Below are 46,754 nucleotides of genomic sequence, written 5' to 3' on the forward strand. Positions count from 1 at the left end.
CAAGCCTAGTACCTAATTTATTGGTTCATGGAATTCCAGAGGCCATAGCGGCTTCCAGAGCCATCAAGGTTTATGTTTGCAACCTGATGACTCAGGCCAATGAAAGCCTGGGTTTGTCCGCCTCCGATCACATTCGCAAGCTCTATGAGCATGCAGGAGCCCCGATTTTTGATTATGCGGTCGTGAATACGGCGCCCATTAGTGAGTCGTTGCAAGCCAAATACGCCTTGGAAGGCGCGAGCCGCATCGTGGTGGACCGAGAAAAAATCGAAGGCCTGGGCGTGCGCTGCATTACAGGCAACTTTGTCGATGAGGGTAACGTGGTGCGGCATGCCACCGATCGAGTCGCCGCCGAGTTGTTGACGTTGGGCGTCAAGACCAGGACCGCGTAACTTATAGTCCCAATCAGATGAGAACATTCTTCGCGTTTCTAGTCCTAGTTCTGTCTCCTATTACGGCGGTTGCATCGACTGACACCGGTCTTCAGACCAAAATCGAAGCCCTCGCGGCTCAACATCGGGGAAAACTGACTCTGTATGCCGTGAACTTGAGGAGCGGTACATCGGTTGCGATCAATGCCGACACACCTGTCCCCACCGCTTCTGTAATCAAACTTCCCATTTTGGTCGAAGCGATGGAGCAGGTGAAATCCGGCAAGCACAAACTTTCCGACAAGCTCACGCTGCGGAAGGAGGACATCGTCCAAGGCTCCGGCATTTTGCAATTCTTCGACACGCCGCTCTCCATAACCTTGAAGGACGCGCTCACTTTCATGATCGTTGAAAGCGACAATACGGCCACGAACCTTGTGATCGATCAGATTGGTATCAAAAATGTGAATGACCGCGTCGCTTCCATGGGGCTGAAAGACACTTATCTCTACAAGAAAGTTTTCAAGCCCGCCGTGGGGCCGATGCCTCCGGACCAGAAGAAGTTTGGCTTGGGCAAGACGACTGCGAAAGAAATGGGCGAGGTAATGGAGAGTATTGTACGTTGCGATATAAAGGGTCCGGCGCTATGTGACGCGATGCTGTACATGCTGCGCAACCAGCAATACCGGAACCTTGTCCCCCACTACATTGAGACGTCCGACACTTCCGAAGGATTGTCGCTCATCGCCAACAAGACGGGTTCTTTAGACGAAGTTCGTAATGACGTCGCCGCAGTCTATTCCAAGAATGGACCGATTATTATTTCGGCTTTCACCTATGACAATCAGGACAAGAGCTGGAACAATGACAATGGCGCCGAGATGCTGGTCGCTCGCATCGCCCAACTCATCATGGAAGCATGGTCCCCGCAAGGACTCGCAAAGGAGATTCCGGGCGCAACTTCCGGTCCGTGATCGGGTTAATCGGGCGAGGTGCGTGTGCGGCAGCGAACAAAAAGTCGTATGATGTGCCGGACAAGCGGTCCTTGTTTCCCAAGGTGGCTCAACATGCGCGGTCTGATTTCTTCCCTGCTGCTCTGCACAACTCTTGGATTTGCCCAAAATTCGACGAACGAGCCTGCTCCCTCAAAGACACTTACCGTCCCCGCAGGACAGAAGCTGCTGATGCAGCTCAAGAGCGGCATAAACACGAAGACAGCCAAGCCTGGCGACGGCGTGTATATGGAAACCAACTTTCCTGTGAGCATCGACAACACAATGGCAATCCCGGCAGGCACCTATGTCCAGGGAGTGATCGACAACGTAAAGCGCTCTGGCCGTGTCAAAGGGCGCGCTGAAGTCTTATTTCATTTCACGACGCTGATCTTTCCCAGCGGCTATACGGTTTCAGTTCCCGGATCGGTAAACGACGTTCCTGGGGCTGACAACGGACGGGTCATCAACAAGGAAGGAAGCGTACAAGCCGATGGCAGCAAGGGCAAAGACGCGGGCACCATAGCCGGACCGGCGGCTGAAGGCGCAATCATCGGGGCGCTCGCACGTGGCGGGAAAGGGGCCCTGCTCGGTAGCGGTATCGGTGCCGTTGCCGGGATCGCCGAGGTGCTGTTTACTCGTGGCAACGAAATCAACTACCCCGCAGGAACTGCGGTTGAGATGGTCTTGCAGCGCCCGATCACCCTCGAACAACCCCGCATAAGTGAAGCCAAATCGGAGTATGTTCCGCGACCAGGTCCAACGCGATTGGAAAAACCCAAGCTGACACCGGAACCTTCCCCGCGCTGATTCCGACCGAGCAACCCCCGTGAGCAATCGGCCTTCACTGTAGTCCAAACACTGCATTCACGTGAGCAGTGACTCTGATCTTACTGGCCTGAAAATCCTCTGTGGGGGCAGGCGCTTTTGCCTCCATGCCTGCCATTGCGACTCGCGCATACGGCATGACTGGGATCGCCTGTTGCGTGTCCACTGCAGCCGACAATAGCGCCCCTAACTGTCTTCCGCTCGTCTTGGCCAATGTATCTGCGTAGGTTCGCGCACGCGAGTAGGCTTTGTCGATGGCCTTCTGCTTGGCTGAGTCGATTTCTTCCAGATCGTAGCTCATGTTCTGGCCTGTGATGCCGCCAAGACCAGCCAGCGCTTCGGTTACGGGACCAATCTTGTTGAAGTCCTTTAGCTTGATCGTCACGTTCGTACCGACGCGATATGCAACCACTTTCTGTTTCGGATTCTTGTAATCAATGATTGGATATGAACTGTAGCGCGAAAGCTCTACCGTTTTGGGATCCACACCGGCGCTGCGCAGAGCCTGGCGCATCTGCTCAGCGAGTCGGCTGGCGCTCTCGAATGCCGCCTGCGCGGTATTTTCCTGGGCTGAGAGCGAGCAGGTGATCACGGCGGTGTCTGGAGCTGACTCGAATTCTCCATCCGCCCCCACAGAAACCGAGTTCGGCAGGAATCCGGGACCACGACCTTCCTGCGCAAAAGCAGCAAAGCTTGCAAGCAATAGAACGACTATTGCAAATTTCAAAAGGACCTCCTATTGAGCTGAGGACTCAATCTTAGAACGTCGGACAGTCATCCGCTTGCAAGGCGTCGCTTACACTGTCGGAGTGACGGATCTACCCCAGACGCACGGCTTTGAGGTGATAGGCCAAGCCGTCCCCTGCGTCGTACGCCGGGGCCCTGGATATTCTGGACAACGCGCTCTGGCTATCCTCAATCACGGCTGCGAGCAAAAAGCGTTTCCCGGTGCAGCGTTCGCGGTCTTGCGCAATGGAAGTACCGTACTTCAGGGAGCCGTCGGAAGGTTCACGTATGACGAAACCTCTCAGGACGTGACGCTCACCACAATCTTCGACATTGCGTCAGTTACCAAGGTTCTGGCAACAACGTCGATGGCTATGCTGCTTTGTGAGCGCGGCAAGCTCAATTTGCAACAACGGGTATTAGAGTTCCTTCCCGAGTTTGAGCAGGCGGATAGGCGTCGTAGGCTGGTGACAATTGAGATGTTGCTGGCTCACTCGTCAGGATTGCCAGCCTACGTGAGACTCTTTGAGCGGACCGGAGATCGTCAGTCCCTGTTGCGTTTGGCGCTTGAAGTTCCCCTTGAACAAGATCCAGGAACCCATCCTGAGTACAGCGATATCGGATTCATCATTCTCGGTGAGTTGCTGGAACGGATTTCACGGGAGTCGCTGGATTCTTTCTGCTCGCGCGAGATCTTCGCTCTGTTGGGAATGCGATCGACCTGCTTTCGCCCGAAAGCGGAGCTACGAAGCAGCATTCCACCCACTCGCAACGATCAAGACTTTCGTCATCGCGTAGTTCAAGGCGAGGTCCATGATGAAAACGCAAGCGCGATGGGTGGTATCTCGGGACATGCAGGACTGTTCTCGAATACAACCGATCTAATGCGCTTTTCGTCCAGTATGTTGGGGTTAGGAACACAATTGTTTCGCGCTGAGACGATCGATGGTTTTACGCGCAGGAGAACCACTCCTTCTGGAACATCCAGAGCGTTGGGTTGGGACACGCCGTCTTCTCCATCGCAGTCGGGCAAGCATTTTTCTCCACGATCTTTCGGGCATCTCGGCTATACGGGCACATCGCTGTGGATCGACGCCGAGCGGAACATTGCGATCGCCCTGCTCACCAACCGCACATGGCCGGGCAATCAGTCACAGCTAATCAAGCAAGTCCGGCCGGCTTTTCATGACGCAGTCATGGAGGAAATGCTTAAGATCTCATGATGCCGATGTGACAATGTTCAAGAACCTAATGACTGAAAATCGAATGGCCACGCCCCTTCAATCTCTCACAACGGAACAACAAAACCTCGCCTCGCAGGCTCTGGACACGAAGTCGGCGCTTGAGATCGCAACCATCATTAACAATGAAGACTCCAAAGTCGCGGCCGCAGTGAGCCAGGCCCTGCCCCAGATTGCTCGAGCGATTGATGCGATCGCGGATGCCTTGTCTCGTGGTGGACGATTAATCTACATCGGCACCGGAACCAGCGGTCGCATTGCTGCGCTCGATGCCGCTGAGTGTCCACCGACCTTCAGCACCGATCCCAAGCAAGTCCAATTCGTGATTGCCGGCGGAGAGAAAGCCCTCGGGCGAGCGGTAGAAGCAAACGAAGATTCACCCGAGCTAGGTCAGCGCGACATCGCGAAACTCAAGCCCTCTAAGAAGGACGTCGTCGTGGGTATCGCCGCAAGCGGTCGCACACCCTACACCATCGCGGCAGTTGAGTACGCAAAGAAAAAAGGCGCGAAGACCGTGGGCGTTTCGTGCAATTCCGATTCTCCTCTATCGCAAGCTGTCGATATTGCCATTGCGGCCGAAGTTGGGTCAGAGGTGATCTCCGGCTCCACGCGGATGAAGGCAGGGACGGCTCAAAAGATGATCCTGAATATGCTCACGACAGGCGCAATGACGCGGCTCGGCTATGTCTACGGAAATCTGATGGTCAATGTGTCGCCTAAAAACGAAAAGCTTGTGGAGCGCGCAATTACTATCCTCAGCAGGGCAGCCGATATCGACCGCGAGCGCGCAAGAGAGGCTTTGAGCAGATCAGGGAGGAGTGTCCCCCTCGCTCTCATTATGCTGAAGACGGGAGCTAGTCTAGCCAGCGCCAAACGCAAGCTAAAGGCGAGCGGCGGACACGTGCGGAGAGCAATCGACTCCTCCGGAAGTGCTAAGCCTTCCGACACAAGATGATCACGCGAATGAGGAAAACCTCGGATGTGCGACCAGCCTCGTGAGGTTAGAATCTAAACACCAACAATACTTCGCGCTGCTCCTTGCGGGTGGATAGCGAGCGTAAAACGCAACTTAACCGGATCCTGAACTCCCCCGACATGCAGGAACCACGACGCAAGGACGTAGCATCCGAAGTCCCTAGGTACTCAAGCAAAATGGATAAATTTGTCATTCGAGGCGGCAATCCCCTAGTCGGAACCGTGCGTGTTAGCGGCGCAAAGAACGCGGCACTGCCCGCCATGGCAGCTGCCATCCTCACTGAAGAACCAGTCATTCTCGAAGGCATCCCCGACGTTCGCGACATCCAAACCGAGCGCAGGCTGCTCGAATCGATGGGCGCCGAAGTCGAGCTCGGATACGGCCGCGCACACCATCGCACTAGCATCTGCTGCCGGAACTTGAGCAACCCGGAAGCCAAGTACGAACTCGTGAAAACGATGCGTGCCTCTACCCTCGTGCTCGGACCCCTCGTTGCGCGCATGGGAGTTGCAAGAGTGTCTCTGCCCGGCGGCTGCGCAATCGGCGCACGTCCAATCGACCTCCACATCAAGGGTCTCGAGAAGATGGGCGCGCAGATCACTCAGGAACACGGCTACATCGAAGCCAAGACCGATCGCCTCAAGGGCGCTCACATCGTCTTTGAAAAGATCACCGTCACCGGTACGGAGGATTTGCTCATGGCGGCGACTCTCGCCGACGGTGAGACCGTGATGGAGAATTGCGCTCGAGAACCCGAAGTCGCCGACCTCGCCGCTTTATTGAACAAGATGGGTGCCAGAATTGAAGGCGCCGGAACATCGACGATCCACGTCAAAGGCGTGGAGAAGCTAGGCGGAGCAAAGCACCGCATCATTCCCGACCGCATCGAGGCAGGGACTTTTGTTGTGGCGGGTGCAATCACCGGAGGCGACCTGATTGTCGCCGGATGCGATCCCACTCACATGAGCGCGCTCCTGGCAAAACTTCAGGAGTGTGGAGTCAAGATCAGAACCAGCGAAGACTCCGTTCGCGTGCAGGCCGATGGCAACCTAGCCGGCGCCGACATGGTTACCGAGGAACATCCAGGATTCCCGACCGATATGCAGGCGCAATACATGGCTCTTGCCACGCAGGCAGAGGGAACCTCGATCGTGACCGAGAACATCTTCGAGAATCGCTTCATGCACGCCCAAGAGCTCGTGCGCATGGGAGCAAATATCAAGATCGAAGGACGCCGAGCTATTGTCCGTGGAAAAACTCCCCTAAGCGCTGCCGCGGTGCTTGCTTCCGATTTGCGAGCATCGGCTTCTTTGGTCCTCGCCGCCCTTGTAGCTGACGGAGAGACAATCATCGATCGCGTTTACCACATCGACCGCGGATATGAGCGTATCGAAGAAAAACTGCGCGGTGTCGGCGCACAAATGAAACGCATCGGTGAGATGCTGCCAAAAAAGAATGGACAGCTGACAGGAGCAACGGCATAAGACAAGGGTTTCTGAACGTGTCAGCCTTTGACTTCTGTTGAAATTCTGATCTTCCCCGTCTTGATCGCTTTCTTCAGCGCTTCAAAGTCGCGCACTGTCTGTTCACCATAACGATCGGCGAACTCAGCCATGGCATCGTCGAGTTTGTTGCCCGCTCCGCAGTAACCGGCAAGTTGCATAGGATCACCAGAGCGCGCATGTCCTTTTGCTAGCACTTCCCCACACACTTTCGCGTACTCCGTCAAGCCATTCCCTTGCATCTGGCTGTCATCAATAGTCGCCTTGTGATCGCTTAGCTGTCGCACCAGGTAATCGCGACCACCCATCGACGTCCATCCCAAGAATGGATCGGAATAGGCTTGCATGCGTCGTTGCCCTTCCGCCACACGCTTTCCCTCATTGATGAAGGCTTGTGATGGGGAGAGGTAGCGTGCGTAGCAAGACGGAGCCTCTTCTTTGACCTGCAGGAATAGCGGATCGCGCTCGCCATTGCCGAAGCATAGAACGACGTAATCGCGCGTTCCCACGCTCCCGGTGCCAACAACTTTGAAAGCGACATCCACCGGGTGATAGCAGGAAAGAAATTGCTGACGTTCTGGTGAGAGCGTTTGCTGATAGAGCGCAAGGGCCGCGATCACCTGCCGGGCGACCTGTGAACGCACAGGTGCGAGCAACGGACGCTCGTCCTTAAACTTATGCTTTCCTCCAGATCGCAATGTTAGCCTTTCCAGATTGTGCTCCGGAGTAGAACGTTCGGCCTTGCGCAGCACCGCCTGCACGGGTCCAACCTTCACGTGCAACTGGAATTTTGTGAGGTCAAGGACCGTCATTTCCGAAAATCGCAACATCGCGGCGCAGTACGACTTGATGAAAAGTCGCACCGCGTCTTTGCATGTCTTCTTCTCGTGACCCGACTGCTGTCCGGCGAGAATCAGGCTGGTCGACAGCCGCTTCAAGTCCCACTCGAACGGCCCGTGCACGGTCTCGTCGAAGTCGTTGATGTCGAAGACCAGGTGGCCGTCGGGCGCGGCGTAGGCACCGAGGTTTCGAACGTGGGCGTCGCCGCAGATCTGCGCTTCCAAGCCACAATGCGGAATTGAGGCCAGGTCAGCTGCCATGATTGAAGCGGCGCCGCGAAAGAACCCGAAGTGCGATGCCGCCATACGCGCCATCTTGATCGGCATGAGATCGCGCAGGCGCCCACGCGCACTTACAAGCAACATTTGTACGACGTCGCGCCGGGTCTTGGAGGCTTTCCACTCACCGTGATCCGCACGGCGTACCCTCTTGCGGTACTCTTTGCCCCTGGCAAAGCGTTCTCCGGGTGTAAGTGCAACCGCGCCGAGCTTGTGCATGTTGTAGAGAGAAATTCTATATCGGCAGATTTGACACGAAACCGGTCAAGGTAGCCATCAACGCTCTGCGTCCGCCCGACCTTCGGTTAGACCAGCGTCCACATCAACTCTCAGCGTTATTTGGGACTCATCTTCAGCGCGCAGCACCGTCGCGACTGACACCAACACCAATACTGCCGCAGCAATCATCAACACCGGCAGACGTTCTCGGAGTAGTAGCGCTCCTTCCGCCATCGCGACTATGGGTACAACCAGATTGATAGTCGAAAGCTGATACGCCTGCATTTTTCCCAACAGCCAGTAATAGACGGAGAACGTGATTACCGAGCCGAAGATGGTCAGGAACACAAGCGCAAGGATGCTGGTCGAATTCCAGTCTGACCCACGGCCGCGCTCCGCCATAAGACTCGCGATACACAACACAACAGCTCCGACGCAGAATTGCACCGCCGTTCCCAGCAGAGGACTTACATTGCCGATCTCACGTTTGGCGAACACCGAAGCCCACGAGCTGCTGATGACTGCCCCAATCACAGCTCCACCTCCAAGCAGCAGATACCGCGAGACCGAGAGCTCCGTATAAAACAGCGTTGCCATGGCTCCCAACCCGAGCAACATGGCGAACACTGCACGCCGTGGCACGTGCGTGCGAGTCATTAGCGGAGTAAACAGTGCAACGAAGAGCGGACACGTGGAGAAAAGTACCGCTGTCATCGATGAGCTGATGCGATACTCGGCCCAGAAGAGCAGTCCGTAAGGCAAGCCCATCATCGTGATTCCGAGGATCAGGAGTGCACGCCATTCCCTTGAGCTGAGACTCAGGGTCCTAGCTCGCACCAGTGCGATCCCGAGCAAGATGATTGCAGCCAGAAAGAATCGGATTGCCGCTGCACGTATGGGCGGAACATCGCGTACGAGCAGTCGAATCGCGCCCCATGTGCTGCCCCAGATGAGGCAAATCAGGGCGTAGGCGAAATAGTGTTTGCGCGTCAGACTAGGCATCGTACCCGGTTGGCTATTAGAGCTTGAAACCAAGAACTCAAAACAACAAGAGGAGACTCGCGTCTCCTCTGTTGCTCTACTTATGAGAATAACCCTCAGTGCCTTCCACCACCACCGCCGCCGCGGTTGCGATCACCACCGCGTCCGCCGCGTCCATGATGCCGACGGCCTCGGCCACCGCCCGGAGGACGGCCACCACCTTCACGACGTCCTCCCTGGCGCTCGCCTCCCGGGGCCGCATGCGCTGGCTCGCCTTCTGCGCGATTGAAGTTAGGCTCATCGTCGCCTTCGGTAAAGTCAGCGCCTCCCTCGATGGTGATGCTTTCGCCTCCATTGGGACTGGGTGGCTCAGGATGGGGTCCGGCTCCATCGCCGTCAGGACCGGCTACTCCGCCTGCTTGAGCTCCCATCTTGGCGCGCTGTTCTCGCAAGATTGCCTTGCGGGACAGCTTGATGCGATTGCCTTCGATAGCCAGCACCTTCACCAGGATTTGATCGCCTTCATGCAGCTCGTCGCGTACGTCCTTGATGCGATGTTCGGCGATTTCGCTGATGTGCAATAACCCGTCCGTCCCCGGGAAGATTTCGACAAACGCGCCGAAATCGGCGAGGCGGACGACCTTCCCAAGGTAGGTCTTTCCCACTTCGGGAGTTGCCGTAATGTCTCCGATGATCTGGAGAGCTTTGCTCATCATCGCTTCATCGCTGGAAGCGACATTGACCTTTCCAGAATCCTCAACGTCAATCTTCACACCGGTCTGCTCGACGATTCCGCGGATTACCTTGCCTCCGGGACCGATCAGGTCACGAATCTTGTCCACCGGAATCTGCAGCGTCTGGATGCGTGGTGCGAACTTCGACACCGCGCTGCGCGACTCTGGGAGCGCCTCATGCATTTTGCCGAGGATAAACAGCCGTCCCTGACGCGCTTGCTCGAGAGCCTCACGCATGATCTGCCCGGTAATGCCGGGAATCTTGATATCCATCTGCAGCGCCGTGATTCCCTGCTGGGTCCCTGCGACCTTGAAGTCCATGTCGCCGTAGTGATCTTCAGCGCCTGCGATGTCCGTCAGGATGGCGTAGTCGTCGCCCTCCTTCACCAGACCCATCGCTACACCCGCGACCGGGGCCTTGATGGGCACTCCGGCGTCCATGAGCGATAGGGTCGCGCCGCAAACCGATGCCATTGAGGAGGAGCCATTCGACTCGAGAATGTCGGAGACAACACGCATCGTGTAAGGCCATACGGCTTCATCCGGCAACACCGCGGTCACCGCTCGTTCTGCCAGGGCACCGTGACCAACCTCTCGACGTCCCACTCCCGTCATGCGTCCGGTCTCACCAACCGAGAATGGTGGGAAGTTGTAGTGCAGCATGAAGTTCTTTTTCTTCTCACCTTCAAAGTTCTCCAGCCGCTGAACGTCGTCGGAAGTTCCCAAAGTGGTTGTCACCAGCGCTTGAGTTTCGCCACGGGTAAAGATGGCGGAACCGTGAGTGCGCGGAAGCACACTGGTTTCGATGGTGATGTTGCGGATCTCGTCGAACTTACGGCGATCGGGACGGATGCGATCCTTGGTCACCTGCTCGCGGAAGAGCCGCTCGCGCAACACTTCGAAGTAGTGCTCAAGTTTTTCCGCGGCAGCTTCATCGCCTTCCGGCAGCTTCGACTTGAGCTCTTTCTTGATCTCCGCGACCTTCGTATAGCTCTCGATCTTCGGATACTTCTTGGTGTCGAGCGCATCGCTCAGGCGGTCGCCTATCTTCGACTTGAGCTCGCGGAAGTACTTCTCGTCGAACTCCGGCGGAGCGATCTGACGCTTCGGCTTGCCTGCTCGCGAAGCCAAGTCCGTGATCGCCGAAACGATCTTCTTGATTTCGACGTGGGCAAACTCGATCGCATCTACCACTTTGTCTTCGGTAACTTCATTCGCTCCAGACTCAATCATCACAATGCCGTCTTTTGTTCCGACCACCATGATGTTGAGCTGGCTCTCGCGTCGTTCCGCGTAACTAGGGTTGATCACCATCTCACCATTCACGATTCCAACGCGAACTGCGCCTACCGGTCCGGCAAATGGAACATCGGACAACGTAATCGCACAAGACGCTGCATTGATCGCGGCCACGTCAGGATCGTTCTCGGTGTCGGCCGAGAGCACCAGCACAATCACCTGCGTTTCATTTTTGAAATTTTCTGGAAAGAGCGGACGGATCGGACGATCAATTTGGCGGGCGGTGAGAATTTCGCGTTCGCTGGGACGCCCTTCTCGCTTGATAAACCCGCCAGGAATACGTCCACCGGCATACGTGTATTCGCGGTAGTCGACGGTCAGGGGGAAGAAGTCTTGTCCTTCGCGAGGCTCGGGAGCCGCTACGGCCGTGGCGAGCACAACGTTGTCCCCGATTCTGACTACAGCAGCACCGGGAGCTTGTTTGGCTAAACGGCCAGTTTCAAATTCGAGTCGCTTACCGCCTGCGAGTTCAACGGCTGCGTCTTGCTTCATGAATTCCTCATTTCATTTGGAGGGCTGCCAGCAGGCAGCTTGGGAGCGGTGGGCGAGCGGACAGGTGCCTGTACCTTCCACTAGCGAAAATTCGAGACGAACGGTGTAGGGCTGACAGCAAAGCTGGTCTCGACTGGAGGTCGGCATCATGCGCGCTCGGGAGGAGGCGGGCCATCTTCGCGGGAAACGCTTACACTTTGGCCAAATCGAGATCGCTCGAATCGCGGCCAAAATCGCGGACAGTGGCCGCCCAGGTCCTGTTACTTGCGAATGCCGAGTTTCTGGATTACGTCCTTATAACGCTCGGAATCGTAGTTCTTGAGGTAGTCGAGCAGGCGGCGACGCTTGCTGACCATCATCAGGAGACCGCGGCGGGAGGCGTGATCCTTCTTGTGTGTCTTAAAATGATCCGTCAATTCACCGATCCGTTCGCTAAGCACCGCGATCTGAACCTCGGGGCTGCCGGTATCGTTATCGTGGGTGCGGAACCGGGTAATGACGTCTTGTTTACGCTCTCTAGCTAACACTGAAACTGGTGACACTCCTATTGTTTTTCTAGTCCTTTAAGTCTCTCTAGCAGAGTAACATGGGCGAGTTTTTTGCACAAACATATCGGCCCTGCCCCACGAATACCCGTCGCGCAGCCCGCTCGGCTGTGGCTCCGCTCAAAGTTGATTCCGCCGAAGAGGCCGAGGTTTTTAGACTGTCATCCTAAGCCCTCCTTTGGGCGAAGGACCTCCCGCGATGCCTCAGACTTATTTGCAGTGTCCTGGCTCTTTGCGAGAATCTCTGGCCAAAAAGCTGGGACACCGCGACGAAGTCCGAAATATTCCGGGAGGTCCTTCGCCCAAAAGAGCGGCTCAGGATGACAGTCTTAAGAGATTCGCTCGTGAGAAGACGAACGAGCTTCCAGGACCGCAGCCCCCACAACTCTGCTAATCTCTCCGCTTACTTTCAATGCCCAATCCCTTCGCGTTTCTAGCGGAAGCAAACTCCGGACAACGCCGAACCCTTCTTGCCGCCGCGCTTGGCTGGATGCTGGACGCATTCGACGTAATGCTTTATTCGCTGGTGGTCGCCTACATCATGCGCGATCTGCACATGAGCAAGCAGACTGCAGGGCTGCTGAACACCTTGACGCTGCTGGCTTCCGGCATCGGCGGCGTCCTATTTGGCTTTATCGCCGACCGCATCGGGCGCACACGTGCCCTTATGCTGAGCATCCTCACGTATTCGGTTTGCTCCTTTGCCTGCGGCTTGGCAACTTCAATCTTGGTTCTGGCTTGCCTGCGCTTCCTGCTCGGACTTGGAATGGGAGGAGAGTGGAATACCGGAGCAACGTTAGTGGCCGAGACATGGCCAACTCATCTCCGCGCTCGCGCGCTTGCCATGGTGCAGAGCTCGTGGGCGATCGGATACGCGCTGGCTGCCGTGGTAGCAGGTCTGATGCTGCAACGCACAACCTGGCGGTTCGTATTTTTTGTCGGTGTACTGCCGGCGCTCGTCACATTGTGGATACAGAAAGGCGTTCCCGAATCGGAACTTTGGAAAGAGCGGCAAACTAGCACTCGGTCGGTGACCGCGGGTTCACCGATTCGCTTCGTCGATCTATTCGGCCGGCAATATCGAAGGAAAACTATAACGCTGCTCTTGATGAATATGTTCGGAATGTTCGGCTGGTGGGGACTGTTTACCTGGATTCCGCCCTATCTTTCATTGCCTATCGAGCAAGGCGGTCGTGGATTTGGTGCGCTGAATACCACGGGATTGCTGGTCTTCCTCAATCTGGTGGGAATGGCTCCTGGCTACTTTACTTTCGGCTGGGTAGCAGATCGTCTTGGGCGACGTCCATCCGTGATCCTGTACACGCTGCTCGCCGCTGCTTTCGTTCCGCTTTACGCGGCGGCGCGAGAGCCCGCGGCGCTACTCCTGCTAGGCGCAATCGTGGCATTTTTTGGCACTGGCTTCTTTTCCGGATCGGGAATTATTGGCAGCGAGCTGTTTCCCACCAGCGTTCGCGCACGTGCGCTAGGGTTTACTTACAACGGGGCGCGTGCAATGAGTTCAATTGCGCCCTTCACTATCGGAAGGATCGGTCAGCAGCACGGGCTTGATTCTGCGTTTTATGTTTGTGCGGCGGCATTCCTTCTGTCTGCTTTGACTGCAATCTTCATCCCTGAAACCCGCGGAACGGAGCTGACGTGAGTTGGCGTTTGTTTGAGCCGGGCGGTCCGATTCGGAACAATTGTGCAACCTCATCCCTCTCGCAGTGATACGCGGTGTATCTAAGTCCCATCTCATCAATCGGTTACGAATTCCACAGCATCTCTGGACGGACTCTTGGGTTCACTCTATTGACACAAAGTTGCACTCAAGAAAGTAGCGGAACGTTAAGGAACCAAATTCAGCTCTCGTGAATCTAATGTTTTGACGAGGAGAGAAGCTGGATGGTAAATAGCTTCTTCCTGGGTACAACTCCAAGGGGTGTTGTGATGAGTCTGGTCAATCTGTTCTTCGGTTGTTGGCACAGGAACTATAGTTTCCCCAGAACAGCTAAGGGTTCGCGTCGTTCCGGGGCCGCGGCCCAAACTGGCACATACGTGGTGTGTCTCGATTGCGGAAAAGAGTTCGCGTATGACTGGCAGGAGATGAAGATTGTTACTTCCGCTCCCAGGAGGTCGAAGGTGACTTCGATTTCTGAGCCGGTGACGTCACTGGCAAAGACTGCGTAATCGTCAGGCTGCTTTTGTCCTAAAGATGGACCGAAATCCGGTCCATCTTTTTGCATTCCCACTACATTTTTTCCTCAACGAACGCCGGGCCGGACGCTCCTTGGCGTAGAAGGTGGCGTGCCGCGTCTCGCGGCACGATGCGATTTGAGCCCGGCACCAAGTGCAGGGTTCGATTTATTTATCCCGAGCCCCGGAGGGGGCGTCACGCTGCGATCCTCTTCAGTCCGCCAACCGGTGTCGCCCCTACGGGGCTCATTTGTTCTGATGTTTCCCGGCACTGTGTGCCGGGCTCATTTCACAGCGTGCCGCGAAACGCGGCACGCTAGGGCGCCCGCGCCCGAAGAAAGATTGACGTTGTCTGTAAACTCTGGGGCTGGAGTTGAATTCCCGTAGGCTGGCCGAGGCTCCCGGCGCTCCATCTAGAAATTCACACGTGATCAGCGGTCGCTAGCACCCGGTCGAGCAACGAGAGCAGATCGGTGACGGTGATAATCCCGACCAGCTTTCCATCAGATTCCGCGACCAGCACCGACGAAAACTTTTTCGTTACCATGATGTGAACTGCCTGCTGTACAGGCGCGTCGGGATGAATTGTGACCGGATCCCTCGTCATCGCCTGCGTCACCGAGGTGCCCTCGAAGATCTTGTTGTATTCATCCGAGCTGAGGTGAGAGAGAACCGAGGGAGCAAGCCGCGAAACATCGCGATCGCTAATGATGCCAACCGCTTTTCCGTCGGCCGAGACCACCGGCACATGGCGTTTGCCGGTACGGCGAATCAGCATCGCAGCATCCAACAGGCATGCGTCGACCGTCAGGGTAGTCACTGTACTGGTCATGTAGTCGCGCACGCGAAACTTGCTCTTCACCACAGTCTGCTGGCCGCTTTGATCACCCATAAGATGGGCATCATAGCAGAGGAAGTTTCGAACGCTTAACAGTCGTGCCGCGTCTCGCGGCACGAGGAGATATGAGCCCGGCACGTTGTGCCGGGGGTGATCGAGGAGTAGATTTGAGCCCCGGAGGGGCGACACATTACTTAAGAGTGTCGCCCCTCCGGGCTCATTGTAAAAGCGCCACTTCCCCGGCAGTTCCTGCCGGGCTCAATTCGACTCGGGCCGCGAAACGCGGCACGAAACTGCAACAAACATCCATTGACAATCAGAATAAAAAAAGGCGGTCCAAAATGGACCGCCTTTCCCATTTCCTTAAAAGAAACTAATCGTTGTTATCGCGACGATGCAGCGTGGGACGATCGTCGTCGGTCGACTTCCCGTCTTTATCCGTCTTGTTCGAGGCGCGACGCAGCGAGGGCTTGTTCTCGTCCTTATCTTCGATCACCTTGCGACGGTTCTCGAGGGCCGCCAATCTAGCCTTCACCTGATCGAACTCCGAGGTGGTCACAACGTACTGATCTTTCGGGGGCAGAATCTTGGCAATCTCCTGCTGCGTGTGCTCTACGCGGTCGGGAGTCGGTGGATGGGAGGCAAAGGCCTTTGCCAGTGCACCGGGCTTCTTCTTCTCCGTGGCTTCAATCTTTTCGAAGAAGTCCACCATCGACTGCGGATCGTAGCCGCTGGCATACAAGTACTGCGTTCCCAGGTAGTCAGCCTGCGACTCGAACCCGCGCGAGAACTTCATGAAGGTAAGCGGAATGCCGATTCCGGCAGCCTCATATGCTGCGTAACCGATTCCACCGCCAATAAAGATCAAAGGAATGGTGGCGAAATTCGCCCAATTCGCCCGCGTCATCTGGCGCATCGCGTGACGAGCGCAAACGTGAGCAATTTCATGGGCCATAACTCCAGCCAGCTCTGACTCGTCATCGGCGGCCAGAATAGTTCCCGTATTGACGTAGAAGAAGCCTCCGGGAAGCGCAAAGGCGTTGATTTGGTCGTCGTCGATCACCTTGATCGTGAATGGCACCTTGGCATCGGAGTGGCGGACCAGATTCTGCCCAATGCGGTTGACGTACTCGTTCACCACCGGATCGGTGACCAATTTGGCACTCTGCTCGACCTGCTGGGCATATTGCTTGCCCATGGAAACTTCCTTCTCGATCGAGTACCAATTGCCCAAGCCCTTATTGCCAATGTCTCGATTGCCGATCGCACTCACGTCGTCAAGGCTACCCTTCTTCACGTTCTCAAGGGTCGGAACCGGCTGAGATGCCGGATCTTTAGGATCGTCCTTGGGATTGTCGTTCGACCGAGCAGCAGCCGGAAGAACCGACAGCGTGCTCGCAAGAATTCCAGCCAGCATCCACTTTCCCAGGTGTTTCATAAGTCCTTTACTCCGTTCAGGCGTGGCGATTCGAGACACAGAGGCCTAACCTCTTAGACGCATCTTTTGCAGCTAAGTTTCGGTACGGCTCCAGATAATTCCACGTGGCCAAACCTGTCGCTCTTCACATTAAGTGTACGCCCGATAGCAAGCGGCAGACTCACGGTACATGTACTTCCGCGGGGACAATCAGGCTTTTCAGATTAGTAAGCGTGCCTTGTCAATGGCCGGCAATTTCAGAATCACTATGTCAGAGGCTATCCATTCCCCGTCTTTCCCCTGCTCCGCCGTGACTCGCACTTCGGCACTGTCCTTGAGGGATTCGGCGGCGCTCGCAACCCTCTGGGAAGGTGGCACATCGGCGCCAAAACGGACATGGCACTTCTGGATATTCACCCGCCTCATAAAGCCGCCCCGGCCAGCCACGTAAATGTACTTGCCGGCTTCCCGCTTCGTACCTTCGACGACTAGGCCTTGAAAAACGCCCTTTGTGGCAAACAACGGCAAGGCACTGGTCAACAAGAGGGCGAGAAAGAGCGACTCAAGGAGCCTGTGTCCCCACCGAGTCCGGCAATCGGAGTAGGCGCGCATGTGTGAGTGAGATGCACATCATACGACGGAAGATGACGAGGATTGTGCGGAGAATCCAGGCCAGAGACGTGGATCTGGCCGCCTTCGGGCGGGTGTTTCGCAATTTCTTGATCCAGCGAATCGGTGATTTGAAATCGCAAAATCACAAAATGTTGAAACACCCGACGGTATAATCCCGGGCATGGCTGATCCTGTAGTCCACATCTCAGAGACCCAAGCCACGAGTGACTTCGCTTCCGTATTGGCGCGCGTGCGCGCTGGCGCTGAAATCGTAATCGAGAGCGAGAACGGCAAAGTGCCTGTAGCGATAATTCATGCTCCCGCGCCGCCACGCCGTTCTATCTCCGAGTGCATCTCGCTATTACCCGAGGACTCGACTGCGGTCATGGATGCAGACTTCGCAAAGGATGTCGAGGCGGCTATCGAGAGCCATCGCGAACCGCTGTCCCCGCCGGAATGGGACTGCTCCTCGATTCCAGTGTGCTGATCGCCGCCAAACGTCAGGGGCAGAATGCGCGGAGAATGCTGGCCACCATCTCCGGTCAGGCAGCAAATACGGACATCGCTCTCTCAGTCGTGACGCTAATCGAACTGGCTCATGGTGCAGCTCGAGCCGACACAGCCCAGCGCAAGGCCAAACGCGAGCAGTTCATCCAAGAACTCCTCACGGCCTTGCCAATTCATCCAGTGACCGTGCCGATTGCAATTCGTGCCGGACAGATCGATGGCGAGAGCCAGGCGAAAGGAGTTCGTCTCCCAATCTCCGATCTGTTGATCGGCATTACCGCCCTGGAGCTGGGCTACAGTTTGGCCACTGCGAACCTCCGCCACTTCCGGATGATCCCGGGCCTCACGGTCGTGCAACTCTAGCGTGCGTACATGGTGATTGCGGGTGTGATTTCGCAATCACCAGTTCGCAAGATCTTTCAGTCGTAATACTCCAGCCCCAAATGCGTGATCATCTCCTCGCCGCGCAGATGACGCAGCGTGTTCTTCAGCTTCATCGACTGAATGAAGAGGTCGTGCTCCGGATATAGTCCCGGCGCTGTCATCGGTGACTTGAAGTAGAAGCTTAGCCATTCCTGGATGCCGATGCTCTGCAACTCCGGGGTGCGCTGAGCGAGATCGAGGAAGAGGACTAGATCAAGCACAATCGGTGCAGCCAGAATGGAATCCCGGCACAGGAAGTCCACTTTGATCTGCATCGGATAGTTGAGCCACCCGAAGATATCGATATTGTCCCAGCCCTCTTTATTGTCGCCACGGGGCGGGTAGTAGTTGATCCTGACCTTGTGGAAGATGTTGCCATACAGCTCCGGATAGAGATCGGGCTGCAGGATGTGCTCAAGTACACCGAGCTTCGACTCTTCCTTGGTCTTGAACGACTCAGGATCGTCGAGCACCTCGCCATCTCGATTGCCGAGGATGTTCGTGGAATACCATCCACTCACGCCGAGCATGCGCGCCTTGAAAGTGGGAGCCAGCACGGTCTTGAGCAGTGTCTGACCGGTTTTGAAATCCTTGCCGCAGATCGGCGCGCTGTTGCGCCGCGACAGCTCATGCATGGCAGGGATGTCGACGGTGAGGTTAGGCGCTCCATTCGCGAACGGCACTCCCTCCATCAGCGCCGCGTAGGCATAGATCATTGAGGGAGCAATGTCTGGACTACTCTCCTTCAAAGCCTTCTCGAATGATTTAACCGAGCCGTGAGCTGCGGTCTGCTGCATGAAGATCTCGGTCGAACCGCACCAGATCATCACCAGCCGGTCGGCGCCAGAGCCTTTCTTGAAATCACGGATATCGGCACGAAGCTGCTCCGCCAGATCCATCTTCGATTTGCCCGATTTGACGTGATGACCATCCAGCTTCTTAACATAATGGCGATCGAAGACCGCCTTGCGCGGCTTCACCGACTTGAGAAACGGCTTTACTTTGTCGAGTAGCTCCTTCTCGAGGACGCCGGCCTTACTGGCGGCGGTGTACATGTCGTCTTCAAAGATGTCCCAGCCGGTAAAGACCAGGTTGTCGAGACCGGCTAGCGGAATGAACTCGCTTACCTTCGGCGTCCGGCCCTCAGTGCGCTTTCCAAGACGCACCGTTCCCATCTGAGTTAGCGATCCGATAGGTTTTGCGTACCCTTTGCGTACGGCTTCCACTCCGGCAACGAACGTAGTTGCCACGGCTCCCATTCCGGGAATCATGATGCCTAACTTGCCCTTGGCTAGAGCGATTTTGTCTCCAGCGCCCTTCTTCTCTTTCGCCATTCTCGGCTGATCACCCCTGATGAATTTCTTATCGATTGCGCAAAACGACTATGTTCTCGTATCGAACCTCGAATTGCAAACCCGAAGAGGCGAACACGAAGGGCACAAAGGAAAAACCAAGGTCACGAAGTTGATTTCACAATGGAAAAACTTCGTGACCTCTTCTTTTGCCTTCGTGACCTTCGTGTTCGCCTCTCTGGGTTTGCGGCTACAATCTCGCGCATGCCTCAAAACAAAGTCGCGGTCGTTACCGGCAGCTCCAGTGGATTTGGCTTGCTCACGGTTGTCGAACTTGCCAAGGCAGGATTCTTTGTAGTCGCTACGATGCGGCAACCAGACCGTCGAACGCGCCTGGATGAAGCGCTGGCGCGAAGCGGGAAAGACTTATCTTCTCGCGTCGAAGTGCGGCAACTCGACGTCACCGACTTCGAGCGCATTCCGGCTGCCATGGCCGATATCGTGCGTGCCCACGGTCGGATCGACGTCCTCGTCAACAATGCGGGCTTCGGCGTTGGTGGATTTGCAGAAGACGTCTTGCTCGACGAACTGCGAATGCAGCTTGAGACAAACTTCTTCGGTCAAGTGGCGGTTACAAAGGCCGTTCTGCCAACCATGCGTGCGCAGCGATCGGGCCACATCATCATGGTTTCGTCGATTCTCGGATTGATCGGTCAGCCCATGGTCTCGAGCTACTGCGCTTCCAAGCACGCGCTCGAAGGCTGGGCCGAAGCGCTGCGAATCGAAGTCCGCTCACTCGGAATCAAAATTGTGTTAGTCGAACCCGGCGCTTACAAAACCGATATCTGGACGCGCAACGTAATGGTCAGCCGCGGCTCGACCGATGAGAGCTCGCCAAACAAGGAGCGCAGCCGCAGGTACGTTGCGGGAGTGAAGGAGTCGCAGCGCGAGATGGCCGACCCTGAAGAGGTGGCTCATCTCATCAGCAGCATCGCCCAGGATCCCAACCCGCGGCTCCGCTATCGCGCTGGACGAGACGCCAAGATCGGATACTTCATGCGCGCGCTGCTCCCGTGGAGCATCTGGGAGGGTATGGTGGAGAAGCGAACCAAAATCGGCTAAGGAGAGATTCGTGGCAGCCCCATTGGAAGGCAAGGTTTCTGTAGTGACCGGCGGAAGCCGTGGTATTGGGTTGGCGATTGCAGCCAAACTGGCGGCACTCGGATCTGAAGTGGTGATCACGGCGCGAAAACGTGATGAACTCGAAAAAGCCGCGCAAAGCATTCGCAAGACTGGCGCGAAATGCGAAGGGATTCCCTGTGACGTGAGTTCACTCGCGGAGGTTCAGCAACTCGCCAATAAGCTCAGTGATCGGCAAAAGAGGTTGAAGATCGTGATCAACAATGCCGGAGTCGGTGGATTCTCCGCTCCACTACATGAGACCGACCCGGAAACTTGGGACAAGATCATGAATACAAATCTGCGAGGTGTGTATCACATGATTCGGGCATTTGCTCCGGCGCTAATCACGAACGGCGGCGGTGACATCGTCAACATCTCTTCGCTCGCAGGAAAAAATGCACTGCCGAATGGCGCGACTTACTCTGCATCGAAGTGGGGCTTGAACGGTCTGTCGTATTCAGTGGCGGAGGAGTTACGTGGACACAACATTCGCGTAACTGTGGTATGCCCCGGCTCAGTGAACACTGATTTGAGTCCACATACTGGAAAGGATTTCAGCAAGATGCTGCAGCCTGCGGATGTTGCTCATGTTGTCGGAATGGTCGTCACGCAGGCTCCCCAATCGTTCGCTAGCGAGATTCTGTTGCGTCCCACCCAAAAACCCTAAAACGGAACACGAAGGACACGAAGGGCACGAAGGGGAAAAGAATAAAAGGAATAAGTGCGTCAGCACTTCGGCTAGTAACGTAAGTCGTGATTATTCTCCAGCTATCGCCCGACCGACGCACATTTCTTCGTGCCCTTCGTGTCCTTCGTGTTCACCCTCGGTTGATTTATCCTCGATCAGTGTCCCCCACGCCAAACGGAACTCCGCAGACACTGCTCATCGATGCCGATGACACGCTCTGGGAGAACAACGTCTATTTTGAACGCGCGATCGCCGAATTCATCTCGTTCCTCAATCACCACGAGTTCACTCCACAGCAGGTTCGCGAACGTCTGAATGAAGTGGAGCGGGAATCGATCAAGACACACGGATACGGCATTCACAGCTTTGCCAACGCGCTCTGCAACACTTTCGAGCGCCTGAGCGTGGAGCAACTCACCCAGGAGTTGCGCGAACGGATCCGCGCATTCGCCCTGCGCATTGCTGAGCATCCTGTGGAGATCATTGCGGGAGTTCCTGAGACGCTCCGGCACTTAGCTGGTCGCCATCACCTAATTCTCATGACCAAGGGGAATCCTGCGGAGCAAACGTCGAAAGTGGAGCGCTCCGGACTTAAGGACTACTTCGCAGCAGTCGAGGTGGTCGCAGAAAAGAACGCAGGTGCCTACCACGCGGTCGCAGAAAAATATGCGCTGGACGCCGATGTCACCTGGATGGTCGGCAACAGCCCACGCTCGGACGTGAACCCGGCGCTGGAGGCCGGCCTCCACGCTGTCTTCGTGCCGCATGACATGACCTGGGTGCTCGAGCACGAGGAACTAGCTGCTCCGACTAAGGCGGGACAACGCCTGCTGAAACTGGATCGATTCGCCGACTTGACCTCTCATTTCTGAGTCTAAAACCGGTTAGAACCAGCCACGACGAACCTAGACAATCCTCATTGGTCAGACGGTCTACAGCGAACAGCATCCGGGAGTCCCCAGACTGTCTCATTTCACGGATTGATACCAGTCCGTCGCAGACTCCCTGTTCGCTCCCTGATCATTTTCTGAATCCCGGCGAAATGACGAGTAAGCGATTTATTGGCAGCGGCTTAGCGAGAAATCCACAGAACTCCCTGTTAACTCCCTGGTTCGAAGAGAAATTTGGGGAATTTGGGCAGAATTCGAATGATTTGATCGGCAAACTGCAATTCACGCTGTTTTCTTCCCTGTTTTCGAGAAATCCGGCCTGAAAAACCTACGCCGCCCAGTGGTCCAAGGTCATGTTTTTAGACCTGTCTGGGTTGACTCTCGGGCAACTTTCGTCCCCCTCTGTGTTTATTCGGCGTGAGAACTGGTGTATTTTTCAGCGGGAGACGGTCTTATGCGCTCGAATCAGAGACTCTGGACTTGGCTCATCCTGGCCGCAGTCCTGCTATCCGCCCTTGGCCTCGCCGCCGGCGACAAGAAAAAGAAGAAATCTAAGGAATCCGTCAACGCTGCCGCAATGCAAATGGACGAGCAAAAGCGCGCCATCCATGTGCTAAACCGGTTCACATTTGGTCCTCGCCCCGGCGATCTGCAGCGAGTCCAGGCCGTTGGCATCGACAAATGGTTCGAGCAACAACTGTATCCGGAAAAAATCAGTGACTCCGCCCTTGACGCCAGGTTGGCTCCATTCCGCACGCTCAAGATGAGTACGAATGAGCTGGTCAGGAACTTTCCGCCGCCGCAGGTCATAAAGGCGGTCGAGAACGGACGCGCTTCGATCCCGCGCGATCCGCTGGAGAAGGCCATCTACGAAGCGGCCATGGATCGTCAGCGCCAGAAGCAAGAGGCAAAGCAGGAAGCAGCCGACGCTCAGAACAATCCGGATGCTAATGCGAACGATCCGGGGAAGCCCCGGCGCAACGGACGCGAACTTGAAGACAGAATGTATGCCTCGCTTAGCGCCGATTCGCTCATGAGCGAGCCTCCCGATCAGCGTTTCAAAGATCTGATGAAGATGCCTCCTGACGATATGCGTGCCGTTGCCAGATCGCTGAACCAGCAAGAACGCGAGCGCATGTTCGAAGGATTAACTCCGCAGCAGAAAGAGACGCTGCAGGCCCTGGTGAATCCGCAATCGGTCGTGCAGGGAGAACTCACGCAGGCAAAGCTTTTGCGCGCTATTTACAGCGAACGCCAGCTCGACGAAGTGATGACCGACTTCTGGATGAACCACTTCAACGTATTCATCAACAAAGGCCCGGATCGCTACATGATCACTTCCTACGAGCGCGATGTGATTCGTCCGCACGCGTTGGGAAAGTTCAAGGACCTGCTGGTCGCGACGGCGAAGAGTCCAGCCATGCTGTTCTATCTCGACAATTGGCAGAGTATCGGACCCGATTCGGACCAGTCACGTTTTGGAGGCCAACGGCCCGGACGTGGTCGCCTGCGCCGCGGACCGTTTGGAATGATCGTCTACGATCCGCCGAAACCAAGGCGAGAGCAGACGCCGCAGCAAAAGGCCAAACGTCCGAGTGGGCTAAATGAAAACTATGCTCGCGAAGTGATGGAGCTGCACACGCTCGGCGTTGACGGTGGGTACACGCAGAAAGACGTCACGGAACTAGCCAAAGTTCTTACCGGATGGAGCATCGAAAGGCCGCAGCAAGGCGGCGAATTCAAATTTGACGAGCGCAGGCACGAACCTGGCAAAAAGAAAGTACTCGGCAAAGAATTCAAAGAAGGCGGCGAAGGCGAGGGTATGAAAGCGCTGGATATGCTCGCGCATCATCCTGCCACTGCACACTTCATTTCGAAAAAGCTGGCGATGCGTTTTGTTTCGGACGATCCGCCAGAGTCCCTCGTCCAGCGGATGGCAAAGACCTTCCACGACAAAGACGGCGACATTCGTGAAGTTCTGCGCACCATGTACGAGTCGCCTGAGTTCTGGGCACCGGAAGCATATCGAGCCAAGGTAAAAACGCCGCTTGAATTCGTAGTCTCTGCAGTGCGCGCGTCGGGAGCGGATGTGGCCAATCCGCAACCTCTCGTTAACCAATTGCAGAAACTGGGCATGCCGCTCTACGGTATGCAGCCCCCGACCGGGTATTCGATGAAGGCAGATGCGTGGGTGAACTCCGCTGCCCTGTTGAACCGCATGAATTTTGGCTTAGCGCTCGCCGGCGGCAAGCTGCCGGGAATTCAATGGAATCCCACGGCGACTGTTGATCAGAACCAGCTCCCCGGCGATGTTGCAGGAGCGCTGGCGAACTTTGAAACCGCCTTGCTCGAAGGCGATGTGTCGAAGCAGACGCATGCGACGATCCTGAATCAGTTGAACGATCCGCAGGCGGCGGCGCGCAACAACGTTCCGGCGGCTCAAGGTACGAATCTGCGGCTAATTGCGGGACTGCTGCTCGGGTCTCCGGAGTTTCAGCGTCGGTAAGCATCCTGGTTGAGAGACAGTCCGCCGGCGGCGGACGTCTCTACCATCGGCTGAAGAGTTAGGAGTGGTTATGGCGATTACACGGAGAGCATTCATGAGAGGCGGCGCAATCGCGCTCGTCGGCACCGCTGCTGTCCCAAGTTTTCTTACACGCGCGGTGTACGGATCGACGGCTCCTATCACCGGCAAGAAGAAGTTGGTAGTACTCTTCCAGCGCGGTGCGGCTGATGGCCTGAACATCGTGGTTCCGCATGGGGAGCAGGCGTACTACGCCATGCGTCCGACAATCGCCATCCCACGCCCATCGAGCTCGCAGCTTTCGGCCATCGACCTCGACGGATTCTTCGGGCTACATCCCTCGATGGAAGCATTCAAACCGCTGTGGGACCAGGGACATCTCGCGATCATCCACGCTGCCGGCTCTCCTGATGAGACACGCTCTCACTTCGACGCACAGGACTTCATGGAGTCGGGAACTCCGGGCTTGAAGTCTACGGAGGACGGATGGCTGAATCGCGCCATGCAAGCAGGCGACCCAAAGCAGCATTCCCCTTTTGGGGCGGTCGCCCTGAGCACAGCGCTGCCGCGTACGCTAGCCGGCAAGTTCCCTGCTGTGGCTATTAGCAACATCAATGACTTTGGCGTTGGTGGACGGAGTCCAAACGCGGCACCCATCAGCAACACCTTTGAAGCGATGTATGCACAGTCAGTGGACAGCGTGTTACATGGTACGGGTCAGGAAACATTCGAAGCTGTGAAGATGCTGAAGTCGGCAGACCCGGCCCGCTACACTCCAGCTCCCGGAGCAAATTATCCCCGCGGCCGCTTTGGCGACAGCCTGCGTCAAGTGGCACAGTTGCTCAAAGCCGACCTTGGAGTGGAAGTGGCTTTCGCCGATATCGGCGGCTGGGATCATCACGTGAATGAAGGCAACACCCAGGGGCAGCTCGCGAACTTGTTGCGTGAATTCTCGCAATCAATCGCCGCATTCTGGACTGACCTCGGAGATCTCGGCGAAAACACCGTGCTGGTCTCGATGTCGGAATTTGGTCGGACGGCACGCCAAAATGGAACTGGTGGCACCGATCACGGACATGCGAACGTCATGTTCGTAGTAGGCGGTCCAGTCCGCGGAGGGAACGTTTATGGACGCTGGCCGGGACTTGAGTCCTCACAGCTCTATCAGGGAAGAGACTTGGCCCTGACCACTGACTTTCGACAGGTTCTAGGCGAGATGGTCTATCGCCATCTCGGCAACCGCGACTTGACCGAGGTATTTCCGAACTTCCAGAACAGTCCAAACAGGTTCCTGCGAATTTTGGGATAGGAAGAAAGACGGGATCACGTAAGCCGCAGACGCTCGCAGCGTGCCACCCGCTCGATGGCGAGGGAGTACGCTGCCATTCGCAAACCAAGGTGTTCTCGACGGCTGCGTTCGCAGACTTGCTCGTAAGCTCGTAGGAGTGAGTCGTTAACCTCCTGCCGAATCGTCTCTTCCTTTGGCGCCAATCGCTGAACATTGTTCCACCACTCGGCATTCGCAGCAAGAACTGCCGCGCAGCCGCCGACAAGATCGGGAATTACTAGTACGCCCTGCTTCGCGAAGTAATGATCCGCGTCCGGCGTTACCACGAGCTCTGAGGTCTCAACCACAAGCCTTGCCCGCACCTGAGCAGCCGCCGCAGTGTTCAAAGTTCCTTCAGGCGCGCCGAGCACGAGAGCGTCGCAATCCAGCGCGTGGACATCGATGGTCTCGGCTGCGCCTTCATAGCCTGCCAGTGAGCCGGTGCCGCGCAAGTGATCCGCAAGCGATTGCATGTCGATTCCGGTTGAACACCGCAAGCCCCCGCGTTCTTCGAAAATCGCGACAATCGTACACCCGAGGTGATTAAGAGCAGACGCTGTGTGAAAGGCGCTTCTGTCCAGTGAACCTACTGCGACTCGAAGGCCCGGAACGAACATTCCGGCATCCTCCCCGGCCCGGGCAACCAATGCCGCGATCGATCGCCCGACAATCCCGTCTGAGTCGGGCAAGCCGCCATTTTTGGGAAGCTTTCCTATAACGGGAGCAACCGCATTCTTTTGCAGGGCTGAATACTCTTCCGCGATCCACGACATCGCGTCTGATCCAGTATTGAGGCCAGGCGCGCACACGTCCTGATAAATGCCGAACATCTCCCGCAGCCGAGCGCCATAGCGGCGTACAAGCCGCTCAAATTCGCTTCGGCTGAGTTGTGCCTGATCACAAGCCACACCTCCCGCGGCCCCTCCAAACGGCACATTCGCGACGGCGCAACGCCAGGTCATCGATTCTGCCGCAGCTCGAAGCGTCTCCAGCTCCAGACCCGACTGGAAGCAGATAGGTCCAATCAAGGGTCCGCGCACGCCGTTATGCTGGACGCGGTATCCGCGAAAGAGTTGGAGCCGGCCGTCATCACGCCGCAGAGGCAGTTCCACCGTTAACTCCCGAAATGGAACTGAAAGTAACTTGCGCATTTCGGCGTGGAGTCCGAGCCGATCGGCAGCCGCGTCGAAATACCGGCGTATGCAGGACGATGCAGTCTCCCGCAGTCCGACCGCAGCGGTTCCCTGAGCCATGGGGTTACTCCTGGCGGGATCGCTCGGCAACGTCTCCGCGACCCTAGGACTGCACAATTCGTGCAGCATCCTTCGACCAAATTTAGATGCAATCGAGAGTTGCTGGAGAGAGTTGCTGGCGGATTATTTTCGGCCGGATCGCTTCTGGGCGACGACCAAACCCCTGGGAGTGGGCATAAGCACAACGGAAATCAGCCCTTCCTGCTCCATTTTCAGGGCAGCTTCCCGCACGGTTTTCAGGTGTGAGCTGGCATCGTGCATGAGTATCATACCGTTGGGGTTCATTTGTGGCAGGAAGCGGCGAACCTCCTGCTCCCGTAGGGGAGGATCGCTATCGCTGAAGAGCAGGTCGATACTGCCCTGAATGCGGATTTCCAGGCTCGACTCATTCCGGCATTCGATCCAGCTGGCGAGCCCAGACTCATCGATGCGCTTCTTCGCTTTCGCGAAAACCTCGGCGTCGTATTCGCAGGTGATGACCTTGCCGAGACCATTGGCTTTGAGTCCCTCGGCGATCCAGAGAGTGCTGATGCCCATGAAGGTGCCGGTTTCCACCACTGTCTGCGGCTTCACGGTTCGCACCACGCAGCGCAGAAACTCGAGCACCTCTACCTCAGCCGTCATCGAGTCGTACATGCTCCAGCGTTCGGGATGCGGACACTCGGGCGTGGCGCGATGATATTCCGGCTGCAAGACATCTCCGCGCTCTTCGAAGTGACGAAGAATGCGGTGCTCGCCTTTGTCACTGCGGAATTTTTTTTTTACAGTGATAAGGATCGCAATCCCCGTGAGGATTGAGGCGAGGCTGGCAGCCTGGGCGTTGCTTAGTCCGAAGAAGGAGCGTGGATTAACGCGGATGAACTCTACGAGGAAGCGCTCAACACCCATCCAGATTAGATACAGGGCCGCCACTTCGCCTACAGGGCGCGGACCCCGCAACGACTTCGCAGCCTGCCTCCATAAGTACCAGAAGATCAGAGTGGCAGCGATGGCTTCATAGATCGGCGTAGGATGAACGCGTTGCGTGGTCGGCACCAGGCCATTGGGAAAGCTCATACCCCAAGGCACAGATGTAGGTATTCCGTAGTCTCCATCTCCCGAGGTGAGACAGCCGATGCGTCCGACCGCGTAACCTAGGGCGGCCGCAGGCGCGCAAACGTCAAGCATTGCAAGGTACGAGAGCTTGTATCTCCGCGCCAGCAGATACAAAGCCAGCAATACGCCGATTAGTCCACCAAACCAGGCGAAGCCGGAGCGGCTGAATATCTCTCCTATCGGATTCGCGAACAACTCACCGGGCGATTCGAGTGCGTGATAGAGCTTTGCACCAGCTATTCCAAGCAGGGCGCAAATCGTAACGATGTTCTGAGCATCGGCGTGGAGTCCACGACGGCGAATATCCGCCCGGAGAACGAAGTAGGCCGCGACAAATGCGAGCAGCATCAGCAGTCCGAAGCTGCCGATCGTTACTGGCCCAAAGTGGATGTACGGGATCAAAGTGCGGTCAGAACGAGTATAGCTGGGCAACTACAAGCTTCGGAGTTGGGCAGCATAAGAATCATTTACCCTGAACTCATGCGGGCGATTTTTCGGCAGCGCGGCCTGCGCCTCATCTTCATCGCCAACCTGATCTCCATGCTAGGCAGCGGCATGAACACGGCTGCTGTGGTCTGGTACATCCTTCAGGTGACGCATTCGGAGATGGCGCTGGGAACAGTAGTGATCCTTCAGACGATCCCTGCGCTACTGATGCTGCCGTTTACCGGCGTGCTCATTGACCGCGAAGACCGCCGCCATCTCGTAATGTTTCTCGACGGCTCGCGCGCACTGGTCATCCTCGTGGTAGCGATGCTGGCCCTCGGCGGCAGAGTGCGCCTTTGGGAACTGTACCTGATGAACACCCTGGTGGCAGCAGGATTCTGGATGTTCTGGCCTTCAGTGACCGCACTCATCCAGGAGCTTACACCTGAGTCGCAGTACGTAGCCTCCAGCAACTTCCTCATGGCAGGCGTGCAAGGAGGGTGGCTGATCGCGGGTGGAATCGTTGGCTTCGTCTACAACCACCTTCACCTCGGTGGAGTATTGCTGCTCGACTTCAGCACGTACGTTGTCTCGATTGCCTGCTACCTGTTCGTTCGCAAGGGACGCATCACCGTGGCTCGCCCGCAGGCTCGTAGCCCAAAACTGGAAAATGCGCATCCCGTCGACCGCTACCTGCACGAACTACGGGAAGGTTTTGGATACTTGCGGCATCGTCCGGCAGTTACGCTGGTCGGCATCAGCATGGCGCTGTTCATGGGCGCAATGCTCACGCAGGGCATCGTCACTGCGCCGCTCGACGATCGCATTCTGCACCGCGGCGCCGTGGGCTATGGATGGCTCAACGGATCGTGGGGAATCGGCGCGTTTCTCAGCACGCTGTATACGCCATGGGTAATCAAACGCCTGCATACGCGCGGAGGCATTCGCCTGGGAATGCTGGCCCTTGGCGGCTGCGTACTGCTGGCGCCGCACTCGACGATTCTCGCCATCACGGCATTGCTGTTTTTTGTGATGGGATCGGCGCGCGGACTGGGCGGCACTTCGCTGAGCACGAGTCTGATGGAACTTGTGCCACCACACCTAATGGGACGCACGCAGAACACCTTCTACTTTATGGGAACGCTGCTTCAGCTCGGGCTGGCATTCGCCGTAGCGGCGTCGGCGCACCGCATCGGTCTGACGACTGCCTATGGAATTATCGCAGCCACGTATCTTTGCGCCTGTGCTTCGACCTTGCTGTCTGAAGATCAATTCACCTTTGCAAAAGCGGAAGCTGCCGCCGAGGAATCTGCTGTTCAGGAGACACACGCATCATGAGTTCCGCCGTCCAGCCGGCACGGAAGACCGTTCCAGGCCCACGCCCGTTTCTGTCTCTGTCTCCTCTCCTGGCGATGCGGCGCAATCCGCTCCTCTACATGGAAGAGCTGCATCGTCGTTACGGAGACCTGGTGAGCTATCGCACAGCAGGCCGTTCCGTCTTCATGCTCTTCCATCCGGACATGACGCAGGACATGCTGGTCACCCACGCGCGCAATCACCATCAGGGCCGCGTAATGCAGCGCTCACGCTCGGTGCTGGGCAATGGGCTCCTGACCAGCGAAGACAGTTTCCATCTGCGCCAGCGCCGGCTCATTCAACCGGCCTTTCATCGTCAGCGAATCGTCGGCTATGGACGCGCCATGGTGGACTACGCCGAGCGTCAGCAACAGCGCTGGAGAAACGGCGAGGTGATCGACGTTCATCAGGAGATGATGCGGCTTACGCTGGCCATCGTCGGCAAAACTCTTTTCGACACCGATGTCGAGGGCGACTCGCAGGAGATCGGCCGCGCCCTCAACACCTTCATGCACTTGTTCAAGTTTGCCGTGTTGCCGTTCTCCGAAATTCTCGAGAAGCTGCCGATTCCACCCGTACTGCGCATGAAGAAGGCCCGAGCGCGCCTGGACAGGATCATCTACCGCTTCATCGAGGAGAGGCGGCGGAGCGGAGAGGACCGTGGAGATCTTCTGTCGATGCTCCTGGCTGCAGAAGACAACGAGGCTGGCGGCGAGCGCATGGGCAACGATCAGATCCGCGATGAGTGTGTAACTCTCATCCTCGCCGGGCACGAGACCACGGCCAACGCCCTTACCTGGACTTTCTACCTGCTCGCACAACATCCTCAGATCGCAGAGCGCCTCAAGCGCGAACTTTATCAACTCCTCGGCGACCGCCCACCGACTCCCGAGGATTATCCCAATCTGAAGTATGCCGAAATGGTCCTGAGTGAATCCATGCGGCTCTATCCTCCGGCATGGGGCATAGCCCGGACCGTGGTCGAGCCATACGAGGCATTTGGGGTTACCTTTCCCAAGAACGCTCTCGTACTGACCTCGCAGTGGATCACTCACCGTGATGAACGCTGGTATTCAAATCCGCTGCACTTCGACCCCGAACGCTGGACGCCGCAAGCACGCGCAAGCCGCCCAAAGTTCTCGTATTTCCCCTTCGGCGCCGGACCGAGGCAATGCATCGGCGAATCGTTTGCCTGGATGGAAGGCGTGCTCCTGTTAGCCAGCATCGCCCGGAATTGGAAGTTCTCACTGGTGCCTGAAACTCGAGTGGAACTGCTTCCGGTGATTACGCTAAGGCCAAAATTCGGGATGAAGCTGCGCGCTGAAAAAAGCAATTGATCACGCAGGTCACGAAGCTCACAGAGGAAAACAAGATTTGGTCCCGTTAGCCTTCGTGACCTTCGTGCCCTTCGTGTTCAAAGCTTTTGACTCTTGCCGGCGATGCTATACTGTCAATGGCAAATATAAAGCGAACATCGCCCGAGCTGTATGTCTTCCCTCCCTTTGTATCCGAAGCCGCCGGAGACTCACCTTGTAGGCATTGCTAATCTGGCCAGCGAAGCCGAGCATGTCGATAGCGGCCATAAGGTTGAGTTCTTTTCGCTCCCGGTGCGATCGATCCTGAACCGCTGCGTCTCACGCCGCAATCTTCCCTTCACCTGGACCATTAATCCTTATCGCGGCTGCGAGTTCGCCTGCAAATATTGCTATGCGCGTTACACGCACGAGTTCATGGAGATCCGCGATCCTAACGAGTTCGAGCACAAGATCTTCGTCAAGGACGAGGCAGCGTGGCTCCTGCGTCGCGACCTGAAGAAGGTTCGCAAAGGCGAGGAGATTGCTATTGGGACGGCTACAGATCCATATCAGCCGGCTGAGCGCAGGCATTGCGTAACCCGGTCGATTTTGGAAGAGCTGGCGCGCCATGCCGGGCTGGAGATTGGCATTGTGACTAAGTCGAACCTGGTTTTGCGCGATATCGATGTGCTGATGCAAGTCGCGGAGCGAAACACGATAGGCGTGCACATAACAGTCACAACTCTGAACGTCGATCTTGCTCGCATCACCGAACCTCGTGCTCCGCGTCCTGATCTGCGGCTGGATGCCGTTCGCAGACTCAACGAGGCTGGGATCCATGCTGGAGTGATTTGTGCACCGGTTCTTCCGGGCATTACCGACAAGCCCAGAGATCTGGAAGCCTTAGTGAAAGCCGCCAACGAGGCGAACGCCGTAAACATCTTTGCCAATCCGCTGTTCTTGAAGCCATGCTCGAGAGCGATCTTTCTGCCATTCATCAAAGAACGGTTTCCTGATCTAGTGCCGCGATACGAGCAGATGTACGGAGAGCGTGATTTTGGCTCTCAGACCTACCGCAAGCACCTGAATGCGCTCATGAGCAAATTCAAAAAGAAATATGGAATCGGTTCTCCCGGGCCACGCGGCCCGATCCGCGAATACACGCCTGCCAAAGTGTCTGAGCAATTGGCTTTGTTTTGAGTGGCGCTGGTAAATGACCGCCTTCTCGTCGTTACGCAAAGACACAGCCGAGGGCGGCTGTCCCACATTTGTTGTCTGCCGATATTCCTAACCGAGCCGAGGCTGACTCTCCGATCCTCTCCGCAATTCGCCGGTAAACACCCGCTGTTCACCGAAAAGCCCGCGACTACTTCATTCCCGCCGCCTAAATTGAGCCTCGTGAACAACGGTATCAATTGCGAGGAGATCGTCATGAACGGCAAGCGCCTTCCATCCCACCCGAGCGACACCCTGATCGGGATCGTCATTGCCACAATCGGCACCCTGGTACTGCTAGCACGCCTGAATGTCTTCACAATAGGCTTTAATCTTCCTGGAGACCTCGTAACATGGTCGCCGCTATTGCTCATCTCGGCAGGTATCGTGCTGCTGTTCATGCTCGACAAGGCAAGGCGGTGAACCGTGAGCAGCCCCGCGTGGGAGGACGAAATGACTCCTAATCGAAGAGGAGCAACTGGAACTCTGGTTTCCGGACTTGTGGTGGCTGGCATCGGCGTTGTGCTGCTTCTCGATCGGTTCGGGATCGTTGATTCAGGCATCTTGTGGAAGTTCTGGCCAGCATTCTTTTGTGTAATCGGCCTGGTTCGCCTGATCGAAGCGAACAACACTGGCGAACAGATATGGGGTGGATTTTTCATATCGCTCGGCACGCTGCTCATCCTGCACGAGTTCGGATATATCCGCTTCGGCATCGGCCAGCTTTGGCCGCTGATCATGATCGTCGCCGGTTTGCTTCTCGCCTGGCAAGCCAATGAAGTACGCGAAGGACGAAAGGGCTTCTGTATGCCTCGGGTCTTCGGCCCACGCCCGGATGGTGGAGGACCGTTGAGCTCTGTAGCCATCTTTGGCGGCATCGAGCGACGGCTCGAGGGAACAATAGGCGACGGAGGGAACCTGCTCGCGTTCTTCGGCGGCTTCAAGATCGATCTATCGCGCGCCGAGATCGAAGGCGAGCGTATTGTCATTGACGCCACTGCCATCTTTGGTGGCGGCGAGATCATTATTCCCGAATGGTGGAAAGTGTCGGTGGAAGGCCTCGGAATCTTTGGTGGCTATGTCGATAAGACTCGACACGTCCCTCGCCCTGATCGGCCAGTAAAAACCGTTGTGGTCCGTGGCGCCGCGATCTTTGGAGGCATCGAGGTCAAGAGTTACTAGGCATGCATCCGATCCTCGGATATCCGCGGCGGCTTGGGCTTTATCTCTTCACCTGGATGCTGGTGAGCGAGCTGCTGTTCTACGTCGTGACCTATCATCACGGCGGAATCGATAAGTTCCAGTCTGGACTTTTTTTCTTTCCACTCTCTCTCATATACGCATTCATCTGTCTCTCTGCCTGGTACTCCTGTCGCGGCATTCCCCTGGAGGACACGAGCTTCACCGGAATGCTGATCCCCCACTTGTTAGCAGCGCTCATCATTGCATTCTTCTGGGCCTTGATGGCACGAGCACTCGCCAGCGGCCTTTCGCGCATACCTTCGCTGCAGGGATTCGACGAGAAGGTTGTGAGAAGCATTCCGGTTTTTCTGGCGATGGGAATCCTTCTGTACCTGCTCGCGGTTGCGTTGTTCTATGTGTTGCTGGCCCAGGAGGCATCACGCGAGGCCGAACAACGCGAATCACAGGCGCGAGTGCTCGCTCGCGATGCAGAGTTGCGAGCCCTTAAAGCACAGGTAAATCCGCATTTTCTTTTCAATAGCCTGCACTCGATCAGCGCATTGACCAGCAGTGATCCGAAGCGGGCGCGGGAAATGTGCATTGCCCTCGCCGACTTTCTTCGTGCCACGTTGGGATTAGGTGAGAAAGCGCTGATCCCCCTGGAAGAGGAACTGTCCCTGATTCATTCTTTTCTTGCTGTAGAAAAGATCCGCTTTGGTGCGCGGTTAAGAATGGAAGAACAAATCGATCCCGGGACTCTCGACTGCATGGTGCCTCCGTTGATCCTTCAGCCGTTGGTGGAAAACGCAGTCGTGCACGGCATCGCCAATCTCACCGAGGGAGGATGGATCCAGCTTCGCGTCGGCACAACCCACGGCTCCGAAAACTCGGACCAATCAAGCGTAAGCATCGAGGTGGAGAATCGTTTCGATCCGGAGGCTCCCGCGCGCCGGAAGAGCGGTGTGGGCCTTGCGAATGTTCGTCAGCGTCTCGACACGCGATACGGGAATAATGCGACCTTTTCTGTGAGCAAGAACGGGGAGCATTTTCATGTAGGGCTAACCCTTCCTGCCGAGAGAAAGGCGGTGCCGGCATGACCCAAAGCAACAGGATCCGAGCCGTCATCGTCGATGATGAAGATTTGGCGCGCCAGATGGTTCGCGAGCTTCTGGAAGTTCATCCCGAGATAGAAATCGTCGCCGAGTGCGCAAATGGGTTTGAAGCGGTAAAGGCAGCGACGGAACTCAAGCCCGATTTGCTTTTTCTCGACATCCAGATGCCCAAGCTTGATGGCTTCGAGGTCTTGGAGCTAATCGGTACCGACATGTCCGTAATCTTCGCCACGGCCTACGATCAGCACGCGCTGCGTGCGTTTGAGGTACATGCGGTCGATTACCTGCTAAAACCCTTCGGCGCAGAACGCTTCGAGCAAGCGCTGGCCAGGGCGCGTCAGCGAATGGGCGAAAAGCTGCCACTACCATCGGATTTGAAGGCATCCACACGCGCTCAAGGAGAATTCGCCGAAAGGATCGTAGTTCGCGACGGAACACGAGTGCACATCATTCCGATCGCAAAGCTGGATTACGCCGAGGCGCAGGATGATTATGTCGCACTAGCTAGCGAAGGCAAGAAACACCTGAAGCAGCAAACAATTTCCAGCCTGGAAACGTCTCTCGATCCGGCTCGTTTTCTACGAATTCACCGGTCGTACATCGTGAATCTGGAACGCGTAACAAAAATCGAGCCGTACGGGAAAGACACACATTTGAGCATCCTTAACGACGGCACGCGGCTTCCGGTAAGCCGGTCAGGATATGGACGGCTGCGCGCGGTCTTGGATCAGAAGGGCTAGGGCCGTCACAGGTTTCGTGGGCAGGTTTAGGAACGGCACGGACTCCATTCGTGCCCGAGGCGACTCCCCTTTTGATACTGTCATCCCTCCTGATACTGTCATCCCTCGCGCCGCCGCAGCACAGTTTGTCATATCGAACCCGGGTTTTGCGGCGCGGGGGACCTGCTTTTCCTTGTATTAGCCAGAACAGCAGATCCCCCGCTCCGCGGTCAGATGTTCCGTAACTCAACCAGCATATTGGCGGAGCGAGGGATGACAGTGTCTCTGTAGTTCGAGAGTGATGTGACGTTCTAAAGCCCCGCAGCCTTCAGCTTCCGCCGGCGCTCCTGCCATTCTTCAGTCGAGAAAATTCGTGGACCCACTTCGATCAGCCGTGGAAGCATTTGAAAGACTGATACCGGAGTCCACTTGAACCCCTGTCGAGTGCGGAAACCGCGACGATTGAGTTCTTCGGCAATCCGGGAGTATGGACCTTCCTGAACTGTGAGTTCCATCATCAGGAAGAGCGCCTCCCTCTCCGTCGGATTCACCTCAAGTTGCTCGGAATCCTTCGCGACCTGCAGACCAAACGGAGGTTCTTCACCGGTCGCGGCTGATTGGGCGGCTGCCTCAGGCACCTCGCGTTCCCATTCGATAGCGACGATCTTCCAGCCCTGCTCGGTTTGACTTTTTATGTCTTCAGCTCCAAACGGCGATGAAAGAACCTGGCGAACACGCTCAACGTTGGCCACAAATCCTCCTCTTGCAGGGGGGAGATAGATAGCGTCGCAGAATATCAGCGCACGTTCAGTGCCACAAGTCATCAATCCGCACGATTCGGCAATGCAGAGACTTAGGGATGGAGGCGGGAGGAGATCTTCGGGACCAATTGTCCGCTTGAAACAAGCACTGTACGGATTCGGGCAGCAGGGTGCGCAACATGCTGCTCGGCCGCCCGCCCTGGCTGGCAAGTCAGGTCCACGGCAGGCTCCATGAACTGGCGCGTGCGAAGCTGTGCCCTTCAATGTCCTTCGCTGCGAAAAGCCTGATTTTGACAAACAGCAGATGCGCTTTCCCCGTAGAGCAACGGATGACAAAAATATTTCTTTCTTCCCCTGTAAGCTGTTGAGCCGACGCAAGTGAAAAATGTGTAGAGCAACGGACGAAGCTTGCCTTTCGTGGTCACTTGCGCCATCATCGAGAGGTGCACGCAAATTCCAATTTGGGAACGAACTTCTTGAGCAAAGAATTGCATCGATCAGCGGCCGCCGGCGCGACGGCGAAAATCCCCGAGGGGATCTCGGGGGAGAGAGCCCGAGCTCGCCAGGGGATCACAACGGGCATCCCCGGGGATCTTGAACGTATCCCCGGGGAACTCCAGGGGACCTCGATGCTAAGTCCTTTAGATCAGGGGATCACAATTTTTCGACCGGGGGCGACCGACGGTAAAGCGGCCGCCTAGGTCGGTCAAACAGTCGACTTGGAGCAGAATTGATTGAAAGCCTCGGCTAACTTGAGCGCAATCATCCTGGGATCGCTGGTCTCAATGTCGGAGCGCTGCATCATGTACACAAGTTCGCCGTCACGCAGGATTCCAATCGACGGCGATGATGGCGGATATCCGGTGAAGTAACTGCGAGCCTTGTCGGTCGCTTCGCGGTCCTGACCAGCAAAAACCGTAATCGTGTTATCTGGCCTCGCTGAATTTTGCAACGCGGCTCTTACTCCCGGCCGCATCTTCCCGGCGGCACAGCCGCAGATCGAATTTACGACGACCATCGTGGTCCCTGGTTGCTTCACCGCACTATCGACTTCGTCAGCCGTGCGCGTCTCTCGGATTCCAAGACGGGTTAGCTCCTCCCGCATCGGCATCACCATGATCTCTGGATACATTCTTTATCCTCCACATATTCATTTTACATAGCGTTTCGTTTGTGTGGTTTTGCTTATGTAGTACCGGCCGGGGACAGCAGGAACAATGCAGTCAGATTAAAGCAATGCGGTAATCTCATCTTAAGTGCAAATCCTCCAAGACATCCCATTAGCTGCATACACGACGCTCAAGGTTGGCGGTCCAGCTCGCTGCTTCGTGGAGGCTCACAGCGAGGGCGACATACTCGAGGCGCTCGCCTACGCCCGCGAACACTCACTCGAAGTATTCGTGCTGGGTGGAGGAAGCAATCTCGTCGTTTCGGACGCAGGCTGGCCGGGTTTGGTCTTAAAGATTTCCATTTCGGGAATCGAAACTGCGCAGAAGAACGGTAATGTGATTTTTACCGCAGGTGCTGGAGAAGACTGGGATGGCCTGGTGGCCCACTCTGTCGAGCAAAACTGCGCCGGGATTGAGTGCATGAGCGGAATTCCCGGCACTGTCGGGGGAACTCCGGTACAGAATGTGGGCGCCTATGGACAGGAAGTCGCCGAGACGATAACTTCGGTCCGCGCAATCGAGGTGACTTCAGGCGAGATCCGGGCACTGTCCAATTCGGAGTGTGGCTTCCTGTACCGCACCAGCATCTTCAACACATCGCAGAAAGGACGCTATATCGTCACCCGCGTTTCCTACGCACTCTGGCCAGGGCGTTCGCCTCGCGTTGAGTATGCCGACCTGAAACGCTACTTCGCCTCATCATCAGCCACTCCAAGCTTGCAGCAGGTACGGAATGCAGTCCGCGAGATTCGGGCGAGCAAAGCCATGCTGATTACTCCTAATGAAGAAAACAGCCGCAGCGCCGGATCGTTCTTCAAGAATCCGCTCCTCTCGCCTGCCGAGTACGACCGCATCGCTTCTCTTCCTCAGTGCGCCGATCAAAGGCCGCCGAAGTACCCCGCTCCTGACGGACTAGTCAAGATCTCAGCAGCCTGGCTGGTAGAGAGAGCCGGATTTCAAAAAGGCTTTGGCAACGGTCGAGTCGGAATCTCTACAAAGCACACTCTCGCGATCGTCAATCGCGGAGGCGCAACCGCGGCAGAGATCATCCAGTTCAAGAACAAAGTGCAGGAAGGGGTGTTCAAAGTCTTTGGAGTACAACTTCATCCCGAGCCGGTGTTTGTTGGGTTCTAAGGTGTCAGGAGGCTCATAATCTACATAGCTGTCACGCTCGTACTTCTAGAGAATCTAATTCTCGGGACCTCAGAATCATGCTGATCAAAAAGCCTTCAGATATACCTTCCTCGGAAATCACTTCGAAATCGCTGTACATGGACCGGCGAAAGTTCGTGACGAGCGCTGCGCTCTTCGGAGCTGCTGTCGCGACGGGGGGCTGCGACATGGTAAAGCCGTCCCAGACGGTGAGCGCAAATACGAAACTCACAACCACGAAGAGTCCTCTCAGCACCGACGAAACTCAGACGCCCTTCAAGGACATCACCAACTACAACAACTTCTACGAATTCAGCACAGACAAATACGGCCCTGCAGACCTCTCCCGCAAATTCCGCACTAGCCCGTGGACAGTGAAGGTAGGTGGAGCTGTCAAGGAGAAGAAAACCTACGACGTCGATTCGCTGATGAAGCTGGCAGCCCTTGAAGATCGCATCTACCGCCATCGTTGCGTCGAAGGCTGGTCGATGGTGATTCCCTGGGTCGGCTACTCGCTGAGCAATCTGATCAATCAACTCCAGCCCACATCAAAAGCGAAGTACGTGATGTTCACAACGCTCATGGACCTCGGCCAATTTCCCGGCCAGCGCGCCCCCGTCCTGGATTGGCCATATACGGAAGGACTGCGTATGGACGAAGCGATGCATCCTCTCACGCTGCTCACGTTCGGCCTTTATGGCGAAACGCTCCCGAATCAGGATGGAGCTCCAGTCCGCCTCGTTATTCCATGGAAGTACGGCTTCAAGAGCATCAAGTCCATTGTCAAAATCGACTTCGTCGACTATGAGCCGCCGACGGCCTGGAACAAAGCAGCGCCTAACGAATACGGGTTTTACTCGAACGTGAATCCCAATGTCGATCATCCGCGCTGGAGCCAGGCTACGGAGCGGCGCATCGGCGAGTTTCGCAAGCGTCCGACGCTGATGTTCAACGGCTATGGCGACCAGGTCGCGAGCCTTTATAACGGCGTGGACTTGAAAAAGCACTTCTGAATGTCGCGTCGTTGGATTGTCCTGCTGAAAGTAATCGTTTGGGCGCTCTGCCTTTGCCCGGTGAGTCTTCTTGCCTGGAAGGCAACTCACGATGAGCTTGGGGCCAACCCGCTTAGCGAAGTCACGCTCTCAACCGGCCACTGGACGCTGTACCTTCTGCTCACTACTCTCGCGATATCCCCGTTGCGAAAAATCACAGGCATCAACTGGCTCATTCGTTTCCGCCGGTTGGTCGGCTTGTTCGCGTTCCTTTACGGCTGCCTTCACCTGATGACGTATTTGTGGTTTGACAAGTTCTTCGACGTGCATGAAATCGTGAAAGACATCTACAAGCGTCCATTCATCACTGCGGGAATGACAGCATGGACGCTCATGCTTCCGCTGGCGCTTACTTCCACGGCAGCGTCCATTCGCTGGCTTGGAGGGAAGCGGTGGCAAGCCTTGCACCGGCTGGTATATGCGAGTGCAATCGCGGGTGTCGTCCACTTCTGGTGGTTGGTGAAGCGCGATCTCACCCGACCGGAAATAATGGCGGCCATCCTCACGCTGTTGTTTGGATTTCGAGTTGTCGATCGTGTGCTGGCAAACCGAAACGTACGACCTGCCACTGTCTCTCAGGACGCTGATTAGCCCGGGTCCTACTCGGGCAGAGATTGGAGCTTTCACCCGTGGAACGAGGTAGGAGGTTCGAAGAATTGCCTCGTAAAAAACTTTAGGGGACGCTCTTCGCGTCCCCCGTTTCTACTTTGCCTTGACAGCTCTTACTTTTTCTTCTTTGCTGTCTTCTTCGCGGCTTTCTTCTTGGTTGCCATTTTCTATTCTCCCTTTCGATTGTTCAATCGAGTTCGCAACGATCTTTTGTTGCAATTGTTGAATGTATAGAGTCATTGAAAAACTATGTCAAGCAAAAAATGGTTGACGTAAGTTGCTCTTTGAGTTCTACGTCGCGTAAAAAATTACGCGAGGAAGGTTTTCGCGAGCGATTCGTGATGCGTTCGAGTGAAGAATCGCACTCGCCAGAATTCTTCGATCACTTGATTACCCCGCTTTTTATCAGCCTTTGCGCGATCATCAGAAGTATTCCCTGAAAGCTGTCGTGCCATGCATGCGCCATCATTCCCGGACGCAGACTCTTCCGCAGAATGGCCAACGTACCAAACATTGCGCCGTAAACAAAAATGAGCAACATGCGTTGTTTGCCCTCGTATCCGTGCGAAAGACCGAAGATCGCAGCCGAGACCAGCATGCCCACCCACACGTTGCGTAACAGAGTCGAGAATTGTCGCTGAAAATATCCGCGGAAGACGATCTCTTCAACAAAGCCTGCAGTCGTGCTCATGCAGATCCAAAGAATGAGTTCGGCTGCACTACGCGGAGCTAGCAGTTGAATCGTCTTCTTTCCTTCATCAAGCGCGCCGGGACTTGCCATGTGCATGGCATAGCCCAATCCGATAAGCACGGCGTACGAGAGAATCCAAAATCCGAAGGCAACCGCAACGTCGAGCAGAAAATCCTCAAACGTACTCCATCTTCCACCAACCACTTCGCGCAGCTTCATTCGCGCGAAGCGCATTCCCAAATACGTCAGGCCAAGAAGCACCAACTCTGTAGCAATCGTGACGCTGTAAAAGACAACATGACCGAATCGCTTTGCGAACTCTCCTTGCTTATCGGCTCCGCTGTACGACATGAACAGCATCACACCAGCCAATGCGAACGTATAACCGTATTGCCAGAGCGGAGGGCGCTGAGACTCCTCGTCAATCGGCTGCCCAAGAGTTCCAGACAGGGCTGAAGGGGAAGTAATGGAATCGTTCAATCGAGTTCCTCGTGAATCAAGTCGCTCATGCAGGCCATCTTATAATGGATGGTTTGGCTTTCAGCCAATCCAGTTCGATAGTCCCTGATCTGTTGTGAACTGCACATTTCTGTTGAGGCCATCATGGAAGACGTAGTCATCGTTTCTGCAGTACGAACTCCAATCGGCAAGTTTCAAGGATCTCTTTCCGACCTCAGCGCGCCGCAGCTAGGCGCATTGGTGGTGAAAGAAGCTGTTAGCCGTGCCCATCTCGATCCGAAACTAATAGACGAGTGCATCATGGGCAATGTGATCTCTGCGGGCTTGGGACAGAATCCTGCGCGACAGGCGGCCCTTGGCGGAGCCCTGCCGCCTGAAGTCGCCGCACTCACCATAAACAAAGTTTGTGGCTCGGGACTGAAGGCAATTGGACTTGCGGCGCAAGGCATTCAAACCGGGAATGCGGAAATCGTAGTGGCCGGCGGCATGGAGTCAATGACAAACGCTCCTTATCTCTTGCCACAGGCGCGCAAAGGATATCGCCTGGGCAATTCACAAATCGTTGATTCGATGGTGAACGACGGCCTCTGGGACGTTTACAACAACTACCACATGGGAATGACCGGCGAGAACGTTGCCGAGAAGTACGGCATTACGCGAGAGCAACAGGACGAGTTTGCCGTGAACTCGCATCGCAAAGCGATTCAGGCGTGGAAGGAATGCCGCTTCAAATCGCAAGTCATGCCCGTGGAACTTCCTGCGCGCAAGAAGGGCGATCCGGCAGTGATCTTCGAAAAAGATGAGGGTCCGCGTGAGGACACGACCGCCGAGACGCTTCGATCCCTGAAGCCCGCGTTCAAGAAAGACGGCACCGTAACCGCAGGCAATGCCTCAACGATCAACGACGGAGCGGCCGCAGTGGTAGTGATGCCTGCCCGCAAGGCCAAAGATCTCGGGCTACAACCAATGGCACGCATCGTTGCGCAAGCCACCAGTGGAGTCGATCCGAAGTGGGTAATGATGGCGCCCGTCGACGGGGTCCGCAAACTTTGGCAGAAAACGGGATGGAAAGCGGACGACGTCGATCTCTATGAACTCAATGAGGCATTCTCCGTACAGTCGGTCGCAGTCGTGCGCGAGCTCGGCATCGATATGGACAAAGTGAACGTCAATGGCGGAGCCGTCGCGCTCGGCCACCCCATAGGAGCGAGCGGCGCGCGTGTACTGGTGACGTTGCTTTATGAACTGATTCGCCGGAATGCGCACAAAGGAATCGCGGCGCTCTGTCTGGGCGGCGGAAATTCCGTGGCGATGGCGATTGAACGGTAGCTTTACGTCTTTGTCATTCCGAAGCGAAGCGAGGAATCCCTATAGTACCCATGCTGCGCGCGGTAACCCATGCCTGTATGCACGAGAGTGCATGGGTACAGTAGGGATTCCTCACCGCCAAAAAACGGCGGTTCGGAATGACAATGAAAGAGGCGTCACTCCACTACAACCGATTTTGACAAATGCCGTGGCTGGTCCACGTCCCTGCCCTTCAGCACGGCCACGTGATACGCAAGAAGCTGGAGCGGCACAACTTCCAGAATGGGCTGTAACAACACCGGAACATCCGGTACTTCAACCACATGTTTCGTCACCTTGGGCGTCTCGGTATCGCCTTCGCTGATCACCGCAAGCACCGGAGTACCGCGCTCGCCGATCTCGCGGATGTTTGAGATCGTCTTCTCATAGCGGAGACGAGAAGCTGGATCGGACTTGTCACGCGTTGCGAGCACAACCAACGGCAAACTCTCGTCGATCATCGCGCTCGGCCCATGCTTCATCTCACCAGTCGGATATCCCTCAGCATGGATGTATGAGACTTCTTTCAGCTTGAGTGCACCCTCGAGCGCGATCGGGTAATCGATGTCACGCCCCAAGAACAGGAACGATTCATACTGAGCAAATACGCGGGCAAGGGCCAGACATTGTTGATCCTGCTTCAACACGCGCTGAAGCTCATCGGGTAGCTTCCGCGCCTTGCGTAATGCCGCGTCCACCGCAGCGTCGGAGCTTCCTCGCACGCGGGCAATATGGGCTGCCAACAAGAAGAGGGCAGTCAGTTGTGTGGTAAAGCTCTTCGTCGCCGCAATCGACGTCTCAATGCCTGCGTAGGTGAGCAGCATAGCGTCCGCATCACGCGTGAGCGGCGTATCGGCTACGTTGCAAATGGCCAGAGTCTTCGCGCCTTTGTTGCGCGCAACGTGCAACGCCGCGACCGTATCGACCGTCGTGCCGGACTGCGAGATAAACACCGCGAGCTCACAAGGCTCCACTATGGGATCGCGATAGCAGTATTGGCTGGCGAAATCGACTTCTACCGGTATGCCGGTCATACGCTCGATCATGAACTCGCCGGCGAGCCCGGCATGCCGGCTCGTTCCACTAGCCGCGATATCGATCTTCCGCAGCTTCCTTACTTCCTCATCGCTGATCCCCGATCCCGGCAGCGCTATATGCCCCGCGCTATTGACGCACGCCTCGATGGTTTCCCGTACCGCCTCGGGCTGCTCGTAGATCTCCTTGAGCATGTAGTGAGGAAAACCGTTCTTGTCGGGCTTCGATTGGCTATTCGTATGCATGAGTTTCTGATTCTAGCGAACTCGATGGTGGCTTATTCGTTGGCCATCCGTCCGCTCACGATCGTGTGCGCCACGTCGCCTTTCGCCGAGAGTAGAACGAGATCGGCGTCGCTTCCAGCCGCGAGTTCGCCCTTGCCATCTGCTCCGATCAGCTGCGCCGGATTTCGTGTCGCCAGAATCACGCTCTGTTGAAGCGTCCAATTAGCGAAGCTCATCACATTCCGTACGGCACGGTCCAGCGTGAGAACGCTGCCGGCTAGCCTTCCTTGGAATTCAGCCCGGTCACCACGCACTTCAACTTCGAACGGACCGAGCTGATAGGTTCCGTCCGGCATTCCGGTGGCGCTGATCGCATCCGTAATGAGCACCGCCCGGTCCACTCCCTTAGACTTGAGAAAGACTTCAACAATCGCGGGGGCGACGTGTACCCCGTCGGCGATGATGTCGGCCATCACGCGATCATCGCTCAGCACAGCCCCTAGGATCCCGGGCTCGCGATGATCTAACCCGCGCATCGCATTGAACGTATGCGTTGCGCTTATGGCACCGGCGGCGATTCCCCTCCCTGCCTCCTCAAATGTCGCGTCGGAATGCCCAATGCTCGTATAGACCCCCCGCTCGCGTGCGTGACGAATGACTTCCGCAGCTCCCGGAAGCTCAGGAGCGATGGTCATCATCTTCAGCGTGCCGCCGCTGGCGTCGAGAATCCTCTCGAAGAGATCCTGTGTTGGCGCCATCAGGAACTCACGAGGGTGAACCCCACACTTCGCCGGGCTGATAAATGGACCTTCCAGGTGAATCCCCAATGGACGCGCGCCTACATGCGCGTGCTCCGCAACCTCCGCCGAGATGATGTTGCCTAAACGGTCGACCGCTCCCAGAATGCGATCCATCGAAGCTGTCACCGTCGTGGGCAAATAGCTGGTCACACCGTGTTTTGCCATCGCCTTCTCGAAGCCGATCTGACCCGAGGGGTCGTCCTGCATCACGTCGTGGCCGGCTCCGCCATGCACATGGATATCAATGAAACCAGGAGCAATAACCAAATCGGGAAAATCAAGGTGTCGAGCGCCTGCCGGCACCTCCATGCTGCTCCGTGGCCCCAGCCTTTGGACAGTCCCATCTTCAATCACAACTATGGGGCTCTCAATGACTTCGGTTGGAGTAAAGAGCCGGGCGGCTGTGATGCAGGTTTTCATCTTGAGTTTGTCATTGTAAAGAATCGCACTGAGCTCGGGTCTGGTTTATACTCCCTGCGCGCATGCTCTTTCGAACTCTCAGCGCCGCCGTTTATGGCATCGATGCCAGCCTGATCGACGTGGAAGTCGACGTCGGGGAGCATCGCAGCGACAAAGAAAACTTCATGACCGTCGGATTGCCGGACGCCGCTGTCCGTGAGAGTAAGCAAAGGATCCAGGCAGCACTGAAAAACTGCGGCCGCGAGATGCCACAGACCAAAGTGACCATCAACCTGGCTCCTGCCGATCTCAAGAAAGAGGGTTCAGGGTTCGACTTGCCGATGGCGATGGGCATCCTGGGCGCTTATAGCGGACTGCTGAAGACCGAACTGCCCGATTATGTCTTCGTTGGCGAGTTGATGCTCGACGGCAGTGTTCGCGGCATTCGAGGAGCATTGCCCATTGCGATCGCCGCGCGAGCGCGCAAGATTCCCAATCTTGTCGTGCCCGAAACCAACGCTCGCGAAGCTGCTGTAGTGAGTGGGATCAAGGTATATCCAGTGCGTTCGCTGCTTCAGGTCATTGAGCTAATCAATCATGGAAACGGCGTCGCTCCCGTTGAGGTCAACACGGCTGAGTTGCTCGATCGCGCACAGCAGTTCACCGTCGACTTCAAAGACGTGCGCGGACAACAATCCGCAAAGCGAGCACTGGAGGTAGCCAGCGCCGGCGGACACAACATCCTAATGATCGGTCCTCCCGGATCAGGAAAGACCATGTTGGCAAAGCGCCTGCCGACAATCCTTCCTACGCTGACATTTGACGAGGCGCTGGACACGACCAAGATTCACAGCGTCGCAGGCGTGCTTGATCCCGGAGCGGGACTGGTCGGTGTCCGCCCGTTCCGCGCGCCGCATCACACGATCTCCGATGCTGGTCTCATTGGCGGAGGCATGATTCCCCGCCCAGGCGAGGTTTCCCTCGCTCATAACGGCGTGCTGTTCCTTGACGAGCTTCCGGAATTCCCACGCAATGTTCTCGAAGTAATGCGGCAGCCGCTGGAAGATGGCCAGGTCTCGATTGCCCGAGCGGCGATGTCATTAACCTTCCCCGCACGATTCATGCTCGTAGCCGCGATGAACCCCTGCCCCTGCGGCTATTTCAACGACGCGAGTCGGGACTGCAAATGCAGCATCGAGATGATCCAGCGCTACGTCTCAAAGATCTCTGGGCCGCTGATGGACCGCATCGACATTCACATCGACGTTCCTGCCGTTAATTACAAAGAACTGCGCGGTAACAGCACTCCCGAAGACTCGGCTTCAATTCGCGAGCGTGTGTTGCGCGCCCGCGAAGTACAACTGAATCGCTTTGCCGCCGCTGGTGAACGCATCTACTCGAATGCACAGATGGGACCGCGCCAAATTCGTACGTACTGTGAACTCTCGAGCGACTGCGAACGCCTGCTGGAACGCGCCATGCAGCA

The 46,754-nt window shown here is 56.3% G+C and carries 44 protein-coding genes (1 of these 44 only partly in view); 26 read left to right on the forward strand and 18 right to left on the reverse strand.

Annotated features, from left to right (window positions below; all coding sequences use genetic code 11):
- The 3 genes from VNX88_14990 to VNX88_15000 all read left to right on the forward strand — a co-directional run.
- On the forward strand, nucleotides 1-392 hold the 3' portion of the coding sequence (locus tag VNX88_14990) for a gluconeogenesis factor YvcK family protein (protein ID HWY69974.1). Its footprint begins 718 nt before the window's first position; 392 of the gene's 1,110 nt are visible here — the last part of the coding sequence; its start codon lies off the left edge, out of view; it ends in the stop codon at nucleotides 390-392.
- A 17-nt stretch (nucleotides 393-409) separates the two neighbouring features.
- Nucleotides 410-1,345: a serine hydrolase gene (locus VNX88_14995; GenBank protein ID HWY69975.1), complete on the forward strand. Its 936-nt coding sequence runs from the start codon at nucleotides 410-412 to the stop codon at nucleotides 1,343-1,345.
- Nucleotides 1,346-1,438: 93 nt separating this feature from the next.
- Nucleotides 1,439-2,173, forward strand: coding sequence for a hypothetical protein (locus tag VNX88_15000; GenBank protein ID HWY69976.1), 735 nt, complete (start codon nucleotides 1,439-1,441; stop codon nucleotides 2,171-2,173).
- A 34-nt stretch (nucleotides 2,174-2,207) separates the two neighbouring features.
- On the opposite strand, the gene VNX88_15005 is transcribed toward VNX88_15000, so the two are convergent.
- Nucleotides 2,208-2,918, reverse strand: a complete 711-nt coding sequence (locus tag VNX88_15005; protein HWY69977.1) for an SIMPL domain-containing protein — start codon at nucleotides 2,916-2,918, stop codon at nucleotides 2,208-2,210.
- An 82-nt stretch (nucleotides 2,919-3,000) separates the two neighbouring features.
- Here VNX88_15005 and VNX88_15010 point away from each other — a divergent pair, with 82 nt between their 5' ends.
- The 3 genes from VNX88_15010 to murA all read left to right on the forward strand — a co-directional run bounded on the left by VNX88_15010 (nucleotide 3,001) and on the right by murA (nucleotide 6,618).
- A complete protein-coding gene (locus VNX88_15010) occupies nucleotides 3,001-4,140 on the forward strand; it encodes a serine hydrolase domain-containing protein (protein HWY69978.1) in 1,140 nt (379 codons plus the stop codon).
- Nucleotides 4,141-4,168: 28 nt separating this feature from the next.
- Nucleotides 4,169-5,113, forward strand: a complete 945-nt coding sequence (murQ, locus tag VNX88_15015; GenBank protein HWY69979.1) for an N-acetylmuramic acid 6-phosphate etherase — start codon at nucleotides 4,169-4,171, stop codon at nucleotides 5,111-5,113.
- 197 nt (nucleotides 5,114-5,310) lie between these two features.
- Complete coding sequence (gene murA / locus VNX88_15020) at nucleotides 5,311-6,618, forward strand: UDP-N-acetylglucosamine 1-carboxyvinyltransferase (protein ID HWY69980.1); 1,308 nt, start codon at nucleotides 5,311-5,313, stop codon at nucleotides 6,616-6,618.
- Nucleotides 6,619-6,638: 20 nt separating this feature from the next.
- Here the strand turns inward: murA and VNX88_15025 are convergent, their stop codons facing one another.
- The 4 genes from VNX88_15025 to rpsO all read right to left on the reverse strand — a co-directional run bounded on the left by VNX88_15025 (nucleotide 6,639) and on the right by rpsO (nucleotide 12,006).
- Entirely contained in the window at nucleotides 6,639-7,973 is a 1,335-nt protein-coding gene (locus VNX88_15025) for a DUF2252 domain-containing protein (protein ID HWY69981.1), read from the reverse strand.
- A gap of 57 nt (nucleotides 7,974-8,030) precedes the next feature.
- On the reverse strand, nucleotides 8,031-8,975 hold the full coding sequence (locus tag VNX88_15030) for an EamA family transporter (GenBank protein HWY69982.1): 945 nt from the start codon (nucleotides 8,973-8,975) through the stop codon (nucleotides 8,031-8,033).
- Nucleotides 8,976-9,070: 95 nt separating this feature from the next.
- Nucleotides 9,071-11,479 carry a polyribonucleotide nucleotidyltransferase gene (gene pnp / locus VNX88_15035; GenBank protein HWY69983.1) on the reverse strand — a complete coding sequence of 803 codons (2,409 nt, stop codon included), beginning with the start codon at nucleotides 11,477-11,479 and terminating at the stop codon, nucleotides 9,071-9,073.
- Between the two features lie 260 nt (nucleotides 11,480-11,739).
- Nucleotides 11,740-12,006 (reverse strand): 30S ribosomal protein S15, encoded by a 267-nt coding sequence (gene rpsO, locus VNX88_15040; protein HWY69984.1) that lies wholly within the window; start codon nucleotides 12,004-12,006, stop codon nucleotides 11,740-11,742.
- A gap of 430 nt (nucleotides 12,007-12,436) precedes the next feature.
- On the opposite strand from rpsO, the gene VNX88_15045 reads away from it, so the two are divergent.
- Nucleotides 12,437-13,684 carry an MFS transporter gene (locus VNX88_15045; GenBank protein ID HWY69985.1) on the forward strand — a complete coding sequence of 416 codons (1,248 nt, stop codon included), beginning with the start codon at nucleotides 12,437-12,439 and terminating at the stop codon, nucleotides 13,682-13,684.
- A gap of 328 nt (nucleotides 13,685-14,012) precedes the next feature.
- Here VNX88_15045 and VNX88_15050 read toward each other — a convergent pair whose 3' ends face one another.
- From VNX88_15050 to VNX88_15065, 4 genes are all read right to left on the reverse strand, one after another.
- Complete coding sequence (locus tag VNX88_15050; GenBank protein ID HWY69986.1) at nucleotides 14,013-14,267, reverse strand: hypothetical protein; 255 nt, start codon at nucleotides 14,265-14,267, stop codon at nucleotides 14,013-14,015.
- Nucleotides 14,268-14,638: 371 nt separating this feature from the next.
- The gene (locus VNX88_15055) at nucleotides 14,639-15,109 is read right to left on the reverse strand and encodes a CBS domain-containing protein (protein HWY69987.1); all 471 of its coding nucleotides are present in this window, start codon (nucleotides 15,107-15,109) and stop codon (nucleotides 14,639-14,641) included.
- A 319-nt stretch (nucleotides 15,110-15,428) separates the two neighbouring features.
- Entirely contained in the window at nucleotides 15,429-16,493 is a 1,065-nt protein-coding gene (locus tag VNX88_15060) for a M48 family metallopeptidase (GenBank protein HWY69988.1), read from the reverse strand.
- A gap of 198 nt (nucleotides 16,494-16,691) precedes the next feature.
- Nucleotides 16,692-17,084 (reverse strand): hypothetical protein, encoded by a 393-nt coding sequence (locus tag VNX88_15065; protein ID HWY69989.1) that lies wholly within the window; start codon nucleotides 17,082-17,084, stop codon nucleotides 16,692-16,694.
- Between the two features lie 181 nt (nucleotides 17,085-17,265).
- On the opposite strand from VNX88_15065, the gene VNX88_15070 reads away from it, so the two are divergent.
- Nucleotides 17,266-17,571, forward strand: a complete 306-nt coding sequence (locus VNX88_15070) for a hypothetical protein (protein ID HWY69990.1) — start codon at nucleotides 17,266-17,268, stop codon at nucleotides 17,569-17,571.
- Nucleotides 17,541-17,954 carry a PIN domain-containing protein gene (locus VNX88_15075; GenBank protein HWY69991.1) on the forward strand — a complete coding sequence of 138 codons (414 nt, stop codon included), beginning with the start codon at nucleotides 17,541-17,543 and terminating at the stop codon, nucleotides 17,952-17,954. Before VNX88_15070 ends, VNX88_15075 begins: the two co-directional genes overlap by 31 nt.
- A gap of 56 nt (nucleotides 17,955-18,010) precedes the next feature.
- Here the strand turns inward: VNX88_15075 and VNX88_15080 are convergent, their stop codons facing one another.
- Nucleotides 18,011-19,348 (reverse strand): inositol-3-phosphate synthase, encoded by a 1,338-nt coding sequence (locus VNX88_15080; GenBank protein ID HWY69992.1) that lies wholly within the window; start codon nucleotides 19,346-19,348, stop codon nucleotides 18,011-18,013.
- Nucleotides 19,349-19,489: 141 nt separating this feature from the next.
- On the opposite strand from VNX88_15080, the gene VNX88_15085 reads away from it, so the two are divergent.
- The 5 genes from VNX88_15085 (at nucleotide 19,490) to VNX88_15105 (ending at nucleotide 25,899) form a co-directional block, all read left to right on the forward strand.
- Nucleotides 19,490-20,428, forward strand: coding sequence for an SDR family oxidoreductase (locus VNX88_15085; GenBank protein ID HWY69993.1), 939 nt, complete (start codon nucleotides 19,490-19,492; stop codon nucleotides 20,426-20,428).
- Nucleotides 20,429-20,438: 10 nt separating this feature from the next.
- Nucleotides 20,439-21,155, forward strand: a complete 717-nt coding sequence (locus tag VNX88_15090; GenBank protein HWY69994.1) for an SDR family NAD(P)-dependent oxidoreductase — start codon at nucleotides 20,439-20,441, stop codon at nucleotides 21,153-21,155.
- A gap of 179 nt (nucleotides 21,156-21,334) precedes the next feature.
- Nucleotides 21,335-22,048, forward strand: a complete 714-nt coding sequence (locus tag VNX88_15095) for an HAD family hydrolase (GenBank protein HWY69995.1) — start codon at nucleotides 21,335-21,337, stop codon at nucleotides 22,046-22,048.
- A gap of 472 nt (nucleotides 22,049-22,520) precedes the next feature.
- The gene (locus tag VNX88_15100) at nucleotides 22,521-24,572 is read left to right on the forward strand and encodes a DUF1800 domain-containing protein (protein HWY69996.1); all 2,052 of its coding nucleotides are present in this window, start codon (nucleotides 22,521-22,523) and stop codon (nucleotides 24,570-24,572) included.
- 94 nt (nucleotides 24,573-24,666) lie between these two features.
- Nucleotides 24,667-25,899 carry a DUF1501 domain-containing protein gene (locus VNX88_15105; GenBank protein ID HWY69997.1) on the forward strand — a complete coding sequence of 411 codons (1,233 nt, stop codon included), beginning with the start codon at nucleotides 24,667-24,669 and terminating at the stop codon, nucleotides 25,897-25,899.
- A 14-nt stretch (nucleotides 25,900-25,913) separates the two neighbouring features.
- Here the strand turns inward: VNX88_15105 and VNX88_15110 are convergent, their stop codons facing one another.
- Together VNX88_15110 and VNX88_15115 are read right to left on the reverse strand one after the other, a co-directional pair.
- Nucleotides 25,914-27,170, reverse strand: coding sequence for a Glu/Leu/Phe/Val dehydrogenase dimerization domain-containing protein (locus VNX88_15110; GenBank protein HWY69998.1), 1,257 nt, complete (start codon nucleotides 27,168-27,170; stop codon nucleotides 25,914-25,916).
- A gap of 123 nt (nucleotides 27,171-27,293) precedes the next feature.
- A complete protein-coding gene (locus VNX88_15115; protein HWY69999.1) occupies nucleotides 27,294-28,697 on the reverse strand; it encodes a prolipoprotein diacylglyceryl transferase family protein in 1,404 nt (467 codons plus the stop codon).
- A 15-nt stretch (nucleotides 28,698-28,712) separates the two neighbouring features.
- Between VNX88_15115 and VNX88_15120 the strand changes: the two genes are divergently transcribed.
- The 7 genes from VNX88_15120 (at nucleotide 28,713) to VNX88_15150 (ending at nucleotide 35,591) form a co-directional block, all read left to right on the forward strand.
- Nucleotides 28,713-30,029, forward strand: coding sequence for an MFS transporter (locus VNX88_15120; protein ID HWY70000.1), 1,317 nt, complete (start codon nucleotides 28,713-28,715; stop codon nucleotides 30,027-30,029).
- Complete coding sequence (locus tag VNX88_15125; GenBank protein ID HWY70001.1) at nucleotides 30,026-31,384, forward strand: cytochrome P450; 1,359 nt, start codon at nucleotides 30,026-30,028, stop codon at nucleotides 31,382-31,384. The genes VNX88_15120 and VNX88_15125 overlap by 4 nt, the downstream gene beginning before the upstream one ends.
- A gap of 150 nt (nucleotides 31,385-31,534) precedes the next feature.
- On the forward strand, nucleotides 31,535-32,542 hold the full coding sequence (locus VNX88_15130; GenBank protein HWY70002.1) for a radical SAM protein: 1,008 nt from the start codon (nucleotides 31,535-31,537) through the stop codon (nucleotides 32,540-32,542).
- Nucleotides 32,543-32,773: 231 nt separating this feature from the next.
- Entirely contained in the window at nucleotides 32,774-32,980 is a 207-nt protein-coding gene (locus VNX88_15135) for a hypothetical protein (GenBank protein HWY70003.1), read from the forward strand.
- Between the two features lie 30 nt (nucleotides 32,981-33,010).
- The gene (locus VNX88_15140; GenBank protein ID HWY70004.1) at nucleotides 33,011-33,739 is read left to right on the forward strand and encodes a DUF5668 domain-containing protein; all 729 of its coding nucleotides are present in this window, start codon (nucleotides 33,011-33,013) and stop codon (nucleotides 33,737-33,739) included.
- A gap of 2 nt (nucleotides 33,740-33,741) precedes the next feature.
- The gene (locus VNX88_15145; protein HWY70005.1) at nucleotides 33,742-34,836 is read left to right on the forward strand and encodes a histidine kinase; all 1,095 of its coding nucleotides are present in this window, start codon (nucleotides 33,742-33,744) and stop codon (nucleotides 34,834-34,836) included.
- Nucleotides 34,833-35,591 carry a LytTR family DNA-binding domain-containing protein gene (locus tag VNX88_15150; GenBank protein ID HWY70006.1) on the forward strand — a complete coding sequence of 253 codons (759 nt, stop codon included), beginning with the start codon at nucleotides 34,833-34,835 and terminating at the stop codon, nucleotides 35,589-35,591. Before VNX88_15145 ends, VNX88_15150 begins: the two co-directional genes overlap by 4 nt.
- 290 nt (nucleotides 35,592-35,881) lie before the next feature.
- Here VNX88_15150 and VNX88_15155 read toward each other — a convergent pair whose 3' ends face one another.
- Together VNX88_15155 and VNX88_15160 are read right to left on the reverse strand one after the other, a co-directional pair.
- Nucleotides 35,882-36,322, reverse strand: coding sequence for a recombinase family protein (locus VNX88_15155; protein HWY70007.1), 441 nt, complete (start codon nucleotides 36,320-36,322; stop codon nucleotides 35,882-35,884).
- A gap of 715 nt (nucleotides 36,323-37,037) precedes the next feature.
- Nucleotides 37,038-37,463, reverse strand: a complete 426-nt coding sequence (locus VNX88_15160; protein HWY70008.1) for a BrxA/BrxB family bacilliredoxin — start codon at nucleotides 37,461-37,463, stop codon at nucleotides 37,038-37,040.
- Nucleotides 37,464-37,587: 124 nt separating this feature from the next.
- On the opposite strand from VNX88_15160, the gene VNX88_15165 reads away from it, so the two are divergent.
- The 3 genes from VNX88_15165 to VNX88_15175 all read left to right on the forward strand — a co-directional run bounded on the left by VNX88_15165 (nucleotide 37,588) and on the right by VNX88_15175 (nucleotide 40,295).
- Complete coding sequence (locus tag VNX88_15165) at nucleotides 37,588-38,634, forward strand: UDP-N-acetylmuramate dehydrogenase (protein HWY70009.1); 1,047 nt, start codon at nucleotides 37,588-37,590, stop codon at nucleotides 38,632-38,634.
- Nucleotides 38,635-38,711: 77 nt separating this feature from the next.
- Nucleotides 38,712-39,665 (forward strand): protein-methionine-sulfoxide reductase catalytic subunit MsrP, encoded by a 954-nt coding sequence (gene msrP, locus VNX88_15170; protein HWY70010.1) that lies wholly within the window; start codon nucleotides 38,712-38,714, stop codon nucleotides 39,663-39,665.
- On the forward strand, nucleotides 39,666-40,295 hold the full coding sequence (locus VNX88_15175) for a protein-methionine-sulfoxide reductase heme-binding subunit MsrQ (GenBank protein ID HWY70011.1): 630 nt from the start codon (nucleotides 39,666-39,668) through the stop codon (nucleotides 40,293-40,295).
- 111 nt (nucleotides 40,296-40,406) lie between these two features.
- Here VNX88_15175 and VNX88_15180 read toward each other — a convergent pair whose 3' ends face one another.
- Complete coding sequence (locus VNX88_15180) at nucleotides 40,407-40,553, reverse strand: hypothetical protein (GenBank protein HWY70012.1); 147 nt, start codon at nucleotides 40,551-40,553, stop codon at nucleotides 40,407-40,409.
- A 142-nt stretch (nucleotides 40,554-40,695) separates the two neighbouring features.
- Entirely contained in the window at nucleotides 40,696-41,484 is a 789-nt protein-coding gene (locus VNX88_15185; GenBank protein HWY70013.1) for a type II CAAX endopeptidase family protein, read from the reverse strand.
- Between the two features lie 123 nt (nucleotides 41,485-41,607).
- Here VNX88_15185 and VNX88_15190 point away from each other — a divergent pair, with 123 nt between their 5' ends.
- Entirely contained in the window at nucleotides 41,608-42,792 is a 1,185-nt protein-coding gene (locus tag VNX88_15190; protein HWY70014.1) for an acetyl-CoA C-acetyltransferase, read from the forward strand.
- A 155-nt stretch (nucleotides 42,793-42,947) separates the two neighbouring features.
- Here VNX88_15190 and glmS read toward each other — a convergent pair whose 3' ends face one another.
- Both glmS and nagA read right to left on the reverse strand, forming a co-directional pair.
- On the reverse strand, nucleotides 42,948-44,090 hold the full coding sequence (gene glmS / locus VNX88_15195; protein HWY70015.1) for a glutamine--fructose-6-phosphate transaminase (isomerizing): 1,143 nt from the start codon (nucleotides 44,088-44,090) through the stop codon (nucleotides 42,948-42,950).
- Nucleotides 44,091-44,122: 32 nt separating this feature from the next.
- The gene (gene nagA / locus VNX88_15200) at nucleotides 44,123-45,289 is read right to left on the reverse strand and encodes an N-acetylglucosamine-6-phosphate deacetylase (protein ID HWY70016.1); all 1,167 of its coding nucleotides are present in this window, start codon (nucleotides 45,287-45,289) and stop codon (nucleotides 44,123-44,125) included.
- Between the two features lie 62 nt (nucleotides 45,290-45,351).
- Here nagA and VNX88_15205 point away from each other — a divergent pair.
- A partial coding sequence (locus tag VNX88_15205) for a YifB family Mg chelatase-like AAA ATPase (protein HWY70017.1) occupies nucleotides 45,352-46,754 on the forward strand: 1,403 nt, incomplete at its 3' end.

Source organism: Terriglobales bacterium (assembly GCA_035567895.1).
Taxonomy (GTDB): Bacteria; Acidobacteriota; Terriglobia; order Terriglobales; family Acidobacteriaceae; genus Gp1-AA112.

Bases quoted from the DNA above. Each gene is read 5' to 3' on its own strand.
- VNX88_14995 (HWY69975.1), top strand. From the start codon at position 410: ATGAGAACATTCTTCGCGTTTCTAGTCCTAGTTCTGTCTCCTATTACG.
- VNX88_15000 (HWY69976.1), top strand. From the start codon at position 1,439: ATGCGCGGTCTGATTTCTTCCCTGCTGCTCTGCACAACTCTTGGATTT.
- murQ (HWY69979.1), top strand. From the start codon at position 4,169: ATGACTGAAAATCGAATGGCCACGCCCCTTCAATCTCTCACAACGGAA.
- murA (HWY69980.1), top strand. From the start codon at position 5,311: ATGGATAAATTTGTCATTCGAGGCGGCAATCCCCTAGTCGGAACCGTG.
- VNX88_15025 (HWY69981.1), bottom strand. From the start codon at position 7,973: ATGCACAAGCTCGGCGCGGTTGCACTTACACCCGGAGAACGCTTTGCC.
- VNX88_15030 (HWY69982.1), bottom strand. From the start codon at position 8,975: ATGCCTAGTCTGACGCGCAAACACTATTTCGCCTACGCCCTGATTTGC.
- pnp (HWY69983.1), bottom strand. From the start codon at position 11,479: ATGAAGCAAGACGCAGCCGTTGAACTCGCAGGCGGTAAGCGACTCGAA.
- VNX88_15045 (HWY69985.1), top strand. From the start codon at position 12,437: ATGCCCAATCCCTTCGCGTTTCTAGCGGAAGCAAACTCCGGACAACGC.
- VNX88_15050 (HWY69986.1), bottom strand. From the start codon at position 14,267: ATGCAAAAAGATGGACCGGATTTCGGTCCATCTTTAGGACAAAAGCAG.
- VNX88_15055 (HWY69987.1), bottom strand. From the start codon at position 15,109: ATGGGTGATCAAAGCGGCCAGCAGACTGTGGTGAAGAGCAAGTTTCGC.
- VNX88_15060 (HWY69988.1), bottom strand. From the start codon at position 16,493: ATGAAACACCTGGGAAAGTGGATGCTGGCTGGAATTCTTGCGAGCACG.
- VNX88_15065 (HWY69989.1), bottom strand. From the start codon at position 17,084: ATGCGCGCCTACTCCGATTGCCGGACTCGGTGGGGACACAGGCTCCTT.
- VNX88_15070 (HWY69990.1), top strand. From the start codon at position 17,266: ATGGCTGATCCTGTAGTCCACATCTCAGAGACCCAAGCCACGAGTGAC.
- VNX88_15075 (HWY69991.1), top strand. From the start codon at position 17,541: ATGGGACTGCTCCTCGATTCCAGTGTGCTGATCGCCGCCAAACGTCAG.
- VNX88_15080 (HWY69992.1), bottom strand. From the start codon at position 19,348: ATGGCGAAAGAGAAGAAGGGCGCTGGAGACAAAATCGCTCTAGCCAAG.
- VNX88_15085 (HWY69993.1), top strand. From the start codon at position 19,490: ATGGAAAAACTTCGTGACCTCTTCTTTTGCCTTCGTGACCTTCGTGTT.
- VNX88_15100 (HWY69996.1), top strand. From the start codon at position 22,521: ATGCGCTCGAATCAGAGACTCTGGACTTGGCTCATCCTGGCCGCAGTC.
- VNX88_15105 (HWY69997.1), top strand. From the start codon at position 24,667: ATGAGAGGCGGCGCAATCGCGCTCGTCGGCACCGCTGCTGTCCCAAGT.
- VNX88_15110 (HWY69998.1), bottom strand. From the start codon at position 27,170: ATGGCTCAGGGAACCGCTGCGGTCGGACTGCGGGAGACTGCATCGTCC.
- VNX88_15125 (HWY70001.1), top strand. From the start codon at position 30,026: ATGAGTTCCGCCGTCCAGCCGGCACGGAAGACCGTTCCAGGCCCACGC.
- VNX88_15130 (HWY70002.1), top strand. From the start codon at position 31,535: ATGTCTTCCCTCCCTTTGTATCCGAAGCCGCCGGAGACTCACCTTGTA.
- VNX88_15135 (HWY70003.1), top strand. From the start codon at position 32,774: ATGAACGGCAAGCGCCTTCCATCCCACCCGAGCGACACCCTGATCGGG.
- VNX88_15140 (HWY70004.1), top strand. From the start codon at position 33,011: ATGACTCCTAATCGAAGAGGAGCAACTGGAACTCTGGTTTCCGGACTT.
- VNX88_15145 (HWY70005.1), top strand. From the start codon at position 33,742: ATGCATCCGATCCTCGGATATCCGCGGCGGCTTGGGCTTTATCTCTTC.
- VNX88_15150 (HWY70006.1), top strand. From the start codon at position 34,833: ATGACCCAAAGCAACAGGATCCGAGCCGTCATCGTCGATGATGAAGAT.
- VNX88_15160 (HWY70008.1), bottom strand. From the start codon at position 37,463: ATGTATCCAGAGATCATGGTGATGCCGATGCGGGAGGAGCTAACCCGT.
- msrP (HWY70010.1), top strand. From the start codon at position 38,712: ATGCTGATCAAAAAGCCTTCAGATATACCTTCCTCGGAAATCACTTCG.
- VNX88_15175 (HWY70011.1), top strand. From the start codon at position 39,666: ATGTCGCGTCGTTGGATTGTCCTGCTGAAAGTAATCGTTTGGGCGCTC.
- VNX88_15180 (HWY70012.1), bottom strand. From the start codon at position 40,553: ATGACTCTATACATTCAACAATTGCAACAAAAGATCGTTGCGAACTCG.
- VNX88_15190 (HWY70014.1), top strand. From the start codon at position 41,608: ATGGAAGACGTAGTCATCGTTTCTGCAGTACGAACTCCAATCGGCAAG.
- glmS (HWY70015.1), bottom strand. From the start codon at position 44,090: ATGCATACGAATAGCCAATCGAAGCCCGACAAGAACGGTTTTCCTCAC.
- nagA (HWY70016.1), bottom strand. From the start codon at position 45,289: ATGAAAACCTGCATCACAGCCGCCCGGCTCTTTACTCCAACCGAAGTC.